The sequence below is a fragment of the Mycobacterium sp. 852002-51613_SCH5001154 genome, assembly GCF_001667425.1.
In the GTDB taxonomy this organism is placed as follows: Bacteria; Actinomycetota; Actinomycetes; order Mycobacteriales; family Mycobacteriaceae; genus Mycobacterium.
On sequence record NZ_LZII01000085.1, the window covers coordinates 1 to 57,671 of the forward strand.

At 68.0% G+C, this 57,671-nt stretch carries 53 protein-coding genes (1 of these 53 running past the window's edge); 29 read left to right on the forward strand and 24 right to left on the reverse strand.

The window, feature by feature from the left end:
* On the forward strand, positions 1-461 hold a 461-nt coding region (locus A5750_RS26200; RefSeq protein WP_067266281.1), incomplete at its 5' end, for a TetR family transcriptional regulator C-terminal domain-containing protein.
* Positions 458-1,438: an LLM class flavin-dependent oxidoreductase gene (locus A5750_RS24040; protein WP_067266287.1), complete on the forward strand. Its 981-nt coding sequence runs from the start codon at positions 458-460 to the stop codon at positions 1,436-1,438. The genes A5750_RS26200 and A5750_RS24040, both read left to right, overlap by 4 nt.
* On the opposite strand, the gene A5750_RS24045 is transcribed toward A5750_RS24040, so the two are convergent.
* Complete coding sequence (locus A5750_RS24045) at positions 1,406-1,918, reverse strand: YkgB family protein (RefSeq protein ID WP_231989295.1); 513 nt, start codon at positions 1,916-1,918, stop codon at positions 1,406-1,408. The two genes, A5750_RS24040 and A5750_RS24045, sit on opposite strands and share 33 nt — an antisense overlap.
* 31 nt (positions 1,919-1,949) lie before the next feature.
* Entirely contained in the window at positions 1,950-2,681 is a 732-nt protein-coding gene (locus A5750_RS24050; RefSeq protein WP_231989296.1) for a peroxiredoxin-like family protein, read from the reverse strand.
* Positions 2,682-2,778: 97 nt separating this feature from the next.
* On the opposite strand from A5750_RS24050, the gene A5750_RS24055 reads away from it, so the two are divergent.
* Positions 2,779-3,396 carry a TetR/AcrR family transcriptional regulator gene (locus tag A5750_RS24055; protein WP_067266290.1) on the forward strand — a complete coding sequence of 206 codons (618 nt, stop codon included), beginning with the start codon at positions 2,779-2,781 and terminating at the stop codon, positions 3,394-3,396.
* A gap of 16 nt (positions 3,397-3,412) precedes the next feature.
* Here the strand turns inward: A5750_RS24055 and A5750_RS24060 are convergent, their stop codons facing one another.
* The gene (locus A5750_RS24060; RefSeq protein WP_066951332.1) at positions 3,413-3,886 is read right to left on the reverse strand and encodes an SRPBCC family protein; all 474 of its coding nucleotides are present in this window, start codon (positions 3,884-3,886) and stop codon (positions 3,413-3,415) included.
* A gap of 130 nt (positions 3,887-4,016) precedes the next feature.
* On the opposite strand from A5750_RS24060, the gene A5750_RS24065 reads away from it, so the two are divergent.
* The 5 genes from A5750_RS24065 (at position 4,017) to A5750_RS24085 (ending at position 10,015) form a co-directional block, all read left to right on the forward strand.
* Positions 4,017-4,838, forward strand: coding sequence for a mycofactocin-coupled SDR family oxidoreductase (locus A5750_RS24065; protein WP_067266296.1), 822 nt, complete (start codon positions 4,017-4,019; stop codon positions 4,836-4,838).
* Between the two features lie 188 nt (positions 4,839-5,026).
* Entirely contained in the window at positions 5,027-5,239 is a 213-nt protein-coding gene (locus tag A5750_RS24070; RefSeq protein ID WP_066951320.1) for a heavy-metal-associated domain-containing protein, read from the forward strand.
* Positions 5,236-7,470 carry a cation-translocating P-type ATPase gene (locus tag A5750_RS24075; RefSeq protein WP_067266300.1) on the forward strand — a complete coding sequence of 745 codons (2,235 nt, stop codon included), beginning with the start codon at positions 5,236-5,238 and terminating at the stop codon, positions 7,468-7,470. The genes A5750_RS24070 and A5750_RS24075 overlap by 4 nt, the downstream gene beginning before the upstream one ends.
* A 134-nt stretch (positions 7,471-7,604) precedes the next feature.
* Positions 7,605-8,996, forward strand: coding sequence for an alpha/beta hydrolase family protein (locus tag A5750_RS24080; protein WP_067266305.1), 1,392 nt, complete (start codon positions 7,605-7,607; stop codon positions 8,994-8,996).
* A 206-nt stretch (positions 8,997-9,202) separates the two neighbouring features.
* Positions 9,203-10,015 carry a polysaccharide deacetylase family protein gene (locus tag A5750_RS24085; RefSeq protein WP_066951307.1) on the forward strand — a complete coding sequence of 271 codons (813 nt, stop codon included), beginning with the start codon at positions 9,203-9,205 and terminating at the stop codon, positions 10,013-10,015.
* Between the two features lie 5 nt (positions 10,016-10,020).
* Here the strand turns inward: A5750_RS24085 and A5750_RS24090 are convergent, their stop codons facing one another.
* The gene (locus A5750_RS24090) at positions 10,021-11,397 is read right to left on the reverse strand and encodes an FAD-binding oxidoreductase (protein WP_066951304.1); all 1,377 of its coding nucleotides are present in this window, start codon (positions 11,395-11,397) and stop codon (positions 10,021-10,023) included.
* A gap of 156 nt (positions 11,398-11,553) precedes the next feature.
* On the opposite strand from A5750_RS24090, the gene A5750_RS26565 reads away from it, so the two are divergent.
* The gene (locus tag A5750_RS26565) at positions 11,554-14,463 is read left to right on the forward strand and encodes a helix-turn-helix transcriptional regulator (RefSeq protein ID WP_066951301.1); all 2,910 of its coding nucleotides are present in this window, start codon (positions 11,554-11,556) and stop codon (positions 14,461-14,463) included.
* Positions 14,464-14,468: 5 nt separating this feature from the next.
* Here A5750_RS26565 and A5750_RS24100 read toward each other — a convergent pair whose 3' ends face one another.
* Entirely contained in the window at positions 14,469-14,738 is a 270-nt protein-coding gene (locus A5750_RS24100; protein ID WP_066951298.1) for a DUF4242 domain-containing protein, read from the reverse strand.
* A gap of 75 nt (positions 14,739-14,813) precedes the next feature.
* Entirely contained in the window at positions 14,814-15,272 is a 459-nt protein-coding gene (locus A5750_RS24105) for a MarR family winged helix-turn-helix transcriptional regulator (protein WP_066951294.1), read from the reverse strand.
* A gap of 74 nt (positions 15,273-15,346) precedes the next feature.
* Between A5750_RS24105 and A5750_RS24110 the strand changes: the two genes are divergently transcribed.
* The 3 genes from A5750_RS24110 to A5750_RS24120 all read left to right on the forward strand — a co-directional run bounded on the left by A5750_RS24110 (position 15,347) and on the right by A5750_RS24120 (position 18,296).
* Complete coding sequence (locus tag A5750_RS24110) at positions 15,347-16,291, forward strand: PHB depolymerase family esterase (protein WP_066951290.1); 945 nt, start codon at positions 15,347-15,349, stop codon at positions 16,289-16,291.
* A gap of 70 nt (positions 16,292-16,361) precedes the next feature.
* Positions 16,362-17,660: a lipase family protein gene (locus A5750_RS24115; protein WP_066951405.1), complete on the forward strand. Its 1,299-nt coding sequence runs from the start codon at positions 16,362-16,364 to the stop codon at positions 17,658-17,660.
* A 75-nt stretch (positions 17,661-17,735) separates the two neighbouring features.
* Positions 17,736-18,296 (forward strand): TetR/AcrR family transcriptional regulator, encoded by a 561-nt coding sequence (locus A5750_RS24120; RefSeq protein WP_066951286.1) that lies wholly within the window; start codon positions 17,736-17,738, stop codon positions 18,294-18,296.
* Here the strand turns inward: A5750_RS24120 and A5750_RS24125 are convergent.
* Positions 18,293-18,934: a TetR/AcrR family transcriptional regulator gene (locus A5750_RS24125; protein WP_066951283.1), complete on the reverse strand. Its 642-nt coding sequence runs from the start codon at positions 18,932-18,934 to the stop codon at positions 18,293-18,295. The genes A5750_RS24120 and A5750_RS24125 overlap by 4 nt on opposite strands.
* Before the next feature lie 148 nt (positions 18,935-19,082).
* Between A5750_RS24125 and A5750_RS24130 the strand changes: the two genes are divergently transcribed.
* The gene (locus A5750_RS24130; RefSeq protein ID WP_082959203.1) at positions 19,083-22,097 is read left to right on the forward strand and encodes an RND family transporter; all 3,015 of its coding nucleotides are present in this window, start codon (positions 19,083-19,085) and stop codon (positions 22,095-22,097) included.
* Here A5750_RS24130 and A5750_RS24135 read toward each other — a convergent pair.
* Positions 22,092-22,700 (reverse strand): TetR/AcrR family transcriptional regulator, encoded by a 609-nt coding sequence (locus A5750_RS24135; protein ID WP_067266318.1) that lies wholly within the window; start codon positions 22,698-22,700, stop codon positions 22,092-22,094. The genes A5750_RS24130 and A5750_RS24135 overlap by 6 nt on opposite strands.
* Before the next feature lie 66 nt (positions 22,701-22,766).
* Here A5750_RS24135 and A5750_RS24140 point away from each other — a divergent pair, with 66 nt between their 5' ends.
* The 3 genes from A5750_RS24140 to fadD1 all read left to right on the forward strand — a co-directional run bounded on the left by A5750_RS24140 (position 22,767) and on the right by fadD1 (position 26,128).
* Positions 22,767-23,597 (forward strand): alpha/beta fold hydrolase, encoded by an 831-nt coding sequence (locus A5750_RS24140; RefSeq protein WP_067266322.1) that lies wholly within the window; start codon positions 22,767-22,769, stop codon positions 23,595-23,597.
* A 32-nt stretch (positions 23,598-23,629) separates the two neighbouring features.
* Positions 23,630-24,400 carry an SDR family NAD(P)-dependent oxidoreductase gene (locus A5750_RS24145; protein WP_066951272.1) on the forward strand — a complete coding sequence of 257 codons (771 nt, stop codon included), beginning with the start codon at positions 23,630-23,632 and terminating at the stop codon, positions 24,398-24,400.
* An 84-nt stretch (positions 24,401-24,484) separates the two neighbouring features.
* Positions 24,485-26,128: a fatty-acid--CoA ligase FadD1 gene (fadD1, locus tag A5750_RS24150; RefSeq protein ID WP_067266325.1), complete on the forward strand. Its 1,644-nt coding sequence runs from the start codon at positions 24,485-24,487 to the stop codon at positions 26,126-26,128.
* Here fadD1 and A5750_RS24155 read toward each other — a convergent pair.
* From A5750_RS24155 to A5750_RS24195, 9 genes are all read right to left on the reverse strand, one after another.
* Positions 26,067-26,720: a PadR family transcriptional regulator gene (locus A5750_RS24155; RefSeq protein ID WP_066951263.1), complete on the reverse strand. Its 654-nt coding sequence runs from the start codon at positions 26,718-26,720 to the stop codon at positions 26,067-26,069. The genes fadD1 and A5750_RS24155 overlap by 62 nt on opposite strands.
* Before the next feature lie 7 nt (positions 26,721-26,727).
* The gene (locus A5750_RS24160; protein WP_066951259.1) at positions 26,728-27,150 is read right to left on the reverse strand and encodes a Zn-ribbon domain-containing OB-fold protein; all 423 of its coding nucleotides are present in this window, start codon (positions 27,148-27,150) and stop codon (positions 26,728-26,730) included.
* Positions 27,147-28,307, reverse strand: coding sequence for a thiolase family protein (locus A5750_RS24165; protein WP_066951255.1), 1,161 nt, complete (start codon positions 28,305-28,307; stop codon positions 27,147-27,149). Before A5750_RS24165 ends, A5750_RS24160 begins: the two co-directional genes overlap by 4 nt.
* Before the next feature lie 18 nt (positions 28,308-28,325).
* Positions 28,326-28,655 (reverse strand): hypothetical protein, encoded by a 330-nt coding sequence (locus A5750_RS24170; RefSeq protein ID WP_066951250.1) that lies wholly within the window; start codon positions 28,653-28,655, stop codon positions 28,326-28,328.
* A 1-nt stretch (position 28,656) separates the two neighbouring features.
* Positions 28,657-30,990: a CoA transferase gene (locus A5750_RS24175; RefSeq protein ID WP_066951247.1), complete on the reverse strand. Its 2,334-nt coding sequence runs from the start codon at positions 30,988-30,990 to the stop codon at positions 28,657-28,659.
* Positions 30,991-30,992: 2 nt separating this feature from the next.
* Positions 30,993-32,330 carry an amidohydrolase family protein gene (locus tag A5750_RS24180; protein WP_066951242.1) on the reverse strand — a complete coding sequence of 446 codons (1,338 nt, stop codon included), beginning with the start codon at positions 32,328-32,330 and terminating at the stop codon, positions 30,993-30,995.
* Positions 32,331-32,571: 241 nt separating this feature from the next.
* Positions 32,572-32,985, reverse strand: coding sequence for a Zn-ribbon domain-containing OB-fold protein (locus tag A5750_RS24185; RefSeq protein WP_066951239.1), 414 nt, complete (start codon positions 32,983-32,985; stop codon positions 32,572-32,574).
* Positions 32,986-32,991: 6 nt separating this feature from the next.
* The gene (locus A5750_RS24190; RefSeq protein WP_066951233.1) at positions 32,992-34,200 is read right to left on the reverse strand and encodes a thiolase family protein; all 1,209 of its coding nucleotides are present in this window, start codon (positions 34,198-34,200) and stop codon (positions 32,992-32,994) included.
* A gap of 8 nt (positions 34,201-34,208) precedes the next feature.
* Positions 34,209-36,434 (reverse strand): acyl-CoA dehydrogenase, encoded by a 2,226-nt coding sequence (locus A5750_RS24195; protein ID WP_067266330.1) that lies wholly within the window; start codon positions 36,432-36,434, stop codon positions 34,209-34,211.
* A gap of 145 nt (positions 36,435-36,579) precedes the next feature.
* On the opposite strand from A5750_RS24195, the gene A5750_RS24200 reads away from it, so the two are divergent.
* The gene (locus A5750_RS24200) at positions 36,580-37,161 is read left to right on the forward strand and encodes a TetR/AcrR family transcriptional regulator (RefSeq protein ID WP_066951225.1); all 582 of its coding nucleotides are present in this window, start codon (positions 36,580-36,582) and stop codon (positions 37,159-37,161) included.
* Here the strand turns inward: A5750_RS24200 and A5750_RS24205 are convergent, their stop codons facing one another.
* The gene (locus A5750_RS24205; protein ID WP_066951222.1) at positions 37,162-37,746 is read right to left on the reverse strand and encodes a TetR family transcriptional regulator; all 585 of its coding nucleotides are present in this window, start codon (positions 37,744-37,746) and stop codon (positions 37,162-37,164) included.
* Positions 37,747-37,806: 60 nt separating this feature from the next.
* Between A5750_RS24205 and A5750_RS24210 the strand changes: the two genes are divergently transcribed.
* The 3 genes from A5750_RS24210 to A5750_RS24220 all read left to right on the forward strand — a co-directional run bounded on the left by A5750_RS24210 (position 37,807) and on the right by A5750_RS24220 (position 41,240).
* Positions 37,807-38,904: a DUF1214 domain-containing protein gene (locus A5750_RS24210; protein WP_067266332.1), complete on the forward strand. Its 1,098-nt coding sequence runs from the start codon at positions 37,807-37,809 to the stop codon at positions 38,902-38,904.
* A complete protein-coding gene (locus tag A5750_RS24215; protein ID WP_067266339.1) occupies positions 38,901-40,073 on the forward strand; it encodes a sulfotransferase in 1,173 nt (390 codons plus the stop codon). The genes A5750_RS24210 and A5750_RS24215 overlap by 4 nt, the downstream gene beginning before the upstream one ends.
* A gap of 78 nt (positions 40,074-40,151) precedes the next feature.
* Entirely contained in the window at positions 40,152-41,240 is a 1,089-nt protein-coding gene (locus tag A5750_RS24220) for a DUF190 domain-containing protein (RefSeq protein WP_066951208.1), read from the forward strand.
* 81 nt (positions 41,241-41,321) lie between these two features.
* Here the strand turns inward: A5750_RS24220 and A5750_RS24225 are convergent, their stop codons facing one another.
* The 3 genes from A5750_RS24225 to A5750_RS24235 form a co-directional block, all read right to left on the reverse strand.
* On the reverse strand, positions 41,322-42,215 hold the full coding sequence (locus A5750_RS24225) for a fructose bisphosphate aldolase (protein WP_066951205.1): 894 nt from the start codon (positions 42,213-42,215) through the stop codon (positions 41,322-41,324).
* A gap of 115 nt (positions 42,216-42,330) precedes the next feature.
* On the reverse strand, positions 42,331-42,909 hold the full coding sequence (locus tag A5750_RS24230) for a cytochrome b (RefSeq protein WP_082948190.1): 579 nt from the start codon (positions 42,907-42,909) through the stop codon (positions 42,331-42,333).
* Positions 42,906-44,033 (reverse strand): catalase family peroxidase, encoded by a 1,128-nt coding sequence (locus A5750_RS24235; RefSeq protein WP_369828604.1) that lies wholly within the window; start codon positions 44,031-44,033, stop codon positions 42,906-42,908. The genes A5750_RS24230 and A5750_RS24235 overlap by 4 nt, the downstream gene beginning before the upstream one ends.
* A gap of 356 nt (positions 44,034-44,389) precedes the next feature.
* On the opposite strand from A5750_RS24235, the gene A5750_RS24240 reads away from it, so the two are divergent.
* The 7 genes from A5750_RS24240 to A5750_RS24270 all read left to right on the forward strand — a co-directional run bounded on the left by A5750_RS24240 (position 44,390) and on the right by A5750_RS24270 (position 50,883).
* The gene (locus tag A5750_RS24240; RefSeq protein WP_066951202.1) at positions 44,390-44,767 is read left to right on the forward strand and encodes an STAS domain-containing protein; all 378 of its coding nucleotides are present in this window, start codon (positions 44,390-44,392) and stop codon (positions 44,765-44,767) included.
* Between the two features lie 59 nt (positions 44,768-44,826).
* Positions 44,827-45,267, forward strand: coding sequence for an ATP-binding protein (locus A5750_RS24245; protein WP_082959204.1), 441 nt, complete (start codon positions 44,827-44,829; stop codon positions 45,265-45,267).
* An 86-nt stretch (positions 45,268-45,353) separates the two neighbouring features.
* Positions 45,354-45,974, forward strand: a complete 621-nt coding sequence (locus A5750_RS24250; protein WP_066951199.1) for a TetR/AcrR family transcriptional regulator — start codon at positions 45,354-45,356, stop codon at positions 45,972-45,974.
* A 110-nt stretch (positions 45,975-46,084) separates the two neighbouring features.
* Positions 46,085-47,221, forward strand: a complete 1,137-nt coding sequence (locus tag A5750_RS24255; protein WP_067266341.1) for a phosphotransferase — start codon at positions 46,085-46,087, stop codon at positions 47,219-47,221.
* 116 nt (positions 47,222-47,337) lie between these two features.
* Positions 47,338-49,098, forward strand: a complete 1,761-nt coding sequence (locus A5750_RS24260) for an amidohydrolase family protein (RefSeq protein WP_066951191.1) — start codon at positions 47,338-47,340, stop codon at positions 49,096-49,098.
* A 10-nt stretch (positions 49,099-49,108) separates the two neighbouring features.
* Positions 49,109-50,452, forward strand: coding sequence for an SRPBCC family protein (locus A5750_RS24265; RefSeq protein WP_067266345.1), 1,344 nt, complete (start codon positions 49,109-49,111; stop codon positions 50,450-50,452).
* Positions 50,453-50,601: 149 nt separating this feature from the next.
* The gene (locus A5750_RS24270; RefSeq protein WP_156659372.1) at positions 50,602-50,883 is read left to right on the forward strand and encodes a hypothetical protein; all 282 of its coding nucleotides are present in this window, start codon (positions 50,602-50,604) and stop codon (positions 50,881-50,883) included.
* A 5-nt stretch (positions 50,884-50,888) separates the two neighbouring features.
* Here the strand turns inward: A5750_RS24270 and A5750_RS24275 are convergent, their stop codons facing one another.
* Together A5750_RS24275 and A5750_RS24280 are read right to left on the reverse strand one after the other, a co-directional pair.
* Positions 50,889-51,569, reverse strand: a complete 681-nt coding sequence (locus tag A5750_RS24275) for a response regulator transcription factor (protein ID WP_197505524.1) — start codon at positions 51,567-51,569, stop codon at positions 50,889-50,891.
* Complete coding sequence (locus A5750_RS24280) at positions 51,551-52,768, reverse strand: sensor histidine kinase (RefSeq protein ID WP_066951183.1); 1,218 nt, start codon at positions 52,766-52,768, stop codon at positions 51,551-51,553. Before A5750_RS24280 ends, A5750_RS24275 begins: the two co-directional genes overlap by 19 nt.
* A 134-nt stretch (positions 52,769-52,902) precedes the next feature.
* Here A5750_RS24280 and A5750_RS24285 point away from each other — a divergent pair, with 134 nt between their 5' ends.
* Both A5750_RS24285 and A5750_RS24290 read left to right on the forward strand, forming a co-directional pair.
* Positions 52,903-53,283, forward strand: coding sequence for a hypothetical protein (locus A5750_RS24285; protein ID WP_067266350.1), 381 nt, complete (start codon positions 52,903-52,905; stop codon positions 53,281-53,283).
* A complete protein-coding gene (locus tag A5750_RS24290; RefSeq protein WP_066951173.1) occupies positions 53,276-56,131 on the forward strand; it encodes an RND family transporter in 2,856 nt (951 codons plus the stop codon). The genes A5750_RS24285 and A5750_RS24290 overlap by 8 nt, the downstream gene beginning before the upstream one ends.
* Here the strand turns inward: A5750_RS24290 and eccCa are convergent.
* Positions 56,115-57,671 carry the end of a type VII secretion protein EccCa gene (gene eccCa, locus A5750_RS24295; protein ID WP_066951169.1) on the reverse strand. 2,646 nt of this gene lie beyond the right edge of the window, so 1,557 of the gene's 4,203 nt are visible here — the last part of the coding sequence; its start codon lies off the right edge, out of view; its stop codon occupies positions 56,115-56,117. The genes A5750_RS24290 and eccCa overlap by 17 nt on opposite strands.

The following is a 57,671-nucleotide window of genomic DNA, read 5'->3' on the forward strand; positions in this document are numbered from 1 at the left end:
ACAAGGCCGAGTTGATCAAGGCCGCGATCGCGGCGCGCACCGATGTCGCATTGCCTCGGCTGCGGGCCGTCGCCGCGCGGGCCGACGGCGCGGTCGATCGCCTGGCAGCGGTGTTGGACGAGTCGAGCAGGTTGATGCGCGAGTACCCCCATCTGGCCGCCTTCGATCGGGCCATTCGCAGTGAAAGCAGCGAGCATCCGGCCAGCGGCCGGCCACGGTACGCCGGGCTGAAAGCGTTGCGCGACACGATAACTGAGATCATCAGCGACGCCCGGGCACAGGGCGCGCTGCCTCCCGACACCCGCCCGGACGCGGCTGCCGATGCGATTCACGCACTGGCGCGGGGTCTCATGGAGCGGGCCGCCACTCTGGCTCCGGACGCGTACGCGGCTGCACTGGAATCGGCCAAGGACTTGATCGGCGGAACGCTCTTCGCGCGCCCGGACGACGCACGACGATGAAGTTACTCACCGCGCTGCGGCTCAACATGACCAATGTCGCCGATCCCACAGCGCGCCAGGCGGATCGCTACCGGACTGCGCTGGACATGGCGGAGTTCGCCGATCGCCGCGGCTTCACGGCCGTGAGCGCAGAAGAACATCACCTGGCGGCCACGAGTTGGCTTCCGTCGCCGTTGATTTTGGCCGCCGCGGTAGCGGGTCGCACACGCAGCGTACGCATCAGCGTCAACGCGTTGATCGTCCCGCTCTACGATCCGATTCGGCTGGCCGAGGACATCGCCGTGCTGGACAACCTCACCCAGGGCCGCTTCAGTTTCGTGGCCGGCATGGGTTACCGGCCCGAGGAGTATCGCGCCGTCGGCAAGGACTGGCCCAAGCGGGCGACCCTGATGGACCACTGCCTGACGGTGCTGCTCAGGGCGTGGAGCGATCAACCCTTCGAACACGAAGGCGCGCTCATCAACGTCACGCCGAAGCCGTTTACCCGCCCGCATCCGATCCTTTTCGTTGGCGGTATGACGGCCGCGGCGGCCCGGCGCGCGGCCCGCTTCGGGCTTCCGTTTTCACCGCCGATGGCCATGCCCGAGGTCGAGGCGGTGTATCTGCAGGAGTTGCGCAACCGCGGAAACGAGGGTTTCGTCTACCGCCCCGAGAACGGCAGCACCGTCACCCTGCTGCACGCCGATCCTGACGAAGCGTGGTCGCGTTACGGCGACTTCATCCTGTCGTCGGAAGCGGTCGAATACAGCGCTTGGAAGCGGGCCGGCGTCCCGCGGCCCAACGAAACCGAGCCGGCCTCGATCCGGGACCTGCGCCGCCTCAACCATGTCGAGATCCTGACCCCGACACAGTTGATCGATCAGATCCACGGTGGCCGAAGAGAAGTCGTGATTAACCCGCTCATCGGCGGCCTTCCTATCGACGCGGGCTGGTCCAGCCTGCACCTAATGGCCGACGAGGTTCTGCCCCATGTGTGACCTGCCCCGCGACAGCGCGTCACCCAGGCTCCACACCGCGACGCCGATCAGCACCAGATCCTTCAGCAGGAACTGGCCCGGCAGCGCAGACAGCACGGGAAGACCACCGGCATGCGTCGAAACCACGCCCGGCGTGGTGAAGAGGAAGCTCAGCGTTCCCATGAACAGCACCACCGCCAGCGCGCTGCCGACCGCCGATACCCGCGGCCACACCGGCCGAAGCGCGATGAGAAGGGCGGCAACGATTTCCATCGTTCCCAGCCCGCGCGCGACGGTGGCAACACTGAAAACCTCGTAGATCCAGCTCATCAGCGGGCTGTGCTCGATGAGCACGCGGGATTCCATCCTTACGTACTTCCCGAACCCGATCCAGGCCAGCACGATGACCAGTCCGTATCGGCTGATGAGCTGTCCCGACCGGGTAAGCGTTTGCGCCAACGGGTTTGAGCCGGAGCGGATTACGACGCGGCTTTCGTCCACCAAATGAGCACGAATTCGCGACGCCCTGGGTTCACTTGAGGCCGCTCAGGGCAGCGACGATGTCGGCGACCTCGGTGCGGGTGGTGTAGTCGGGGTGGACGTCGATCCAGCGAATGGTCCCGGCGTGGTCGACGATGGCCACGGTCGGCATTGGCAGTCCGATCGTTCCATCGGCGTTGACTTCGGCCAGCTCGAGACCGAGGTTGCGTTGCGCCGCCCTGGTGCCCTCGCTGGGAGCGGTGAGTACACCCAACCCGGCCGCGACCTGATTGCCGGGATCGGACAACACGGTGAAACTCAACTCGTTGATCTCCTGCGTCGACAGTGAACCGTCAGGCTTTTGCGGGCTGATCGCCACCAGCGCGACGTTACGGCGCGCCAGCTGCGGGACCAGTTGCTCCTGATACGCACGCAGCGTCAGGTTGCAGTACGGGCACCACGCACCGCGGTATAGCACGACCACTGCACTGCGTCCCCCGACACTCTGGGCAAGGGTGGTGGGCACGCCGCGCACATCCAATAGCTGCCCATCCGGCATCGGGTCGCCAGGAGCGGCGACGCCGACCGGTGTACCGCCGGCCCGTAGCTGCGCCTGCTCGGCGCTGAAGGTGCTGAGAACGTCCTCAGGCAACTGGCTTGCCATTCCCTGCTGAAATTGCGCGACCCGGTTGGCAATCGTGGTCTCGTTGGTGTCGGCGGTGCTGGTCATGAGTTCATTGCCCTTCACATGCGTGCCGGCTTGGCGCACAACGGCTTCCGGCATCGATTAGTAGACGATGGCGTTCAGCCTGCTCGACCGAAAATGGAGTGTCAACTCCAAAAAGAGTAGTTTGTGGGGGTTACTCCACGGAAGGAGGCTTATGGCTCCGGTCCCCTACGAGAAGCTGACCGCGAAGGGCCGCGCAACCCGCGAGCGCATCGTGGCCGCCGCTTCCGAATTGATGCTGCAGCGCGGCGTCGCGCGGACAACCATCGAGGACATTCAGGAGGCCGCGGTCGTCAGCACCTCGCAGATGTATCACTACTTCGCCGACAAGAGCGATCTCGTGGCCGCCGTCATTGACTTTCAGACCGATCATGTGCTCGGCGTGCAGCACCTGGGTCTCGACCGCATCGACAGCGTCGAGGACTTGTACCGCTGGCGCGGCATCATGGTGGACCTGGTGCGCAGCATGGGCTGTGCGGGCGGTTGCCCGATCGGCTCAATGGCCAACGAGCTGTCCGAGTCGGACCCTATCGCGCGGGCCCAGCTTGCACGGTCATTTGCCCAGTGGGAGAACATGATCCACGACAGCCTGGTAGCGATTGCCGCGCGCGGCGAGTTGGCCGACGGGACGGACATCGAGCGCGTCGCGCTGGCGATGCTCGCCGGCATCCAGGGCGGGTTACTGCTCAGCCAGGTCCGTCGCGACACCGCGCCGTTGGAGGCCGCGGTCGACACCATGATCGAACACCTGCGACGCCTAGGCATGGGGTGACGCGCCGGAGACCCGGTTAGCGCGTGGCGTAACGATCGCGCAACTGGGCCAGCGTCGCTTCGATTCCTGCGGCGTTGCCTTTGCACGCCCCGATCCGCTCGTAGTACTTCAACGCGTTCTTGACCGCACCGGCGTCCCGATAATCGAACGTCTCCGTGACCCGGGTTCGGGTCGGCGAGAGCGTCTCGAATTGCCACCGCCAGCGGTGCCCCACCGGGTGACGCCATTCGACCAGTTCGTTCGGTTTCAGGGCCGTCACCGTGCTGGTGATGCGGTACGGCAGGCCATACATCTTCATCTTGGTCGAAAACTTCGACCCCACAGTCAATTCCGCGGGCACGCTGATGTTGTCACGCACGGTGCCCGACCCATCCAGTTCGCTGTGTCGTCGGGGATCGGCGGCCATCGCGTAAAGTTCGGCGGCCGGCGCGGCCACTTCGACCGACCGGCTTACCTGCCGCGGGCCCGCGTCTACAACGGTGACGGTCATGATCTTTCCTTTCGGCTGTCCGGCAGCGTCAGGTCGACGCTACGCTCGCCGAGTCGAACTCAGAACAGCAGACATCCCGCCGCGGGTGGCCGCGACAGGAAGCCAGCGTCGGGAGGAGCCGAAAGTAGCAATGAGTCAATCCATTTCGGGAAAGGTAGCCCTGATCACCGGCGCCGCGCGGGGGCAGGGCCGGGCGCACGCCGTGCGCCTGGCCGCCGAGGGTGCCGACATCATCGCGGTTGACATCGCCGGGCCGCTGCCGCCAAGCGTTCCGTATGACTCGCCGACACCCGTGGATCTGGCCGAGACGGCACGACTGGTGAGCGCCAACGACAAACGGGTCGTCACCGCGGCCGTCGACATCCGGGACCTCGAGGCGCTCAAGGGTGCAGTCGACGCGGCGGTGGCCGAACTCGGCCGCCTCGACATCATCGTCGCCAACGCCGGGATCTGCAGTCCCGCTCCGTGGGATCAGATCACCGCGGAAGCGTTCCGCGACACCATCGACACGAACGTGACCGGCACCTGGAACACGGTGATGGCCGGCGCTCAGCACATCATCGACGGCGGGCGCGGTGGGTCGATCATCCTCATCGGGTCGGCCGCCGGCATCAACATGCAGTCGTTCATGATCCACTACACGGCGAGCAAGCACGCGGTCGTCGGGATGGCTCGCGCGTTCGCCGCCGAGCTCGGCCGGCACAACATCCGCGTCAACAGCCTCAACCCCGGAGCGGTCTCGACACCGATGGGTACCGGCCGCATGCGTGAAGCGCTGCAGGCCGCCGCCGACACCTACCCGCACTTGCGGGGCCTGCACAAGCCGCTGCTGCCCGAGGGGATCGCCCAGCCGGAGGACATCGCCGACGCCGTCGCCTGGCTTGTTTCCGACCAGTCCCGGTTGGTCACGGCGACCCAGCTTTCGGTCGATATCGGCGTCGGCTACGTCTGATGCCCGGCGTGGGCCGATCCCGAACGCTGGCTTGGGGCTTCCACCAGGCAGAATGGAAGAGTCCTCGTTGCCTCCCGGGTTGCTCCGCCGGCGCCCCCTTGCGCCAACGGCTCGGCGTGGGAATACCTCGGCGGCACGCGGACGTTGCGGGTGGAGATACCCCGGCGGGGTATCAGGAAAGGAATGTCATGACCACGAGCGAATACCGGGTCGACGGGATGAGCTGTGGCCACTGCGAGGCGGCCGTCAAGGATGAGGTCGGCCGCCTCCCGGGCGTGGAGCGCGTGGACGTCAGCGCCGACACGGGCAGGCTGGTGGTCACGAGTTCTGTTCCCATCGACGCGGCCGCGGTCCTCGGCGCGGTGGACGAGGCCGGCTACCGGGCCGTCCTGGTGGCATGAGCGCGGCGCCGATGAGCCAGATCGAGCTGAAGATCGCGGGGATGACGTGCGCGTCCTGCGCCGCCCGGATCGAGAAGAAGCTCAACCGGCTCGACGGCGTGGTAGCCACCGTCAACTACGCCACGGAAAGGGCCGCGCTCACGATCCCCTCGGGATACGACCCGCGATTGCTGATCGCGGCCGTCGAACAGGCCGGTTACACCGCCGCGCTGCCGCCCCGGCGGGAAACCTCCGTTACGGCCGACGACCCCGAGCTGAGCGCGCTGCGCACCCGGCTGATCACCGCGGCCGTGCTCGCCGGCCCGGTGATCGCCATGGCGATGGTTCCGGCCTTGCAGTTCCGCTATTGGCAGTGGGCATCGCTGGTCCTGGCCGCACCGGTCGTCGTATGGGGAGGCCGTCCCTTCCACACCGCCGCCTGGGCCAACCTCAAACGCGGCGCCGCCACCATGGACACGCTCGTCTCGATCGGCACGCTGGCGGCGTTCCTGTGGTCGTTGTATGCGCTGTTCTTCGGTACGGCCGGCGAACCGGGCATGCGCGACGCTTTCGAGCTGACCGTCCACCCCTCCGACGGCGCCGGCAACATCTACCTGGAAGTCGCCGCGGGTGTGACCCTGTTCGTGCTGGCCGGGCGGTACTTCGAGAAGCGTTCGAAGCGGACGGCGGGCGCCGCGCTGCGCGCCCTGCTGGAGCTCGGCGCCAAGGAGGTCGCGGTGCTGCGGGACACCGGCGAAACCCGCATCCCCGTGGACCGCCTCGCGGTCGGGGACGACTTCGTGGTCCGGCCCGGGGAGAAGGTCGCCACCGACGGCATCGTGGTCTCGGGTTCTTCGGCCGTGGACGCCTCGATGCTCACCGGCGAATCCGTCCCCGTCGAGGTCGGCGAGGGCGACACCGTCACCGGCGCCACCGTCAACGTCGGCGGGCGCCTCGTCGTGCGCGCCACCCGGGTCGGTGACGACACCCAGCTCGCGCACATGGCCAAGCTGGTCGAGGAGGCCCAATCGGGCAAGGCCGAGGTGCAGCGGCTCGCCGACCGCATCTCCGGCGTGTTCGTCCCCGTGGTGATCGGCATCGCCCTGGCGACGCTCGGCGCGTGGGTCGCGCTGGGCTTCCCGCTCACCGCGGCCCTGACCGCGGCCGTCGCGGTGCTGATCATCGCCTGCCCGTGCGCGCTGGGGCTGGCAACCCCGACCGCCCTCCTGGTCGGCACCGGCCGCGCGGCTCAGCTCGGCGTGCTGATCAAGGGGCCCGAAGTCCTGGAGTCGACGCGCAACGTGGACACGATCGTGCTCGACAAAACCGGCACCGTCACCACCGGAAAGATGACCCTCGTCGACGTGATCAGCGGGCCCGGGACCGACCGCCAAACGCTGCTGCGCTACGCCGGCGCGCTCGAGGATGCGTCCGAACATCCCATCGCGCGGGCCATCGCGCAGGCCGCGAAAGCCGAGCTCGGTGCACTGCCCGCCGCCGAGCGCTTCGCCAGCCTCGAAGGGAACGGCGTGCGAGGAGACGTCGACGGCCGCACCGTCGTCATCGGGCGGGCGAACCTGCTGGCCGACAGCGGCCAGCCGCTGGACGCCGCGCTGTCGGCGGGCAAGGCCCGCGCCGAGGGCGAAGGCAAGACCGCGGTCGCCGTCGGCTGGGACGGCCGCGCCCGCGGGATCCTGGTGGTCGCCGACACCGTCAAACCGACCAGCGCCGAAGCGGTCCGGCAGTTCAAGCGGCTGGGCCTGACGCCGATCCTGCTGACCGGCGACAACGGGAGCGTCGCGGACCGGATCGCCGGCGAGGTCGGCATCACGCAGGTCATCTCCGAGACGATGCCGGCCGACAAGCTCGCCGCCATCCGGCGGCTGCAGTCCGAAGGGAAGGTCGTCGCGATGGTCGGTGACGGCGTCAACGACGCCGCCGCTCTGGCGACCGCCGATCTCGGGGTGGCGATGGGCACCGGCACCGACGTCGCGATCGAAGCCGCCGACCTCACGGTCACGCGCGGTGACCTACGCGCCGCGGTCGATGCGATTCGGCTGTCCCGGCGCACGCTGAGCACCATCAAAACCAACCTGTTCTGGGCGTTCGGCTACAACATCGCCGCAATACCGCTCGCCGCGCTCGGCATGCTCAACCCGATGCTGGCGGGCGCCGCGATGGCCTTTTCCAGCGTTTTCGTGGTCGCCAACAGCCTGCGGCTGCGCTCGTTCAGCAGCGTCGCGGCCACCTAGACCACCCCGCCCACACGCCACGCTGGCAGGCGGACGGGTGGGGCTGGTGTGGGATAGTTGTTCCCGACCCCCCGCGTTCGAAAAGACCACGGGTCCGCCCCGCGCAGCGATCGACCCAGCAAAGGCAACGACCGTTGGACCAATTCTTCGGACGACTGTCCCTGCTGCACGGCTGGTTTCCGCCGACCGTGCAGGGGTTGACGCTGCTGCTGTTGATCATCGCGATCCAGTGGCGTGCGCCGCGCTGGCTCAAGCGGGTGCTGCCCGCGGCCCTGGTCGCGGCCGCCGCGGTGACCGCGCTCGCGTACTGGTACATCACGTCGCTCGGCGTGGCCGGGGACCCGGCGCCGACGACGCTGTGGCTGTGGATCGCGATGAGCGGCCTGGCCGCCGCGGTCTTCCTGGTGGGCTGGCGGGGCGCCCGCTGGTGGCGTCGCGGGGTCGCCGTGCTGTCCATACCGCTGAGCGCCTTGTGCGCGGGACTGGCATTGAACGGCTGGGTGGGTTACTTCCCGACGGCGCTTGCCGCGTGGAACCAACTGACCTCGGTGCCGTTGCCCGACCAGATCGACCGGCTCCGGGTCACCGAGATGCAGGTCGCCGGGACCAGGCCGACCAAGGGCGTGGTGGTGCCGGTGGACATCGACGACAACGCCTCCCACTTCCGGCACCGCCGAGAACTGGTCTATCTGCCGCCCGCATGGTTCAACAGCAATCCGCCACCCCGACTGCCGGCGGTCATGATGATCAGCTCCGCGTTCAACACCCCGGCCGACTGGCTGGGCCCGGGCGGCGCCTTCACCGCCATCGACAACTTCGCCGCCGCGCATCACGGCTTCTCCCCGGTGCTGGTGTTCGTCGATCCCACCGGGTCGTTCGACAACGACACCGAGTGCGTCAACGGCAGCCGGGGCAACGCCGCCGATCACCTATCCAAGGACATCGTGCCGTTCATGGTGTCGAACTTCGGCGTCAGCGCCGACCGGGCGAACTGGGGCGTCGCGGGATGGTCGATGGGCGGCACCTGCGCGGTTGACCTGGCCGTCATGCATCCGGAACTGTTCAGCGCGTTCGTGGACATCGCCGGCGACCGCAGCCCGAACGTCGGCCCCAGGGATCAGACGATCGCCAAGCTGTTCGGCGGCGACCGCACCGCCTGGGCCGCGTTCGACCCCCTGACCGTGATCGCGCGGCATGGTCGCTACACCGGTTTGTCGGGCTGGTTCGACGTCCCGGGATCCTCGGAGCCGCGCGACGTGGCGGCAGAGGCCAACCCCACCGGGAGCGCGCCCAGCACGGACCCGGCGGCCAATCCGGAGGGCCAGGACGCCGCCGCCAACGCGTTGTGCGCGGCGGCCAGCGCCAACGGCATCACCTGCGCCGTGGTCAGCCAGCCGGGCAAGCATGACTGGCCGTTTGCCGCCGGGGCGTTTGAGGCGGCGCTGCCCTGGCTGGCCTCGACGCTGGGCACACCCGCCGCCGAGCCGGTGCAGCTGCCCCAGCGCGGCGGCACGGAATCACACTGATCGCGAAATTCACAGCTGACCCTCCCGTAACGCATCCGACATATTGTTCCTGGTAGTGGTACGGTTCGCTGCTGATGGCTGGCGATTTCGTGTACGGCGAGCGACCCCTCCGGGGGTCGGCTCGAAGCGCGCAGCGGCGCAGCCAACACCGGGCCCAGTCCGGATCACCCCGTCCGACATTTGCGCCCGGCCTTCGCCTGCCCGCGATGAATCGCCGTCAGTTCCTCGGTTCGCTCGCCGCCTCAGTCGTCGCCGGAGTGGGCGCGGCCCGGCTCGTCGTCGACCCGCAGCCGCGAACGTTCGCCCAGGCGCCGGCCGCTTCCGGCGCGGCGACCTCGGGCCCGACCGCCCCGTCGGCTCTGTTGCCGCCGCCACCGCTGAGCGCCCGCATCCCGCTGCCCGGTGGGGGCGCGCTGATGAAGATCCCCGGCGAGGGTGACCTGCTCGCGCTGACTGTCGACGACGGCGTCAACAGCGAGGTGGTGCGCGCGTACACCCAGTTCGCCAAAGACACCGGCGTGCGTCTGACCTACTTCGTGAACGGCACCTACGACTCCTGGACCGAGAACAAGGAGATGCTGCGGCCCCTGGTCGACAGCGGACAGATCCAACTCGGCAACCACACCTGGTCACACCCGGACCTCACGACGCTGCCCAAAGATCAAGTCGCGCAACAGCTCAGCCGCAACGACGAATTCCTGAAGAAGACGTACGGCATCGGTGCGAAGCCGTACTGGCGGCCGCCGTACGCGAAGCGCAACGCCGTGGTCGACGCCGTGGCCGCCGACCTGGGCTATACCGTGCCGACGTTGTGGTCGGGGTCGCTGTCGGATTCGACGTTGATCACCGAGGAGTACATCGTGCAGATGGCCGATCAGTACTTCACGCCGCAGGCCATCGTCATCGGGCACCTCAATCACCTGCCCGTGACGCACGTCTACCCGCAGCTCGTCGACACCATCCGCGAGCGCAACCTGCGCACCGTCACACTCAACGACGTGTTCCTCAAAACGCCTTAGCCCCTTCAGCCCGCGGGCCGGATGTTCTGGTTGATCCGGAACACGTTGCCGGGATCGAATTGAGCCTTGACCTCGGTGAGCCGCTGGTAGTTCGGGCCGTAGGTCGCCCGGACCCGCTCCTGCCCCTCGTCCATCATGAAGTTCACGTAGGCACCGCCGGCCGAGTACGGATGGGTGGCGTCCCAGTAGTCAATAGCCCAGCGTTTCAACAACTCCGCGTTCGCCGGGTCCGGGTCCACCCCCGCGATCACTTGGGAGAAGTTGACGTCCCGGTAAGCCCACGCCGTGTCGGATTGGCCGACCTGATGGACCGCACCGTCGATCGGGTACAGGTGCATCGTGGAATGCCTGGTCGGCAGCTCCTGGGCGAAGCGGGCGTGGGCCGCAACGGCGCCGTCGGGCACCGTGCGGAAGAAGTCTCCGCGCCAATACCATTGCAGCCCTTTGGGATACAGGCCGTCGAAGGTGGACTGCAGCGCTGGGAAGGGAGCGGCGCCCAGCCCGTCGAAGGCCGGTTCCATCTGCCGGACCGGCGCGAACGCTTCCTCGGCGCCGGCGGGGTCGCCCGTGTAGCACCAGACCACGGCGCACGCCTTCTGCAGGTGGAACGCCTCGGGGAACGGTGCCGCCGGCGGGACCGTCATGGCCGCGAAGAATCCGTAGAGATCCCCGTCCTGCGCAGGCATGAAGTCCCGGTACCACGAGAGGATGTCGGCGGTGGCCGACGCGGGCCATGCCGTGGGACCGCAGATCACGGTGTGCACGAGGTGCAGCCGGAACGTGAATGACGTGACCACGCCGAAGTTTCCGCCGCCGCCGCGCAGCGCCCAGAACAGGTCGGGATGCTCGGATTCGGACGCCCGCACCACGCGGCCGTCGGCCAGCACCAGCTCCGCCTCGACCAGGTTGTCGATGGTCAGGCCGTACTTGCGGGACAGGTAGCCGTGGCCGCCGCCCACGGTCAGGCCCCCGACCCCGGTGGAAGAGATGATGCCCGACGGCGCCGCCAACCCGTATGCGTGCGTCGCGCCGTCCACTTGCGCCCACGTCGCCCCGCCTTCGACCCGGGCGGTGCGGCTGTCGGCGTCCACGTCGATCCGGTTCATCGGCGACAGGTCGATGACCAGTCCGCCGTCCACGGTGCCGAAGCCGGGGCCGTTGTGACCGCCCCCGCGCACGGCGACAACGAGGTTGCGGTCGCGCGCGAATTCCAGCGCGGTCGCGATATCCGCGGGCGAGCCGCAGCGCGCGATCACCGCCGGCCGCTTGTCGATCATGCCGTTGTGGACCGCCCGCGCCTCCTCGTACCGCGGGTCGTCGGGCAGGATCACCTGCGAGCCGAGCCTGGCGCGTAATTCATCGGTTGCGGTTGTGAGGCTCATGGCCACACCTCCTTGTTTGCTCGCCGGTCTTGATGCGGCGACGTTACGAGGCCGGCGAACCGCGCGTCATGACCACAACCGAGCATTTCCGAGGCATTCCACGATAGTCACATCTGACTATCGACCGACCAATACCGACGCGGCTACCTTGTTTGCATGGCGCAGTGGGTGCCGCCCCCGCTCCCGGCCGAACTGATCGCTCGCCGCCGGGGCCCGCTCGTGGGTCGCGATGCGGAACTGGCGGTGTTCGAGCAGGCCTGGGGGCGGGTCGAGCGGGGCAATCGCCAGGCGGTTTTCATCGGCGGCGAGCCCGGGGCCGGCAAGACGCGGCTGGCCGCGGAGGTGGCCGGCAAGCTATTCGACCACGGCGTCGCGGTGCTGGTGGGAAGTTCGACCGCCGACGAAGACGTGCCCTACGCGCCGTTCGCCGAAGCGCTCGACCGGCTGCTGATCGCCGGTCCGCCGGGTTCGATGGCGGAACCGTTGAGCGACGCGGGGCCGCAGCTGCGACGGCTCTCGCCGGAAGTGATTCGGCATTTGCCCGACGACGGCCCGGCCCCGGACGTCGGGTCGGCGCGGCAGGCCCTCTTCGACGCGTTGACCGGCTTCCTGCGCCGTCTGGCCGTCGATCGCCCGATCGCCCTGATCCTCGACGACCTGCACTGGGCGCAGCTCCCCACCCTCGCGCTGCTCGAGCACGTGCTGATCGGCTGCGCCGATGTGCGCGTTCTGGTGGTGGTCACGTTCCGCACGACCGAGCCCGACCGGTCCGACGACCTGGCCACCCGGCTGGCCGAGCTGCACCGATTCGACGGGGTGCGGCGCCTGGACCTGGCGGGCCTGGACACCGAGGCGATCGCCGAGTTCGTCGCACGAACCCAGCAGCTGGCCCCGGCCTCGGTGCGCACGGCCGCCGCGCTGCTGCGCGAGCGGACCGGCGGCAACCCGTTCTTCCTGACCGAACTGGTCAACGACCTCGAAATCCGCGGCGGGCTGGCCACTTTGGGCACGCAGCACACGGTCCCCGGGTCCATCGGAGACGCGATCGCCCGCCGCCTCGCCGGGCTGGGGACCGGCGTGCGCGCGGTCATCGAGCAGGCGGCGGTGCTGGGCCAGACGTTCGACCTGCCGGCGCTCATCTCGACCTGCGAGACGGAGGTCGGCGCGACGCTGGCGGCGATCGATTCGGCCGAGGCGGTCGGGCTGGTCCGCGCGGTGCACGACTCCGACGGCGAATTCGCGTTCGTGCACGCGCTGACCCGGGAATCGGTGCTCGGCGGGATGGCGGCATCGCGGCTGCGGATCATGCACGCGCGCGCCGCCGAGGCGCTGGAGGGACGTGCCGACCCATCGCTCGTTCCGCGTTTGGCCAACCACTTCCTGATGGCGCACGTGCTCGGCTACCACGAGCAGGCGTTGCGGTATGCGCGCCGGGCGGCCCGGATGGCCGAGCACAGCCTGGCTTATGAGGATGCGGCCAAGTGGTTCGAACGGGCCGCCTCGCTTCCCGAGCTCAGCCTCGCGGAGCGGGCCAGGCTGCACCTCGACGCGGCGGCCAACCATGTGCGCGCCGGCTTCTTCGTGCGGGCGCGGGGCATCTACGAACGCATCGGCGCGATGGACGACCCGCTGATGCGGCTGGAGGCTGCCGTCGGCTACGAGGAGGCGAATTGGCGCCCCGGACAGTCGACTTCGAAGGCGGCCGACCTGCTGGCGTCGGCGCTGGAATCGTGCGGGCTGCAAGCCGATGACCCCCGCTACGTGCAGGCGCTCGGCAGCTTCGGGCGCGCGCTGGCCTTCGCCGGCGAGGCGGAGCGGGCCCGCGAGGTCGGCGCCGACGCGATCGAGCGCGCGCGGGCCGTCGGCGACGAGGGGGTGCTGCTGCACACGTTGAAGACGAGCCTGTGGCAAGGCCTCACCCCGGAGATGAGCGAAATCCAGGCGGAGCGTGCCGCCGAGGTATCGCACATGGCGCTAGCACGCCGCGACTACGAGTCGTTGGGTGCGGCGTCACACTTCCACGCCATGGTCAGCTACCTGGCCGGCCGGCCCGACGGCCTGGCCGTCGCGACCGCCGACATGCGGCGCGCGGCCCAAAGCTGCGGTCAAGCCGCCTTCGGCTTTGTCGGCGCGTGCATCGAACAAGCGTTGGCCTACCTGCGCGGTGACTTCGCCGGTGCCGAACGATGGGCCGACATCGCCTTGCGCACAGGCGATCTGTTCGGCGCCGACGACACCGAGGGCTCGAACGGGGTCCAAATGTTCATGATCCGCCGCGAAACCGGCGACCTGAAAAGATTCGGGGGCTTCATCGACGGCAGTGAGACGTTCACCGGCCGCTGGGTGCCCGGGCTGCTTGCCCTCTACACCGAATTGCGGTGCGAACGCGGCATGAACCGTGCGCTCAATCAGTTGCTCAACCGCAACCTCGGCGACCGCCTCGAGGATGCGCAGTGGCCGATGGAACTGGTGTTCATGGTCGAGGCGGCGTTAGGGCTTTCCCACCGCGAAGCGGTCCACGCGCTGCGCCCATTCGTCTCGCGTTATGCCGGAAAGAATTTGGTGGCCGGCCAGTTCGTCGCGCTGTTCGGCAGCGCCGACCGATATCTGGCCCGGATGGCGGCGCTCTGCGGAGACGGTGCCTCTGCCGAGCGGCACTTCGTCGCCGCGATCGAGATGGACCGCCGGATGGGCTCGGTGGTGCATGTCAGCGAGACACTGGCCCGGCACGCGTTGTTCGCCTCGTCATGTGGTCGCACCGAGGATGCCCGGCGTCTGGCCGACGAGGCGCGCGCCATCGCCGCTGCGATCGGGCAGACCCGCGTCGTCGACCTGGCGGATTCGGTGCTGGCCGCGGGTTCGGTGGGTCCCGACGGCCTGACCGAACGGGAGGTGGAGGTGCTGCGGCTGCTCGCCGAGGGGTTGAGCAATCGCGCGATCGGCGAGCGCCTCTTCATCAGCACCAACACCGCCGCGAACCACGTGCGCAACATCCTGATCAAAACCGGCGCCGCCAACCGCACGCAGGCGGCGATGTATGCGGCCGACCACGAGCTTCTCGGCTAGCGCCCTCAGATGTCGGACAGCGCCCCGTCCGGCATCATGCGCTCTTTCACTTCGACGACGGAGTCGGCGGGCAGGCCGGCGCGCGCCGCCGCGGACCTGATGGCCTCCGGCGACGGCGCCTCATACAGGCAGTAGGTCTTCCGCTTGTCCGCCGACAGGAACGAGTACATCCAGCGAACGCCCTCGAGGTCGTTGATCCGATTGATACCGTCGGCAACCTCGAGACCGGGCTCCAGTTCCTCGGCAAAGTTGCGCTCGACCATGAAGATGGGCACGGCGACTCCTGTTCACTGTCTTGGGTCGAGCCTAGGCCGTCGGCGACGATCAAGACATGGGAATTTCGGCGGCGGCTATTCTTCCGCCGATTCGGTCTGAGCCGCGAGCAACATCTGCAAGGACTCACGCAGCGTGGTCAATCGCTGATGCCCTAGGACCTGCTCCCACTGCCGCTCCAATTCGACTGCGCTAGAGCGCATTACCCGCAACGCTTGCCGGCCGCGTGGCGTCACCTCGATGATTCGGGCTCGCGCGTCCAGCGGGTTGGGGACTCGGGTGACGTAGCCGTGTCGCTCCAGTCCGGTGATCGCCTGGGCGACCGCCTGCCGGCTCACTTGGAGCCGATCGGCCAGATCCGACGCGTGCAGGCCACCGGCCGCCAACGGTACGAGCGCGACCGCCTGGGCCGGTCGGATCCCGTCGAGTCCCGCCGCGGCAAACGCCGCCCGCAACCGTGGCGCACCGGACGCCGCCACCAGGTTCACCAGCGCGGGAACGGTGGGCTGCCAGTCCGGATGCAGAGGGCGTCGCATGGGAAGAGTGTGCCACCCGCAGCACAATTGACAAGTGACTTGTCAAAATCCCCAGCGGCTGCCACGATGGCGTCATGCGATCGCGCCGCGCCGGGGCTCTCAGCGTTTGCCTCGTCGCCGTCCTGGCCGTCGTGCCCGGCGGCTGCCTGGGCGGCGGCCATGCGCTGGGAACGCCCGGCTCGCAATCGATCCCGGTCGGGCAATCCACCCAGAGCGTCGAGTCGGGCGGCGTGAGCCGCACCTATCACCTGTACCGGCCGCAGGGACTGACCGATGCGGCCCCTCTGGTGGTGATGCTGCACGGAGGCTTCGGCACGGGCCAGCAGGCCGAGCGCGCCTACCACTGGGACACCGAGGCCGACGCCGGGCATTTCCTGGTCGCCTACCCCGACGGCATCAACCGCGCCTGGAACGCCGGAACGTGCTGCGGCGAACCGCAGCGCGTCGGCGCGGACGACGTCGGCTTCATCACGACCATGGTTGGCGCCATCGAGCAAGGGATGCCCATCGACCGGGCGCGCGTGTATGTCACCGGCATGTCGAACGGAGCCATGATGGCGCTCCGGCTCGGCTGCCAGTCGGACGTGTTCGCCGCGATCGCCCCGGTGGCGGGCACGATGCTGACCGACTGCTCCCGGGCGCGGCGCGCGTCGGTGCTGCAAATCCACGGCACCGCCGACGACAGAGTGCCCTACGACGGCGGGCCTGGAAAGGCGTTCGCGCTCAACGGAACTGCTCGCGTCGACGGGCCGTCGGCGCAGTCCGTGAATGCCACCTGGCGCGCGATTGACGCCTGCGGAGCGCCGAACTCGAGCACCACTGGTGACGTGACGACGCAAATCGCCGCCTGCGCGGACGGACGCACCGTGGAGTTGATCTCGGTGGCCGGCGCAGGCCATCAATGGCCGGGCAGTGAACCCAGCCCCCTCGCCGCGAAGCTCGCGGGCATCCCGCCACCCTCGACGGCGCTGGACGCCACCGATACCATTTGGCAGTTCTTCGCCCAGAACCACCGCTAGGCGTCGCCGAATCTCTAAAAATTTAGAGATTTGCCTTCCCTGGCCGCCGCCCGGTTGTTACCGTTCCGTGATGCGCCGGGTTGGGGGAACTTTCGCCGTCCTGCTGATATTCGCCTCAGCGTTGGTCGGTCTCGGTCGTGCCGGCACCGCGCACGCCGACGGCGGGGACGAACCGCGGTACGCGGAGTTCTACACCCCACCCGACCCGTTACCGCCCGGCCGGCCGGGCGACCTGATACGCACCGAACCGTCGCGACTGGTCCTCGAGCCGTCCGGCCAGCTGGGCGCGATCATGGCCACCGGCACCCGAATCATGTACCGCAGCACCGATACTCGTGGCAACCCGATCGCGGTCACCGGAACATACTTCGAGCCTTACAACGCGTGGCCGGGCAGCGGACCACGGCCGTTGATCAGCTACGCACCCGGCACCCAGGGCCAAGGCAACCAGTGCGCGCCGTCGCGAATGTTCAACCAGGGCATCCATTATTCGGGCGGCTGGGACATCATGTTCAACTACGAGGAGCTGTTCGTCGCCACGATGGTGGCGCGCGGTTTCGCCATCGTGATGACCGACTATGAAGGCCTCGGCACCAACTCCATGCACACCTATGTGGGCCGCGTCGCCGAGGGGCAGGCGGTGCTCGACGCCGCCCGTGCGGCCATGAAGCTCCCCGACACTTCGCTGGATCCCCGTGGTCCCGTGGCCTTTTGGGGCTACTCGCAGGGCGGCGGTGCCACCGCGTCGGCGGCCGAGCTGGCGTCGAGCTATGCCCCCGAACTCCACATCGTCGGCACCTACGCCGGGGCCCCGCCGGCCAACCTGAAGGAGCTGTTGCCGTACGCGGATGGCAGCGCGCTGGTCGGTGTCGTCGGGTACGCGCTCAACAGCGTCATGGCCGCCTATCCCGAGTTCGCCGACGTCATCCGTTCCAAGATGACTCCCCGCGGACTCGCGATGCTCGAGTCGGTCTCGCGCCAGTGCGTCGGACAAACCCTGCTGGACTTCATGTTTCGCCATATCCAGCCCTATTTCACCGAAGACATCAAACAACTGGTCAACGAGGAGCCGTTCAACACCCTCTTCGAGGACCAGCGGATCGGGCGCTACAAGCCCAACGCGCCGGTGCTGATCGACAGCAACCGCTACGACCCGCTGGTGCCGTGGACCGCGGCCAACCAACTCGGTCGCGACTGGTGCGCCCAGGACGCCGACGTCGAGTTCCGGACCAACGAGGAGCCACCGTTCCTCGACAAGCTCGTCATCAACCACGCGTTGCCCATGCTCGTCGACGGCGAGCCGGCCATGCAGTGGATCGCCGCCCGATTCAACGGAGAACCGCCCGCGCCCAACTGCGGTCAGTTTTAGACTGGACGCATCGCTGCACGTCGAAAGCACAACGCGCCCGAACGGCGCCGCCAACTCGCCGACGCCGCGATCGAACTGCTGGGGACTAACGGCGTCCACGGGGTCAGCCATCCCAGGGTCGACGATCACGCCGGCGTACCCGCCGGCACCGCGTCGTTCTACTTCAGGACCCGCAAGGCGCTGCTGCACGCGATCGCGGCCCGGCTGGCCGAACTCGATGTGGCCGACTTCTCCCGAATGGCCGAACTCGCCGACGATCCGGCGGCGCAATTCACCGGCACCGCGGGGCTGGCCCGCATCGTCATGTACGTCAACAGCGAGCCCTGGCTGACCCGCGCCAAGGCCCGATACGAGCTCGCGTTGCTCGCCGGCCGGGACGGGGAACTGGCCACTGCCCTCGGCGAATCCGCGAAACTGCTCTACACCCTGGCCCGCGACGTCGTCACCCAATGGCATCCCGCGGAGAGCGCGCCCGCGCCCGCGTTGATCGAGGACCAGGCGATCGCCACGCTGGCTTTCATCAACGGGATCATGATGACGTTCGTCGCGGGGCAACCGGCCGTCGACAGCGCCGAGCATCTCGACCGGCTCATTCAGGGCGTCATCGCGGGTGTCGCCGCCGTTCGCGGTGCCTAAAGATCCTCCGCGGTGAGTCGGCGTTCGAGCGCGCCGGCGATATCCGTCGTTGTCACGACCAGCGCCGTCATGAACTCGATGAGCTGAGGTCGACTGACCTTGATTTCGCGCCGGTACCACTGGGTGATCAACTCGAGAAGGCCGCCGACCACCGTCAGCGCGGTCAGCATGACGTTGTCGTCGGTACCGGCGGCCGCACCGAGCAGTGCCCGTACCTGCCCGACCATCACTTGAGTGAGGACGTCGATCACCTCGTCCCGACGCCCGGCGAGCGCTTCGGCCGTTTGCAGCTCGATCAGCAGCCGCGGGCGCCGCGGATCTTCGTCGATGAAGCCGAACGCGAACTCGATGACGGCGCGGGCGCGGGCCTCGAGTTCGTGCGGTGACTCCGCGACCGTCGCCATGATCCCCGTCAACGCGCGGCTGAATTGGTCTTCGAAAGTCGCGATCAGCAATTCGTGGCAGTCGCGGAAGCTCTCGTAGAAGTAACGGTCGTTGAGCCCCGCGCTCGCGCTGACGGCCCGCACCCGGAGATTGTTCACCCCCTGCTCGGCAATCGTGTCGAAGGCAGCCTCGATGAGCTGCCCGCGGCGCTGTTCACGTCGCTGATCAGCGGTTAGGCCACGATGCACTGCCATTCGAGAACCGGCTCCTTTTTCGTTTGGCTCACGGACTTGCGCCCGCACCCCACTTTGGTGAAGGATCTCACCAACATGGTTTGGTGAACTGTTTCACCAACCAATCATAGGGGGAGCGGTGCAACGGGGGATCTTTTCGGGAACGGGTTTGGTTGGCGCGCCCCGCCGGGCCGAGCCCCAGCTTGAGCGAACCGGTGAATACAGTGCGCGTCTTGCCGCGTTGGGCGGACTTGCCGTCCGGCGCAAGGCATGGGTGATCGGCACATGGATCGGCGTGGCTGCGATCCTCGCGATCGCCTTCCCCCAGCTGGAGACGGTCGTGCGCCAGCAGTCGGTCCAGCTCTTGCCCGGTGACGTGCCGTCGTTTCAAGCGCTCGATCGTATGGCGGCGGCGTTCGACGAGCGGGGTGCGAAGACCTCGATCGTCATCGCGATGGAAGACCCCGCCGGGCTGACCCCACCCGCGCGGCAACGCTACGACGCCCTCGTGGTCGCGCTGCGCGCCGACAAAACTCACGTTCTGCTGGTGCAGGATCTACTTGCCGAGCCCACCACCAGAAGCCGCGCGGTGAGCAAAGACGGAAAGGCGTGGTTCCTGCCGATCGGGATCGCCGGCACACTGGGTGACCCAAAGGCAGCCGAGTCGGTCGACGCCGTGCGCGCGCACGTGTCCTCCGTCGTCACCGGGTCATCGACCACCGCCCGCGTCACCGGCCCGGCCGCGACGTTCCGTGATCAGATCGGCTCAGGCGAACACGAGCTGCTGCTCATCTCGATCGCGACCGCCGCCCTGATCGGACTCATCCTGCTGCTGGTATACCGATCGGTCGCCACCGCCCTGTTGCCGCTATTGGTGATCGGCGCGAGCGTGGCCGTCGGCCGAGGCGTTTTGTCGGCACTCGGTGAATTCGGCGTTCCGGTCTCGCAATTCACCATCGCGTTCATGACCGCGGTTCTGCTGGGCGCCGGCACCGACTACAGCGTGTTCCTGATCAGTCGCTATCACGAACAACGACGGCGTGGAAATGCCCCCGAACAGGCCATCATTCATGCCTGCGGCAGCATCGGGCGCGTCATCCTGGCTTCAGCGGCGACGGTCGCTTTGGCGCTGGCCTCCATGGTGTTCGCTCGCCTGAGCGTCTTCCAGGGTGTTGGCCCCGCATGTGCCATTGCCGTGCTGATCGGATTCCTGGCCACCGTTACGCTGCTCCCGCCGTTATTGGCGCTGGCGGCAAAACGCGGCATCGCCGAGCCGCGCGCCGACTTATCTCGCCAGTACTGGAACCGGATCGCCGTCGTGGTGGTACGACGACCAACGCCGGTGCTGGCCGCGAGCCTGGTGGTCTTGCTGGCCCTGGCCGGCGTCGTGGCCACCATGACGATCAGCTACGACGACCGCAAGGGACAACCCGCGAGCACCCCCAGCAATCAGGGCTATCAGCTGTTGGATCGGCATTTCCCCAAAGACACCGCCATCAACGAATTTCTGCTCGTGCAATCCCGCACCGACATGCGGACCGCCAAAGGCCTCGCCGACCTCGATGCGCTGGCCTCGCGGGTCGCCCAGCTACCCGGGGTCACTCGCGTCTCGGGTGTCACCCGCCCCACCGGGAACCGGCTCGATCAAGCGCAATTGTCATGGCAGAACGGGCAAATCGGCGAAAAGATGGCCGATACCGTCGCCGATGGCGAAGCCCACAAGGACGACCTTGCCAAGCTCACCAACGGTGCCGACCAACTCGCGGCCGGCTTGGGCCAACTCGACACCACGCTGCGGCGCGCGCTCACACCCCTGACCGATCTCTTGGACCAAGCCGGAAGCAGAGGTCAACAGCTGCAGGGCGCGCGGCCCCTGCTGCAACAACTCAAAGCAACCGCACCCGCCGTCGATCAAGCCGTGCACACCGGCGCGGGATTGCGGCCCCTGGCCCAACAAGCCGCCGCCGCCATTGCGGCGATCGAACCACTCGTCGAAGGCCTCAATGCCTCACCCTGGTGCGCCACCACGCCACAGTGCGCGCAACTGCGCGACGAAACCCGCGTACTCGTCACGCTGCGCAAGGGTGGATTCTTCGACCAGGTGGCCGGACTCAGCGATCAGTTCAGCCAAACGGCCACCCTTGCCGGCACACTCACCGATATCCAAAACGCCGCCACCACCATGCAGCGGACGGTCGGCGCGACCGGCGACCCCGCGGACCTGATCGGCAACATCCACCGTCTGCAAGGCGGCGTCAGCCGACTCGCCGCGGGCGCGCAGGCGCTGGCCGACGGGGTACATACCCTCGCCGACAGCAACATTCGGCTACTCGGGGGCATGGGCCAGGTCGCCGCCCAGCTGCAGAACGCCGCTCGCGCCACCTCGGGATCGGACGCCGCCTCCGGGTTCTACCTACCTCCGTCGACATTTGAGAATCGGCAATTCAGCGACCTGGCAAGGCATTTCATTTCCTCCGACGGGCGCACCGCCCGATTCGCCGTCGCATCCTCGTACGACCCTTACTCCGCTGACGCGATGGCCCTGGACCGCAAGATCACCGAAGTGGCGAACGCCGCCCGGCCCAACACCTCGCTGGAAGGCACCTCCATCTCCATGGCCGGCTTCACCGCCGTCAATTCCGACCTCCAACACATGCTGTCCGCGGACTTCACCCGGCTGGCCACCGCCACCCTGCTGATCGTCGGCGTCGTCCTGATCCTGCTGCTGCGTTCCGTGGTCGCCCCGCTCTACCTGCTGGGCACCGTCGTGCTGAACTATTTCGCCGCTTTGGGCCTGGGAGTGCTGTTGTTCCAGTACGGTTTCGGCCACGCCATCGCCTGGCCGGTCCCGCTCCTGGCCTTCATCCTGTTGATCGCGGTCGGCGCCGACTACAACATGCTGGTGATCTCCCGCTTACGCGAGGAGTCCACCGGCAACTTGCGTGTCGGCGTGCTCCGCACCGTCACCAGTACCGGCTCCGTGATCACGTCGGCGGGCCTGATCTTCGCCGCCAGCATGTTTGGACTCATGATCGGATCGCTCGACATGATGGTCCAGGCCGGATTCGTGATCGGCTGCGGGCTGCTGCTGGACACGTTCGTCGTCCGCACACTCACCGTTCCCGCTCTCGCGACCCTCTTACGGGAGCGGAGCTGGTGGCCCCATCGGTTCAGTGCCTCATGACCCCGTAAGCATGCCGTCGATCAGTCGGTGCAGCACCTGCCGCGTCTCGCGGCGCGTGCGTTTCGCATCCTCGGCGGTCGCGATCAGCATGGCCGCCTCGTCGAGCGCACCGATCAGCACGTGCGCCAGCGGCCGCACCGGTTGCTTGGCCAACTGGCCGGCCCGGATCGCCTCGGTGATCAACTGTTCGGTCATGCCCAGGCTGTAACGCTGCGCGACGTCGCGAAAACCGGCCCACCCCAACACACTCGGGGCATCCAGCAACATCAGCTGACGCACCTCCGGATCCCCGGCAACCTCCAGCCACGCGTCGACCGCCGCACGGATCGCGTCCGCCGGTGTCGTCGCACCCGACTCGGCCACCAGGGTGCCCATCCGCGCCATCACGTCCTGCTCGACCGCCTCGACGACCTCGCGGAAAAGCGCTGCTTTGTCGGCGAATTGGTGGTACATCGCGCCGCGCGTAACCCCCGCGACGGCCGCGATCTCGGGCGTTCCGACCTCCGCGTAACCCCGTAGCCCCCACAACTTGCGGGCGGCGGCGATCAGCGCGTCGCGGGTCGCCGCGGAGCGCTCTTCCTGAGTCCGTCTCTTGCTTTCCATACAACCTGTTGGTAACTTACGAACAGACAGCCTGTTTGTAAATGTATCCCGAGGTAGGAGTTCTCTATGTCGACGATCGACATTAGTGCCGGAACCATCCATTACGAAGCAATCGGACCCGAAAGCGGCCGGCCGGTCGTTTTCGTGCACGGGTACATGATGGGCGGCCAGCTGTGGCGCCAGGTCAGCGAACGCCTGGCCGACCGCGGGCTGCGGTGCATCGCCCCGACGTGGCCGCTGGGCGCGCATCCCGAGCCGTTGCGCCGCGGCGCCGATCGGACCATCACCGGTGTCGCGGGGATGGTCGCCGAGGTGCTGACCGCGCTCGACCTCGAGGACGTGGTGTTGGTGGGCAACGACACGGGCGGGGTCGTCACGCAACTCGTGGCCGTGCACCACCCCGAGCGGCTCGGCGCCCTGGTGCTCACGAGTTGCGATGCGTTCGAACACTTTCCGCCACCCATCCTCAAGCCGGTGATCCTGGCGGCCAAGTCGAAGACGACGTTCCGGGCGGTTTCCCAGGCCATGCGAGTGCCGGTGGCGCGCAAGCGCGCGTTCGACGGATTGGCGCACCGCAACATCGACGACCTCACCGAGGCGTGGGTGCGACCGGGGCTGTCCGACCCCCGCATCGCTGAAGACTTGCGCCAGTTCACGCTGTCGATGCGCACGGAAGTGACGACGGCCGTGGCCGCCCGCCTGCCCGAGTTCGACAAGCCCACCCTCATCGCCTGGTCGGCCGACGACGTGTTCTTCGAGCAGGAGGACGGGGCCCGCCTGGCCGCCACCATCCCGAACGCCCGCCTCGAGGTCATCGGCGGCGCCAGAACCTTCTCGATGATCGACCAGCCGGACCGGCTCGCCGACCTCTTGTCGACGATCGCGGTGCGCGCGTAGCCGCCCGCCCCGCCGGCGGTAGCGTCTTGCGCATGTCAGACACGACGCCACCGCTGCGGGGCCGGCGGATCCTGGTCACCGGCGGAGCGACCGGCATCGGTGCGGCCGCCGTGGGGGCCCTCGGCGACGCCGGGGCCGAGGTCACTGCGACCTATCACCAGACGCCGCCGCCGGACGGCCTCGCTGCCAGCTGGCTGCAGTGCGACGTGCGCGACGCCGACGCCGTCTCGGCTATGGTGCGACAAGCCGCCGAGGGCATGGGCGGACTCGACGTTTTGGTGAACGCCGCGGGGCTGTGGCAGGCCGGGATTCCCGGTTACATCGGCGTCGACGAGATCGCGTTTCTGTTGGACACCAACGTCAAGGCGACCATCCTCACCAATCAGGCCGCCTACGCCGTCATGAAGGACCAAGACCCCAAGGGCGGCAGGATCATCAACTTCGGCTCGTCGGAAGCCGTGATGGGCAGCCCGATCTCGGCCGTCTACGCCGCCACCAAGGGTGCGGTCCAGGCATGGACGCGGTCGGCCGCCAAAGCGTGGGCGGTGGACAAGGTCACCGTCAACGCGCTGGCGCCGGCGGTGCAGACGGCCGGCGCCGATCGGTTGCGCGAATTCCTCGGCCCCGACGCGAGCGCGTTCATCGATCAGCAGATGCAGATGATGATTCCCCTGGGCGGGACGCTGGGGGACCCCGCGCGGGATCTCGGCCCGATGCTGGTCTTTCTGGCCGGGCCCGGTTCGGGATTCATCACCGGGCAGCTGCTGGCGGTCGACGGCGGCCTGATGATGGTGGGCGGATAACGAGCCGGCGCCCGGCCGTCGCTACCATAAGACGGACCGTCTCGTCTCGCAGAAGACCAGGCATAGTAGAGGTGATTCCGACCGATGACTGAGGACACGATTCAGGCGCTGCTGCAGAAGCGCTTGTCCGATCCGGGGGTCGCGGTCAAACACCGCGCCCTGCAGTGGAGTTGGAGTCAGTACCTGGCGGCATCGGCGTCGCGCGCAGCAGCCCTGATATCGGCCGCCGACCGAGACCGCCCGATGCACGTTGGCGCCCTGCTGGGAAACAACCCGGAGATGCTGAGCCAGATGGCGGCGGCCGGCCTCGGCGGCTACGTCCTCTGCGGCCTGAACACCACCCGGCGCGGCGAGGCGCTCGCGGCCGACGTGCGGCGCGCCCACTGCCAGTTCCTCATCACCGACGCCGAACACCGCCCGCTGCTCGACGGCCTGGACCTCGAGGGAACGCAGATCCTCGACACCTCGACGCCGCAGTGGACCGAATTCGTCAAGGACGCCGGCGAACTCGTGCCGCACCGACAGGTGACCGCGATGGACCCGTTCATGATGATCTTCACGTCGGGAACGAGCGGAAACCCCAAGGCGGTGCAGGTATCACACCTAATGGCGACGTTCGCCGGCGTCAACCTGGTCCAGCGCTTCGCACTCTCCGAGCAGGACACCTGCTACGTGTCGATGCCACTGTTCCACTCCAACGCCGTCGTCGCGGGGTGGGCACCCGCGGTGGTCTCCGGCGCCGCGATCGTGCCGGCGAAGTTCTCGGCGAGCAGCTTCCTCGACGACGTCCGCCACTACGGCGCGACGTATATGAACTACGTGGGCAAGCCGCTCGCCTACATCCTGGCCACGCCCGAGCGCGACGACGACGCCGACAATCCCCTGCGGGTCGCGTTCGGCAACGAGGCCAACGACAAGGATATCGAGGAGTTCGCGCGGCGCTTCGGCGTCCAGGTCGAGGATGGCTTCGGCTCCACCGAGAACGCGGTCATCGTGATCCGCGAACCCGGCACGCCGAAAGGCTCGATCGGCAAGGGGATCGACGGGGTGGCGATCTACAACAGCGACACCGTCACCGAGTGTGCGGTCGCCCGCTTCGACGCCGACGGCGCCCTGGCCAACGCCGACGACGCCGTGGGTGAGTTGGTCAACACGGCCGGCTCGGGTTTCTTCACCGGCTACTACAACGACCCGGACGCCAACGCCGAGCGCATGCGCCACGGCATGTACTGGTCCGGCGACCTCGCTTACCGCGACTCCGAGGGCTGGATATACCTGGCCGGCCGCACCGCCGACTGGATGCGGGTGGACGGGGAGAACCTCGCGGCCGCGCCGATCGAGCGGATCCTGTTGCGGCACAGTTCAATCAACCGCGTCGCGGTGTACGCCGTTCCCGACGAGCGCGTCGGCGACCAGGTGATGGCCGCGGTCGTACTCAACGAAGGGCACGCCCTCGCCGCCGATTCCTTTGAAGCGTTCCTCGACGCGCAGCCGGACCTGTCCCCCAAGGCCCGCCCGCGCTATGTCCGCATCGCCGCCGACCTGCCCAGCACCGCCACCCACAAAGTGCTCAAGCGTCAACTGATCGCCGAAGGAACGGATATCGCCGCGGGGGAAGTGCTGTGGGAACGCCAACCACGCGGGACCGCCTATGCCGTCGCGACGCCTAGCTCTGACTCCCGGACACCCGCCGGCGGATCTGGCCCTTCGACCGTCGCACCCGCCTGACCGGATCCCGCGTTGTGCCGGCGGCGATCTCGTCACGCAACTGCGCGATGTTGGAGATCTCCGCATACAAGCCGCGGATCGCGTAGTCCAGCACCGCCAACGAGAAGCGCTGGTCCGGGTCGTCGCTGATGCCGAGTTCGCGCGACCGCTGCCGCGACCACAACGCCTCGTCCAGCCGCGCCCGGGTCGCCTCGAGGTGCCGGTCCAACGTGTCGACGATGTGTTCGGGGTCCTCGCCACGGGCGAGCCAGGTCCTGAGGATGACGGGGTGCTTGATGACGACCTGGTCCTCGCCCGGGAAGTGCTGCACCCACCGGCGCAGGGCGTCGAGCCCGGCATCGGTGGTCTCGTAGAGCGTGATCGCCCGCTTGCCGGATTGGGCGCCGATTTCGCTCACCATGCCGCGCGCCAACAAGCGGTTCAGCTCGCGCCGCACGTGACTGACCGACGGCGACCAGTAGAAGTGGCCCACCGACAACTCGGCGCGCATTTTGATCTCGCCGGCGGTGAGCTGCTCGTCGTTGGCGGCCAGCACACCCAGCACGAGGTAGGCGGTTACCGGGAGGCCGTTGCTGGTGCGCCGGGGGCTCACGATTGGTCTACTTCTGGCCGGTGAAGTACGGCAGCGTGACATCGGGGCCGACGGCGTGGAACTGCACCCGCACGCGCATGCCGATCCGCAACTCCTCCGGCGCCACGCCGACGACGTTGGTCAACATCTGGTACCCCTCGTCCAGCGTGACGATCGCGGGCGCGTAGGGCGGTTCGAATTCCGCGGTCACCGGACGGTGCACCACCGTCCAGCTGTAGATGTCGCCCAGTCCGGCGCTGCGCTCCCAAGGCACCCGCGCCGAAAGGCATTGGCGGCAATGCTCGGTCGGCGGGAAGTTCGCCAGGCCGCAGGCCTCGCAGCGCTGGTACCGCAATTCGCCGGACCGGCAGCCCTCCCAGAACGGAACGCTGAGGTGGCTACTCGCGTGGGGCACGGGGCCGGCTTGCGGGCGCAGGGCATCGGAAGTCACAGCGGTTCGTCTCCCAGAATCAGCAGTGTGGTGAACAAGGCCCCCGCTCCCCCGTTGCTGCACAACGCGATGTGCGCGTCGGGAACCTGAAGCTCGCCCGCCTGGCCGCGTAGCTGCTGGACGGCGCGGACGGCCCGCTGCATCATCTGCGGATTGGAGCCCGCGTGGCTGAACGACATGGTTCCTCCGTCGGTCGTGATGGGGTGGCTGCCGTCGATGGCGATGTGGCCGTCGGCGACGAACGGTCCGCCCTCGCCTTCGCCGCAGAACCCGAAAGCCTCGAGCTGGCGGATGATTTCGAAGGAGAAGGGGTCGTACAGTTCCAACACGTCGACATCGGCGGGTCGCAGCCCGGCGTGGTCGAACGCGCGCTCGGCCGCGCGCCTGCCGACCACGCCATTGACATGTCGGTCCCGCCGCCCGCTGAGGTCCCACGCCGGGGGGTGCTGGTAGGACGGGCCGTGGAAGTCGGCGCCGCTGCCCAGCACGTAGATCGGTTCGCTTGCGCGGTCGGTCTTTTCGACGTTGGCCACGACCAGTGCGCATCCGCCTTCGGAGGTGGTGGCGCAGTCGAGGAGGTGAAAGGGGTCGGCGATGGGCCGGGATGCGGTGATGTCGTGGGGCGCGAAGGGTCCGCGTTGGTAGTAGACGGCTTCGGGGTTGCGCGATCCGTTGTTGCGGATGGTCGCGGCCACGATCGAAAGTTGTTCGCGCGTCGTGCCGTAGGTGTGCATGTGCCGGCGCGCGATGAGCGCGAACTCGGCGGTGGTGAACATGCCCCACGGCGCGACGAATTCGTTCTCGGGCCGGGTCCACGGCGCGGTGGCCTCGTGGTCGCGGTACTCGCCGGCCTGGGCGGCCACCAGCACCACCACGTCCGCCATGCCGTGTTCGATGGCGGTGACCGCCTCGGTGATCATGCCGACGCCGAAGGCGAGGCCCTGCCAGGCCGGGCCGAGGCGCAGGTCGTAGATGAGCGCCGTGGACAGCGGCCCCGCGCTGATACCGTCGACGTCTTCGAGGCGCAGGCCCGCGTCGTCGAGTGCGCCCCGGATGGCCGCCAGCGCCAGGCTGCGCGAGGTCTCGCCGTCCAGGCGGCGGCCCTGGCGGGTGTTGTGCACGCCGACAATCGCCGCGGTGCGTTGTGTGCCTGCCACTTCTGTGATCCTTCGCGTTTAGTTTTCGTCCGCCACGACACCGAGGTAGGTGCCGACGACGTCGTACGGTCGCCCGTCGCGGGTGATGGTCCCGATCGTCGTGGTTCGGGCGTCGGCGGGCGCCGCGCCGGCGTCGACCACATCGATCCGCACGTCCACGGGCCGGGCCGTCTGCGGGTCGGTGATCTCGACGACCATCGCCACCGCGCGCTCGCGCTCGTCCCATTCGACGCTGGTGATGCGGTGCCGGGCGGTCAACTCCATCACCACCGAGTCCTCGCGCACCAAAAAGCGCACCGGTGCGCACAATTCGCCGGCCCGGGGTGGCACGCACAGGGTGACCGCCACGTCACAGGCCCGCCGGCCGGGCGCTGGTGGTCCCCGACTGCCGCAGCGCGGACAACTGCGCTGCGCTGCGCCCCAGCACGTCCGTCAGGACCTCGTCGGTGTGCTGGCTGTACAGGGGCGGCGCCCGGCGGATCCAGCGCCGCGGTCGGCCGAGGAACGCGAACGGCATTCCCGTGCACAGGAAGGAACCGGCGACCGGGTGGTCGACGGTTTCCCAGAAGCCCCGCGCGTGCAGGTGTGGGTCGCGCAGGAGTTCCGGGGCCGGCGTGACGCGCGCCGCGGCCACGCCGGCGCCGCGCAGCGCTTCGACCGCATCGGCCACCGACCGGCGCCCCGTCCAGTCCGAGATGAGCTTGTCGATTTCGTCCGGGTGCTCCAGCCAGTCACCGGCGCGAAGATCCGGTTGGACCAGCAGCCTGGCCAGGGAGGTGCGGGCGGCGTCGTCCGTCGCGGCGAGCGCCACCCAGTCGTCCTCACCCAGACAGCGGTAAACCCCCTGCGGGCTTGCGCCGGGGCCACGATTCCCGTTGCGGCGCATCTCGATTCCGTTACGGGAGTACTCCACCAGCATTTCGGCGGCCACGTTCAGAGCCGCCTCCACCATCGTCGATTCGACGAGCATCCCGGTCCCGTCGCGGTCACGCACCACCAGCCCCGCCACGGCGGCGAAGGCCGCGTGCAGGCCTGCGATCGGGTCGCACACACCGCGGGGAATCACCGGAGGGCCGTCGGCGTGTCCGGTCATCCACGCCATGCCGGTGGCCTGCTCCATCGTCTGGGCGAAGCCCACCCGGTCGCGCCACGGCCCGTCGAGACCGAACGCGGGCATCCGCACCATGATGGCGCGGGGGTTGGCCGCGCGCACGGCATCCCAGTCCAGACCGAAGTTCGTCATCACCCGGGGCGAGAAGTTCTCGATGACGAGATCGCTTGCGGCGATGAGCTCCAGCGCGACGGCCCGTCCCGCGTCGGTGTTGAGCTCGACGCTGACGCCGCGCTTGTTGCTGTTGCTGCACAGAAAGACCGGGCCCCACTCCCACCATTGGTCCCAGGTGGGTGGGCGGCCGGCGGAGAACCGCATCCCGTCGGGCCGGCGGACGCCCTCGACTTTGATCACGTCGGCGCCCAGGGCGCCCAGCAGTTGGGTGGCGACCGGCCCCGCCCAAAAGGCGGTGAAATCGGCGATCCGCGTGTCGGCCAGCGGGAGTGCGTCGTTGTCGGCACCCGGCGGCGGGGCCGGCCGTGGCGGCCAGTGAACGCGGCCGTTGTCCGCACCGAGCAGCGGCGCCCGCCCGGGCGGTCCGGCTTCCATCGCGTCGCTGCGATACGGCACCCTGGGCTGCAACACGCCCGCATCGGACGCGACGAAAACGCCGCGCTGCACGAAATGGTCGATGGTGGGCAACATCTCGGGTGTGGCGATGGGGGCGACCGGGATTCGGAAAGCGACCGCGAGGTCGACGATCTCCTGCGTGGTCCGGGATTGCGTCCACTGCGTGACCATGCCGACGAATTCGTCGCGGCGGGCGACGCGGCCGTCGAAAGACGCCAGCTCGGCGTCGTCGAGCAGATCGGCGCGATCGATCAGCACCAGGAAGTCCTGGAACTGCTGCGCGGTGATGGTGCAGAAGCCGACCATGCCGTCGGCCGTGGGGACGATCGACGGCAGTTCCAAACTGCGCTGTCCCAGCAGGGAATCCGCGCCCAGCACGCTGGCGGACATGGCGGACAGGCCACCCATCGCGATCACCATCGCCTCGTACGTCGAGACGTCGATGATTTCCCCGCGGCCGCTATGCGCCGCATGCCGGGCGGTCGCCGCGCCGACGGCGGCGGCGAATGTGCCCGCCAACCACTCACCGAGTTGGCCGCCGGCCTGCACCGGCTCGTCCTCTGGCCAGCCGCGACCGGCGGTCGAGCCGCACAGGGCCTGCAGGATGAACTCGTTGGCGGCCAACCGATCGTCGACGTACGGGCCGGCCGTGCCGAACGGCGTCACGGCGACCACCACGGCCGAAGGGCCGGTATGGGAACCGATCTTGTCGAGGGCCCACCCGTCGGTCAGGTCGGTGAGGACGATGTCAGCGCCGGCCAGCAGCGCGGAGATCTCTGCCTGGCCCCTGTTGGTCACCGACTTCTTGCCCGCGGCCAGATAGCCGAACAGCGCGCCGGGTGGGCCGCCGGCCGACCGCGCGCGCAGGGAATCGCCGTCCGGCGATTCGATTTTCACCACCTCGGCGCCGGCGTCAGCGAACATCTTTCCGCAATAGGACACCGCGATTCCGTTGGACAACTCCAGGACGCGCCAGCCCGCGAACGGCGCTTGGGGCGACACGTTCAGTTGCCCAGGGTGGTGGCCCGGCCCGCAATGCCGCCGGCTTCCGCCGTCACCTGCGCCTGCAGCGCGAACTGGGTCATCCGGGTCCACGCGTCGCGGTCACGCTGGCTCGCCTGGCGCCCCACATGCGTCACGACATCGACGTCGGTGGCCTGGGAGCGCAGATACCCGGCGCGGGCGTGTTCCTTGGGGATGTGCCGGAACGGGTCGAACGAGTAGGCGGCCATGGCGTTTTCGTGGGTGATCTTGTCGATCACCGAGTCGTCGAGATGCCCCATGGTCGCGATGACATCCTCGGGCGCGAACGGCCAGTTGCTGTCGGAATGGGGAAAGTCGGACTCCCAGCACAGCATGTCCTCGTTGAACCAGTCCATGTTGCGCACGCCGACCTTGTCGCTGATGAAGCACGTGTAGAAGTGCCGCTTGAAGACGTCGGCCGGGCCGCTGTAGCCAGGCGGGAACTTGGCCAGCGTCCACCCCGAGTGGCGGTTGTAGACGTGCTCGGCCCGCCACAGGAAGTACGGTATCCAGCCGACGTCACCCTCGGTGAGGGAGAACTTCAGCTGCGGGAAGTCGGCCCAGAACTCGGCCCAGATCAGCTCGGTGAACGTGAACATGCTCATCATGGACGACGCCGTCATCTGCACACTGGGCGGGGCATCCGTCGACACCTGCGGAGACCGCGACGCGGAGCCGACATGCGTGCACAGCACCGTCTTGTTCTCACAGACCGCCTCGAACAGCGGATACCAGTATTTGGTGTGAATGCTGGGCATTTCCAACGCCTCTGGATTCTCCGAGAACGTCACCGCGTGGCAGCCCTCCTTGGCGAGGCGGTCGACTTCCTTCGCCGCCTCGGCCACGTCGAACAGCGGCAGGATGCCGCAGGGAATGAAGCGGCCCGGATAGGCCGCGCACCACTCGTCGATGTGCCAATCGTTGTAGGCCTTGATCATCACCAGGTTGACGTCACGGTCGGGGCCCTGGTTGAGGACCTGGCCGGAGAAGCCGGTGAAGTTGGGGAAGTTCAGGCCGGCCAGCTGGCCTCCGGCGTTCATGTCGCGGACCCGCTCGTCGACGTTGAAGCACCCGGGCCGCATCTCGTCGTAGCGCGAGGCGTCGATGTTGTACATCTCCCGCGGCTTTCCCGCCACGGCGTTCAGGCCCATGTTCCGCCCGCGGACCTCGCCGTAGTACCACTGCTGGATGCCGTCGGGTTCGACGACCACGCGCGGGGCGCGGTCCTTGTATTTCGCAGGGACGTGCGCGTCGAACATGTCAGCCGGCTCGGCGATGTGATCGTCCACGCTGATCAGGATCAAGTCGTCCTTGTTCATGCCGCACTCCTCGCCGCCGTAGTGACTAGTAGATAATGGCGCCGATCACAGTGTCAACCGTGTCCGCCAGATCGCGGCCGCGGTTAAACGGTTGCATCACAATGACGAATTGCGGCCGGCGTCCCGCCAGCCTCGGGTCTCGGCCGCGGACGACATGGTGACTATTAGTCCCTCCCGCCCGATTGTGCGGCTGGCCGCACGTTCGGGCTCGACTGTGCGGCTCGCCGCACACTCGGCAAGGTCAGTCGGCGGGTGCGTACCGCAGCATCGTGACGTCGTGTTCGGGGTAGTCGAAGAACACCGGCTTCACCCGCATCCCCACCCGCAGGTCGGCGGGGTCGACGTTGACCATCTCGGTGGAAAACCTTGGCCCCTCGTCCCATTCGACGATGGCCAGCAGCTGCGGCACGGCGTCGGCGAAGTGCGGGCTGACCGGCCGGCGCGCCACGGTGAAGGAATACAACGTTCCCATGCCGGAGATCTCTCGCCACTCCAGATCGTCGGCGAGTGTGCGCGGCGCCCGCACCCGCGGGTAGAACACGTAGCTTCCCAGCGAGGGCGAGTACTGGATGACGATCCGGTGCTGCGCCAGCGCGTCCCAAAACGGCGTGCTGGTGGGGGTTTTGACGGGCATCGGGCGCTCGAAGGTGGCCATCTGCGATCAGTCCCCCTCGAGAATCAGCGTGGTCTGTTCCGACAGGATTCCGCCGTTGCCGGACACGAAGGCGCGGTTACAGTCGGCCACCTGCGCCGCGCCGGCGCGGCCCATGATCTGGCGCGTGGCGTCGCAGACGTGGTGCATGCCGCCGGCGAGACCGGCCTGACCGAAGCCCAGTTGCCCGCCCGCGGTGTTGAGCGGGAAATCGCCGCGGAAGGTGAGGTCATGGTTGGCGACGAACTCCATGCCCTTGCCCTTCTCGCAGAAGCCCGCGTCTTCCAGCGACAGCAGCACGGTGATGGTGTAGCAGTCGTAGATCGACACCACGTCCATCTGCTCGCGGCTCAGGTCGGTCATGGCGAACGCGGTGTCGGCGGCCTCCGCGATCGGGGTGTGCAGCAGGTCCTTGGCGTAGGTCGGGGTCTTGAACGGCACGTGTTCGCCGAATCCCTTGATCCACACCGGCCGATGGCGCGCGCGTTTGGCGAGATCCGCGTTGGCGACGACCACCGCGGCGCCCCCGACGCAGGGCATGACGATCTCCAGCATGTGCAGCGGGTCGGCGATCACCGGGCTGGCCAGGACGTCGTCGACCGTGAGCGGCTTGTCCTTCCAGATCGCGCCCTCGGTGTGGTTGGCATTGAACCGCTGGTCGACGACGATCTTGGCCATCGCCCGCTCGTCATACCCGTAGACGGCCGCATAGCGCTGGGCCACCTGCCCGTAGGGCCCGTTCTGGCCGAGATTGCCGTAGGGGATCTCGAATTCGGCCTGGGGAGAGCCGTATTGGTTGCTCGACGAGCCGAAGAACATCGCGTCCACCAGCGGCCTGGGCTTTTTCTTTGACGAGGGGGTGATGTACCGCGCGGGCAGCGCACACAGGACCGCGTCGCAGATGCCCAGTTCGATCGCCGCTGCCGCACGCCAGACCATGGCCGCTGCGCTGGCTCCGCCGAGGTCGACGTGCTCGGCGAATCGCGCTCCGACGCCGAGGTATTCGGCGATGGTGGAGGGTACGAAGATCTCCGACTCCGCCAGGTGCGATGCCACGATCCCGTCGACGACATCACCGGGGAGTCCGGCGTCCTCGAGTGCGGCCGCGGAGAGTTCCGCCCATTGTTCGATCGCGAACGGCGCGAGCGAGGCCTTGTTGAGCCGCTCGGGCGGCAACTCGACGTAGCCGACGATTGCCGCTTCTCCGCGTAATCCCATGGGCCATCCTACTTTCTGGGAAGTCCGAGGATCATCTGCGCGATGATGTTCAGCTGGATCTCCCGGGTTCCGCCGCCGATCAGCTCGGCGGGCAGGTGCAGGTAGCCCTCCACGATGTCGGGGTCGGCGTCGGCAACCATCGCCGTGCGTCCAGTCAACCGCAGCGTGGCCTCGAACGTCCTGCGCAGCAGCACGTTCATCGCCACCTTCGCGATGCTGGACGCCGGCCCCGACGCCTGACCGTCGAGCAGCCGGATGGTCTCCCGCACCCCCAGTGCCTTGATGGCATTGGTGTACGCGTCGAGTTCGCCGAGCGCGCGCAGCGCGTCATCGCGGTCGGGCCCCGGCTCGGCCGCGAGCCGGCGCAGCGCTGCAGCCCTGTCGAACTTCACGTAACCGCTGATGGCCGAACGCTCTTCGGCCATGGTGGCGATCGCGAGGTTCCATCCGTCGGTGGGAGCACCCAGCAACATCTCGTCGGGCACGAAGACGTCGTTGAGGAACACCTCGTTGAAGTGCGCCTGCCCGGTGGCCGTTTTGATCGGCTGGATTTCGATGCCGGGCGACCGCATATCGAGGATGAAGTAGCCGATGCCGCGATGCTTGCTGGCTTCGGGGTCGGTGCGCGCCAGCAGGGCGCCAAGGTCGGCGTACTGCGCCAACGACGTCCAGATCTTGTGGCCGTTGATCCGCCAACCGCCGTCGACCTTGGTCGCCCGAGTGGCCAGCGACGCAAGGTCGGAGCCGGCACCCGGCTCACTGAACAGCTGGCACCAATGAATCTCGCCGCGTTGGGTCGGCGGAATCAGCTTTTCTTGCAGATCTTTTGGTGCAGCGGCCAGCACCGAGGGCAGGATCCACTCGGCGATGTTCAGCGACGGCCGGACCAGCCCGGGTCGCTTGGCGAACTCTTCGTCGATGATGAGCTGTTTGAGGGGACCCGCGTCGACGCCCCACGGCGCCGGCCAGTGCGGAGCCATCAGGCCGGCGTCGGCCATCAAAGTGCGCTGGGGCCCGGAGGCCTGGTCCGGGTAGTCGCCGTGCGGTGCCGGCTGGTCATTGCGCAATTGCATTGCGGCATCGAGGGTCTCGGCCACCCACGCCCGGAACTGCGATTCCGCGTCGCCGAGGTCGACCGACATGTCGCGTTGCTGGGTGCAGGTCAGCTGGCCCAGGCGGCGGGCCCAGCGATTCGCCGGGCCGATCGAGGCCGCGAGGCTGATCGCCCGCCGCCAGTACAGGTGCAGATCGTGCTCCCAGGTGAACCCGATGGCCCCGAACATGGTCAACGCGTCGAGGACGAGGTCGGGTACCGGTGAGATCGCGATCACCGCCGCACCGGCGGCGGCCATGCGGTGCTGGTCGATCGCTTCGTCGGCGGCGCGCACCGCGTCCCAGGCCGCCGCGGTGGTCAGCTCGCTGCTGACCAACAGCATCGCGGCGTTGTGCTGCAACGCCTGGAAGGTACCGATCACCTTGCCGAACTGTTCGCGGATGCGCAGGTGCGCGGTCACCGCTTCGACGCACCACTGCACGATGCCGGCCATCGCGCTGGCCAGCAGGCCCAGCGTGACGCACCGCGCACGCTCGGGATCGATCCCGGTGAGAACCTGCGCGCCGGCAGCGCGATAGTCGTCGAGCCGCAAAATGCCGGCGTCCGCGACCAGGTCCGTACCGTTGACGGACTCCGCTGTCGCCGTGGGGTTTTCGCTGTCGACGGCCACCCAGACCACGCCGTCGCCTTCCGCGCGGGCGCCGACGAGGACCGTTCGCGCCGCGCACACGCCCGCGGTGACCTCCGACGCCCCGGTGATCCGCCATCCCCCGCCGTCGGCGTGCGCCCTGAAGTCGCCGTCGTCGGGGAGCACGATGGCCGCGGTGACGCCGGCCGACAGGTCGCGCAGCAGCGCTTCGGCGGCCGGTGTCGGATCGGCGAGCAAGGCGACGGCCCCCGCGGCGACCGTCGGCAGCAGCGGGCCGGGCAACAACGCCTTGCCCGCCGCCTCCAGAACGCAGGCCGCGTCGATCAGCCGGCCGCCCTGGCCGCCCAGGCTCTCCGGCAAATGCACGGCGTGAAAGCCGTTGCCGACGAGGGCATCCCACCATCCGGGGCGCCGCCCCGCCGCGAGGTCCTCGAAGCTGTCACGGGTGGCGGCGACGGGGGCGTGCCGGCCGGCGAACTGCCCAACGGCGTCGCTGAGCTCCTGCTGCTCCGGGCTCAGTCCCAGGGTCACGATGACGGCCGGGAGGTGACTATGGTTGGCCGCACGGACTGATATCCTTCCGAGACTTACAAGACGGACCGTCTCGTCTTGTGGCAGACTACCGGGGGTAGTCAGGCTATGTAAAGCGGGCCGCCGCGGCAGTGAGGATCACCATATGCCAAGCGATCTCACTCAGGTGAGCACGCCGAGGCGGCGCAGCGAGAAGTCGCGCACGGCGATCGTCACCGCCACGCGCGAGCTGCTTCTCGAGCGCGGCTTCGACGGCCTGACCATCGAGGCGGTCGCCGCCCGGGCCGGCGTGGGCAAGCAGACCATCTACCGGTGGTGGCCGAGTCGCCCGGCGCTGGTCGCCGACGTCATGCTCGAGGACGCCGATCGGCTGCTGGCGTCGGTATCCCATACCGGCGACCTGACGGCGGACCTGGTTCGCTGGGTGGGCAAGCTGGCGACCAGCCTGACGACCGCCCGCGGCGCCGCGATGTTGCGAACCCTGACCGTCGCCTGCATGGAACACGAGGACACCGCCGTCAGACTGCGCGCCGGATTCAGCGCGCCGCTGCACGAAAGCGTGCGGGCCCGGCTGCTCGCCGACGGCATCGCCGCCGCCACGGCCGAATCGGCCGCGGACGCGATCGTCGGCGGTGTGGTGTATCCGATCCTCTCCGGCGCACAGCCCTACTCACGACGACGGGCCGAGCGCACGACGCGGCTCATCGTCGAGGCGCTCAAAGGCTGATCACCCGATCGTGATCGCTGCCAGGCCCCGACTCACGCGGTCCGGTAGGGAGCCCCCGTGGCTGAGCCAGTCGTCGAGGGCGATCCGCACGGTCGCCATCGCCAGGGCGCCGATCAGGCGGGGCCGGGGATCGTGGTCCGCCAATCGCGGCAGCCGCGGCGCGATCAGCTCGGCGATCGCCAGCTCGTAACGCACATAGATGTGCAATGTCCACGCGTCCAACGTCTCGGAAGACCTTGTCAGAACCGCCAAATCGCGAACCTGGTCCTCGATGTCGCCGAACCCGGCGGCGAGCTCGGAGAAGGCGCCGATAACGGCGGCGGTGGCGCTCAGGCCTTCGGGCTGGGCGGCCAGGGCGGCGGTGATCCGGTTGAGCCAATGGACCGTCATGCCCTCGGCGACGGCGTCCTCCTTGGAGTTGAAGTAGCGGAAGAAGGTCGCCCGTCCGATGTCGGCCTCGTCAGCGATGCGGTCCACCGTCGCGCCGGCCAGGCCGCGATCGGCGACCAGCTGAGCGGCGGCGGCGGCGATGCGCTGACGCATGGCCGTTCGCTTGCGTTCGGCCAACGATGTCGTGGCAGCCATTCCCCCGCCTTTTCCGCGAATCGACGCCTAAGTCGTAAGACATAGTCTTAGCATGAGACGATGTCTCACGATACCGATTCGTCCGATCAAACGGCCCCGAAGGCGCGCGCCGCGTGGCAGTTCGTCCAGCAGATGCTTGCGGACATCACCAAGGTCGTGAGCGAAGACGCCGAATCCGAGCGGGAACTGCTCGAAGGCCTGCGGCTGATCGCCCGCGTCTCGTCCCTGTGCGCACAGATGTCCGTCGAGGCGGACCCCGAGCGGCCCTCCTTCTTCGATATGTGTTCGGACAACCGCATGGTCGGTGGACCCAATCCCGACGGCAACTACTACCTGGCGATGATTCGTGGGGACCGGAGCTACCGGATCACCGGATCCCGGGGCACCAGCGCCTACCTCGGGCTGCAGATCCTGGCCGGGACGGGACTCACGCCGCGCCGCATGGCGGCATACGTCAGCGACAGTGACTTGGCCTTGGACTCAGGCGAATTCGCGCTCGTGCTGTCGACGGACCAACCGGCCGATCTCGCCGGTGCGCAATGGGTGAAGATTCCCGAGGACGCCTCGTCGGTGGTGGTCCGGGAGTACATCGGTGACCGGGCGCTCGAAGAGTTGGCCACGCTGCGGATCGAGGCCTTGGACCCCGGCCCGCTGGCGCCGCTGAAGGACGGCGAACTCGCCGACCAGTTCACCGCGATGGCGTGGTCACTGATGAAGCTCGCGACGTTGCACCGCACCGTCAAGCCGGAACTGCTCGACATGCCCAACATCTTGCTGACCGCCGAGGCCGCCAACCTCGGCGCCGCCGATACCACCCCGGACAACCTGTACATGATCGGGACCTACCGGCTCGAACCGAACGAGGCCCTGGTTCTCGACATCGCTCCCCCCGATACCCGGTACTGGAACGTCACGCTGGAGAGCATCTGGCACGAGTGCCTGGAACCGCGCGCCCGGCACAGCTCGGTGACCAACCGCGGCGTCTTGCCCGACTCGGACGGCCGGGTGCGAATTGCGATCTCCGCGAAGGACTTCGGAGTCGGCCATTGGCTCGACACCGGTGGCCGGCATCGCGGCTTCGTCGTCCTGCGCTGGCTGGACAACCCCAGCCCTCCCGACGTAGCAGTGGCGGTGCGCCGATGTGAGGAGCCGGTATGACACTGAAGGACCGATTCGCCCCCGAACGGCTGATAGCCACCGCCTGCGAGGAAGTCGGCAGCGACGACTTCGGCGCCGAGGGGTGGCGGCCGGGCTTGCACCGCCTCACCGACGGGCTGATCAACGACGCGCGCCTGTCGGACATCGGCGTGGAGATCGCCCACCTCGACATCATGCGGGCCCTGAAGAATCGCCTGGGCGTGATCGCCTGGCGCAAGCAGCATCCCGAGATCGCGACGAAACCGGTTGCGGCGCCGATCTTCATCGTCGGTCAGCCCCGTACGGGGACCACGATCCTTTACGACCTGCTCGCCCAGGACCCTGCGCTGCGCGCCCCATTGACCTGGGAGGTCGACGAGCCTTGCCCGGTTCCGCAGCCGGAGACCTATCACGACGATCCGCGCATCGCGCAGGCGCAGGCCACCATCGAGATGTCCGAGCAGATCATGCCGGGATTTCTGGCGTTTCATCCGATGGGCGCCCTCGTCGGCCAGGAGTGCGTGCGCATCACGGCCGCAGAGTTCGTCAGCATGATCTTTTCGGTGCAGTACCGCCTGCCGAGTTACTACCGCTGGCTGCTCTACGAGGCGGACCACGCGGGTGCCTACCGCTTTCACCGAATCTTCCTGCAGCACTTGCAGTCCGGCGTTCCCGGGCAGTGGTTGCTGAAGTCGCCGGCGCATTTGTGGCAACTCGACACGCTGCTGGCCGAGTACCCCGACGCGTTGATCGTGCAGACCCATCGCGACCCGCTCAACGTCATCTCGTCGATCGCCGCGCTGACCCATCACCTGCGCCGGATGTGCAGCGACGAGTCCAGCATCGCCGAGTGCGCGGCGCAGTCCTACGAGGAGATCGTCGTCGGGCTGGAACGCGAGATGACCCTGCGCGACAGCGGGGCGGTGCCGGCGGACCGCGTGATCGACGTGCAGTACACCGACTTCATCAATGACCCGTGGACCACGATCAAGGACATCTACCAGCGGCTCGACCGCGAGCTGCGACCCGACGCCGAGCAGAAGATGCGTGACTTCCTCGCCGCCCACCCCGGTGACGGTGGGCGCGGCCGCTACACCTGGTCGGATACCGGTCTCGACGCCGGCGAGGTCCGCCAGCGGGTGCGCGCCTACCAGGACCGCTACGCGGTGCCGACCGAAAACCTACGGTGAGCCGCACAGCGTCGAACACCGTTGCGACGCTTGAGGTCTCCAACCGAGTAGGATCGCCGCAAAGCGACGGGAGCGGCCATGGACGAAGACTGTCTGAAGCTCACCACCTACCTGGCCGAGCGTCGCCGGACCGACCAAGGCTTCGTGTCCGATGTGCTGCTCGACCTCTATGCCCGGCATCGCATCGCCTGTGGCGTGGTGCTCCGTGGCATCGGCGGCTTCGGTTCCGGGCGCCACCTGAGGACAGACGAGTCGCTGACGTTGTCCGAGGACCCGCCCGTCGCCATCATCGCCGTCGACACCAGGGCGAGGATCGAGGCCCTGCTCGACCCGGTGCTCGCCATCAAGCAGCGGGGCCTGGTCACTTTGGAGCGGGCGCGGCTGCTACGCGACGGCGGGGAACTCCTAGAGCCGCTGCAACTTCCCGACGAATTGCGGGAAGCCGTCAAGCTGACCGTCTACGTCGGCCGCAAGGAACGTGTCAACGGCGCCCCCGCCTACGTCGCCGTCTGCGATGTGCTGCATCGCCGACGGATAGCGGGCGCATCGGTGCTGCTGGGCGTCGACGGCGTCACCCACGGACAGCGGCACCGTGCGCGCTTCTTCGGCCGTAACGCCAACGTCCCGATGATGATCGTCGCCGTCGGATCCGGCGAGCGCATCGCAGCGGTGCTGCCGGAGCTGATGGGGCTGCTCCGGCAACCCATGGTCACGCTGGAGCGGGTCCGCGTGTGCAAACGCGACGGCGAACTCCTGGAACGGCCGCACGCCCTCCCCGGGGTCGACGAGCGGGGTCTGCCACTGTTCCAGAAGCTGACGATCTACACGTCCGAGTCGGCTTTACGCGGCGGGGTGCCGATTCACCGCGCGATCGTGCAGCGGCTTCGTCAACGCGAAGCGCCCGACGGCGCGACGGTGGTGCGGGGCATCTGGGGCTACCACGGCGACCATCAACCGCACGGTGACAAGTTCCTGTCGCTGCGCCGGCGCGTCCCCGTGGTGACCATCGTCGTCGACACTCCGGCCAACATCGCCGAATCCTTCGACGTGATCGACGAATTGACCCGCGACGACGGGCTGGTGACGAGCGAGATGGTGCCCGCAGTGGTGTCGGACGAACGTGACGCCGGGGACGGCCCGCCCCGGATGGCCGACCACCGCTACTAGCGGCGATCGCGAGCGCGGCGGTGGGGGCACCTCCCGCTTGCGGGGGACCGGGCGAATGCGGGTCGCCGCCACGCTACTAGGTCAGCCGGCGACCGACGCGTCGTAGATCGACTGGATCGCCTTGTCCAGCGTGGCGTTGAACTGCTCGTCGGTTTGGTCGGCGGTGAGCCCCTCGGTCAGCGCGCGGCTGAAGCTGGCGATCAGCCCGTGGTTCTTCGCCAGCAGCTCGTTGGCCTCCTCGCGCGAGTAACCGCCGGAGAGGGCGACCACTCGCATCACCTTCGGGTGCTCGATCAGGGGGAGGTAGAAGTTGGCCTCGGTGGGCAAGCTCAGCTTGAGCATGACGCGCTGCCCGTCGGGCACGTTCTCGAGTTGCTTGGTGATCTCGTCGCGCAGGATGCCCTCGGCCTCGGCCTTGTCCGCGATCGAGATGGTGACCTCGGGCTCGATGATGGGCACCAGGCCGTGCGAGAGCACCTGGTGGCCGAGCTCGAACTGCTGGGCGACCACGGCGGCGATGCCCTTGGCGTTGGCGCCGCCGATCACCGACCGTTCCTTGGTACCGAAGACGCCCTTGCTCACGGCGCGCTCCAGGAGCTCGTCCAGTCCCGGGATCGGCTTCATCAGCTGCACGTCGTCGGACGCCTCGGCCAGGCCCTTGTCGATCTTGAGGATGGGTACCACGCCCTTGGTCTCCCACAGATAGGTGGTGGACGGGGTGCCCTCGATCTCGCGGTCCATGGTCTGCTCGAACAGGATCGCGGCCAGGACGCGGTCACCGGTGAACGCCGGGGAGGTGATGATTCGCGAACGCATCTGGTGGATGAGGTCGAACATCTCCTCTTCGGAGGAATACGCGTCGTCCTGGATGCCGTAGAGGCGCAGCGCCTTGGGCGTCGAGCCGCCGCTCTGGTCGAGCGCCGCGATGAACCCCTTCCCCGACGTCATCCGCTCCGCTTGCTTCTCGTTCGGCATGGAAGTTCTCCACTCCTTCGTGGTCGGCGTATGGTCACCGCGCCTGCGGTGCCAAGCACCCTGCGCTAATCGTGCCGATCATATTCGGCCGATCAGCGCCCGGGGAGGCAGGTCGTTACAGCTCGGCTTGGTCTGCCCGCGCGGAGGCGGGCCTGACCCGCCACAGCGCCATCCGATCGAGAAGCCCGTCGCGCAGCACGAGCGTGTGAAAGAGCACCGCGCACATGTGGGCGGTGAACGTCAGAAACAGCAGCAACGCGAAGGCGCCGTGGCACTCGCGCAGCACCGCGAACACGTCGATGCTGTGCGGCGCGATGCCGGGCAGTCGCAGCGGCCCCACCAGCGTGACCGGAAACCGCGCCGCCGAGAGCATGGCCCACCCGGTGAGGGGCTGCACCAGCAGCAGGGCGTAGAGCAGATATTCCGACCACGTCGCGATGCGCCGTTCGGCGCGACTCATCGTGGACAGAAACGGCGGGGGCCGATGTCTGAGCCGATTCGCCAGCCGCACCACCGCGAACACCAGGATCAGCACACCGAGCGGGCGATGGATGGCCAGCAGCAGCGGGTAGTAGCTCAGCGCCGCGACCATGGTGACGCCGATGAGCAGTTGGGCTATCACCATCGGCGCCATCAGCCAGTGCAGCACGCGGGACGGGAGCGCGAACCGGGCCGTGGCGTTGGCGTCGCTCACCGGAGCACCCGGGAAACGTCGACTGCGCTGGGTGTCTTGGGTTCCTCCGCGCGGCGGGTGAACGAGCGGGCGTAGACGGCCGATCTCGCTGCGAGTAGCGGGTCGTCGGAGGCGGTGATGCCGTCCGGCAGCACCAGCGGGTCGAAGTTGATATCGCGAGCGTTGCCGGGCGCCTCGGTCTGCACCGCCGTGACGGTGATGGTGCCGGCGTCAATGGTTCGGCGCGATCGCGGCCAGGGTTTCGTCGCGTCGTGGGTCGGATCATCCGGCTCCCCCACCGTGAGCACCAGCCGCCAAGTGAGCGGTCGCTGCGCGAGCGCCCGGATGAGGTCGTCGAAAAGGTAGTCCTTGCCGGCCGGTGACGCCGGCGCGCCCGCCACTTCCTGCGGAACGGCGGCCCAGCGCACCGGAACGGTTGCCCCCGCGCCGTTGGTGAACCGAAACGCGTTCAGGCCGTAGAACGCGCTGTCGGCGAACCCCACGCTGGGCGGGGTCTGCTTGATGACCTTCATCGCCGCGACCGTCTCGGGGTGACGGTCGAGGAACGCGGCCATCTTCTCCGGGTCGGCCTTGCCCGTCCCGGCCACCGGTTTGGACGCGAGCAACCGGTCGTAGAAGCCCTGCGGCGTGCTGTCCGGAAAGACGGGGATGTTGACCATCGCGGTGCGCCATTGCTGGCCGTCGGGGCCCTGGAAGAGCAAGCCCAGTCCGCGCACCGTGGTCGGCGCGTCCGCCTGATCCGGCAGGCCTCCCGACAGCGAGAACCGGCCGATCACCGGCACGTTCCCCGCCCGGAAGACTGCGGCCCGGCAGATCGCCGCCCCCGCCCCGGTGCTCGTAAATGTTCCGACCGCGCTGAGCCCCTTGGCGTGATTCCGGCGAAAGCCGTCGTGGCGTCCGTAGACGTTTTCGAAGCGGTCGGCGAACCGGGGTGGTGTCAACGCACCGGGTCGCAGCCAGCCGCCCGCGTAGGCGAAGCCACCGACGTCGACCGCGGCGATGCCGGCCACGGCTCCCATGCCCAGCAATGCGCGCCGTCGTGTCACCGCGTCGGGACGGGCGCCGGTGGGCTCGACATCGGCCCGCGGGTCGTCTTGCTCGCTACCGCGCTCACCGGGCTCCACGCCGACCGTCCTTCCACATTTGTGCAGGCCACGGGGGCCGGGCTGGACACGAGTCCGGTACAGGCAATTCACGCATGAGCCAATGCCATGCGCAACTTCTGCGGGGGGCGTCGCACACATTCACAGGACGGCGCGCCGGGGCGATTCGTTCACTCGTTTTGGGTGTGGTTCGCCGCGTGTCATACCATCGAATAAACAACTTGCGGCTGCATCTGTAGCTAGAGCGCAGATCGACGGAGTGTCTCTCCTCCGAAGGCAAGCGCTTTCCGTGGGGTTGAACAAGCAGCCCCCGGTGTTGGCAGTGGCTGTTCTAAGAGCTAACGGTGTCCCCAGGGACCGAATGTGAGTGATAGACCATGGGCGAATTAACTGGCGATCCAATCGATCCGACCGCTTTCTCAGTAGGAAAACAGCAGGTAGATGATGCGGTCGTGCTGACCGTCTCGGGTGAAGTGGACATGCTCAGCTCGCCGCATCTGGCCGAGGCCATCCAGACCGCGATGGCGACCAAACCCGCCGCGCTGATCGTGGACCTGTCGAAAGTGGATTTCTTGGCCTCAGCCGGGATGACCGTCCTGGTGACGGCGCAGGCGGACACCGAGCCGCCGACAAAATTCGCTGTCGTCGCCAACGGCTCGGCGACGAGCAGACCGATCAAACTGATGGGAATCGACAGCGTGCTCGCGCTCTACAGCTCGCTAGACGACGCTCTGAGCGGCATTGCTGGTGGGTGAACCTCGAGATGGGGGCACAACTGGGAACGATGGGCCGCTCTGATCCTCAACCGCATGACGTGTCGAACATCGATGACCGCTTCCGCTTCACGCGGAATCGGGTCGCCGCCGACCGGCGCAGCGCTGCTCGGGCCCGAGCCGAATTCCGGGTCTGGCTCGAAACGCATTTCAGTCTCAGTTCCGACCGGTTCAGCGACGTCCTGCTGGCGGTAAACGAAGCCATCGCCAACGCCGCCGAATTCGCCTATTGCCAGACCTCCCAGCGCGGGACGCTGGACGTGAGCGCGGCCTATGACCGGCCGGCCGACACCTTGTCCGTCACCGTCGACGATCGCGGCCGTTGGCGTCAGCAAGTTCCGGCCCGCTACCGGCAGCAACTCCGCGGACGCGGCATCCCGTTGATGGAGACACTGGCCGACGAGGTGACCATCGACCGCACCCCGCGCGGCACCCGCGTCACCTTGACCTGGACCGATCTGACCCAACGCCCGGGCGCTTGAACCCGCGCTATCCGGCGTGCGTCCGATGTGCTTGGTCCGCAACGGAATTCATTGTTGTGGGGAACTGACCCCGTAACATCTGCGCCATGGAACCGAGCCGCCGATGGGGCGACGACCGCGCGATCCTCGACGACGAGGAGGCCCGCAGGCGCATTTTGGACGCCGCGGGCCGCTGCATCGCGCAGCGCGGCAACACTCAGTTCCGGATGGGTGAGGTTGCCGACGAGGCGGGGGTGTCACGGTCCACGGTCTACCGGTACTTCCCCGGCCGCGACGACGTTCTGCTGGGCCTGATCCTGAAGCGGGTCGACCACGCGCTCGGCGAATTGGTCCGGTCGCTGGCCGCCCCCGACGATCCGGTGCGGTCGGTGCCCGAGATGGTGCTGGCCCGCGTCGAGTCGGTGGACGGCGATCCACTGAACGAGGCACTGTTCGCCGCCGAGAGCACCGCCGTCGCGACGGCCCTCGAGAAGGGTTCGGAGCCCATCGTGGAGACGCTGTTGCGGCACTACCAACCGCTGCTGGATCGGTGGAAGTCGGCCGGTCGTCTGCACGCCGATCTCGACCCGCGGTCGGTCGTCCAATGGCTGCACGCGACGACGTTGTTTCTCCTGGCGCCCTCCTGGCGGTACCGCCCTGCCGCCGACAAACGCGAGTTCGTCGACCAATTCGTGGTGCGGGCCCTGGTACCCGAGATCAGACAATAACGACGTATTGTCTGATATCCGGTCTTTGAAGTATTTTTGATTGACCCCGTGCCGCGACGTCCGAACGGCTCGCGGTGCGGGTGACACGTCCGCACCAAGAAACGAAAAGTATGAATAACCCTGTGACGCGGGCGATTTCGGCCGCCGGCTTGGCCGCTCACCTGGGCCGCGGCGTGGGCCGGGTAGCCACCGACGCGGTGGTCGGCGGCCGATTGGGGTTGCCCCGGCGGGTGCAGGACATCGACGCGGCCGTGCTCTCCAAGGTGATGGGCACCGCCGTCCGAACGGTCCGCGTCCTGAGCGCCGACGCGGGGACGTCGTCGCGGGCCCGGCTGGTGCTGACCGGAAAGAATGTCCCCGACTCGGTGTTCGTCAAGCTCGCGGCGAAGACGGCGGCCACCCGGTTGATGGGCGAGTTGGGCCGGCTCGGGCCCACCGAGGTGCGGTTCTACCGCCAGCTCGCACCGCAGATCGTCGGCGCCCCGTACGCGTACGGCGCGGCGTTCGACCCGTGGACGGGGCGCTACCTGCTGGTGCTGGAGGACCTTCCCGCCGAGTCGTGCGAGTTCCCCGACACCCTGCACCCGCTTTCGCCCGAGCAGGCCAGCCTGATCGTCGAGCTGCTCGCCGACCTGCACGCCACCTTCTGGAACCGACTCCCCCGCGACGGGCGCGGCCCGCTGGGCTGGCTCTACACGGCGTCCGGCGACGTCACTTCCCTGCTGACGGGCACGCTCATGCACGCCTCGATCAAGCGCCTCGCCGAGCGCACCGAGATCCCCGTCGAAAGCGGCCGCTTGATCGCCGACAACTACCGGGCCGTCGCCGCCCTCATCGACACTCCCCCACACACCGTCATGCACGGCGACGCGCACCCGGGCAACATGTACTTCCACGGCGGCAAGGCCGGCCTGCTGGACTGGCAGGCGGTGCGGCGCGGGCACCCGTCGCGGGAACTGGCCTACACGCTGATCACCAGCCTGACGCCCGAAGACCGCCGGACGACGCAGCGCGAACTGCTCGACGACTACCGGCGCTCGCTCGCCGCGGCCGGTGGGCCCGAACTGGACCGCGACGAACTCTGGCTGCGCTTCCGCCAGGCTGCGCTGTACGCGTACGTGGCGCCGCTGATCACCGCGGGCATGGGCGGCATGCAGGTCGAGGACATCGCCATGGAAGGGCTGCGGCGCGGTGTCGAGGCGCTCGACGATCTGGAAACGGTCGCGGCGCTGATGAGTTCGCTTTGAGGCAAGCAACTTTCGCCGAACCTATTGCGATGGCCGCCGCAAGAGTTACGCTACTTCCCGTAGCGTAATGCTGCGGGTCTTTTGCGCCTTCAGCCCATGGCGGCAAGGAGAGTCTCATGTTCGACCTGAAAATCGTTGGTGGCACCGTCGTCGACGGCACCGGCGCGGAACGCTATCGCGCCGACGTCGGGATCAAGGACGGCAAGATCGTCGACGTCGTCCGCCGCGGGGCCGATTCCCCTGAGATGGGCGGTGAGGCCGCCGAAACCATCGATGCCACCGGCCGGGTGGTGGCCCCGGGCTTCGTCGACATCCACACCCACTACGACGGACAGGTGAGTTGGGACAGCTTGCTCGAGCCGTCGAGCGGCCATGGCGTCACCACGATCGTGACCGGAAACTGCGGCGTCGGCTTCGCGCCGGTGCGGCCCGGCACCGAGAAGTGGCTCATCGAGCTGATGGAAGGCGTCGAGGACATCCCCGGCACCGCGCTCACCGAGGGCATCACCTGGGGATGGGAAACCTATCCCGAGTATCTGGACGCGATCGGCAAGCACAAGTTCGCGGTCGACGTCGGCAGCCAGGTCGCCCATGGCGCCGTGCGCGCCTACGCGATGGGCGAGCGGGGTGCGCGCAACGAGCCGGCCACCCCCGAGGACATCGAGGCCATGGGCCGGCTGGTTAGGGAAGCGATCGAGGCCGGCGCGCTCGGATTTTCCACCTCCCGCACGATGGGGCACCGTGCGATGGACGGCGAACCGGTCCCTGGCACCTACGCCGCCGAGGATGAACTGTTCGGCCTCGGGCGGGCCATGGCCGCCGGCGGCCAGGCGGTGTTCGAGCTGGCCCCGCAGGGATCGGCGGGCGAGGACATCGTCGCTCCCAAGAAGGAACTGGACTGGATGCGGCGGTTGAGCGGCGAGATCGACCGGTCGGTGTCGTTCGCCCTCATCCAGGTGGACGCCGACCCGAACCTGTGGCGCGAGATGCTCGACCTCTCCGCCGAAGCGCACACCGCGGGCAGCAGGTTGTACCCGCAAGTCGCGGCGCGCCCGTTCGGCATGATGATCGGATTCCAGGGCCACCACGGCTTCAGCCACCGGCCCACGTACCGCCGACTGCAGGCCGAATGCGGCCGCGAGGAACTCGCGCGGCGCCTCGCCGATCCCGCGGTGAAGGCCGCGATCCTGTCCGAGGAAGACCTGCCCGCCGACCCGACCATGTTGTTCGACGGGATGTTCGCTTTGGTGCAGCACTCCCTGCATCGCCTTTACTCACTCGGTAACCCGCCGGACTACGAGCCCACCCCGGACCGCACCGTCGCGGCCATTGCGAAGGCCCGCGGCGAGGATCCGCTGTCCACCCTCTACGACCTCATGCTCGAGTCGGACGCGACCGCCATGTTGATGCTCCCCTTGTTCAACTACGCCGACGGCAACTGCGACGCGATCCGGGAGATGCTGCTGCACCCGGCCGGCGTGCTCGGGCTCTCCGACGGCGGCGCCCACTGCGGGATGATCTGCGACGCTTCGTATCCCACGTTCCTGCTCACGCACTGGGCGCGGGACCGGCGCCGCGGCGAGAAGCTGTCGCTGGAGTACGTGATCCGCAAGCAGGCCCGCGACACCGCCCACCTCTTCGGCCTCACCGATCGTGGCACCATCGAGCCGGGCAAGAAGGCCGACATCAACGTCATCGACATGGACGCCCTGACGCTGCATCCCGCCGCGATGGCCTTCGATCTGCCCGCCGGCGGAAACCGGATCCTGCAGGGAGCCAGCGGATACGCGGCCACCATCGTCAGCGGGACCGTCACCCGGCGCGACGATGTCGACACCGGGGCCCGTCCCGGACGCTTGGTACGCGGAGCGCGTTAAGGCTCCCCGCATGAACGCGCCCGCCGGCAACCCGACCCGCACCCGCGACGAGGACGCGATCGGCACCCCGCCGGAAAGCCCGACCCTGGTACCGGCACAGCGGTATTACTCCCCCGCGTTCGCCGCCCTCGAGGTCGAGCGGATGTGGCCGGAGGTCTGGCAGCTGGCATGCATGGTCGACCACGTCGCCGAACCGGGCGATTATTTCGAATACCGCTGCGGCCCATACGGTGTGCTGATCGTGCGCGGTGACGACGGGGTGCTGCGCGCCTTCCAGAACGCCTGCCGCCACCGCGGCAACTCCGTGTGCGTGGGTTCGGGCTCGGGGCTGCGAGAGCTCAAGTGCGGCTATCACGGCTGGACCTGGGACCTGGCCGGCACGCTCAAGCGGGTGCCCAACCGCAAGGGCTTCGGGTCGCTGAAGATGTCTGACTTCCCGCTGGTGCCGGTGCGGGTGGACATTTGGGAGGGACTCGTCTTCGTCAATTTCGACCTCGACGCGATGCCGCTGCTCGAGTACCTGGAGGCAGTGCCCGAGGACATCGCGTGGTGCCGGTTGACCGACTTCCGCTGCTATGCCACGCTGACCGTGGAGGTCGACGCGAACTGGAAGACGATCGCCGACGGCTACAGCGAGACCTACCACATACAGACGCTGCACCCGGAATTGCTGCGCTGCGTCGACGACATCCATGCACCGCAACAGATCTGGGGTCACACGGGAAAATCCGACCAGCCCTACGGGGTGCAGAGCCCACGCTTCGAGGGCGCGCTGAGCGACGAAGAGGTTTGGGACGCTTACGTTTACACGCAGGGCGCACTCATGGGAGCCGCCGAAGGCACACCGTTCCCCGAACACCAACCGGGTGAGACGGCGCGGGACCTGATCGCCGCACACACCCGGGCGTTCGCCGCGACGCGCGGCGTGGACCTCGACTGGGCCGACACGGACCGGATCACCCGCCTGCATCAGTACAACGTCTTCCCCAACATGACGCTGCTGGCCAACGCCGATCACCTGACGGTCATGTGCTCGCGCCCCGGCCCGGATCCCGACCGGGGCGAGCTGGTCATGTTCCTGATGACGCGGATGCCGCCGGGCGCCGCACGCGCCAAGCCGACCGATGTCCGGGTGACCGCCGGTGAGGCCGAGCCCGGCGTAGTGCTCACCCAGGACATCCGGGTGCTCGCGGGCCTGCAGCGCGGCATGCATCAGCCGGGTTTCACCCATCTCGTGCTGTCCAGCGAGGAACGGCGCGTGATCAACATGCATCGCAACCTGGAGCGTTATCTGGACCTACCCCAATCTGAGCGAATGATCGACGGCCCGCCGAATCAACCGTCGCAAACATAAATTCGTGTAGACACGCCGTAATCGGTCCGATGCGATTTAGAATCCGTTTCGTGATGACCCCGTCAAACCCGTGGGGGGACGACCGAGGGCAACTCGCGCATCAGCTACAGATGCGATATCAACCACTCGCGCGAAGACGCGCGCGGCGCATGTGCCAGAACTTCGAGCGGGTCGGCGTCCGAGCCGCGCCTGACCGCGTGCGGGAGATGCTGGCGGGTGCGCCCCTTGCGGCTCACGAAGCGATGGACATCCATTTCGCGCTGATCGCCCTGCGGTTCGAGCGGGAAACACGCGCCGCGCGGTACAAGCGGCTGAAGCGGCAGGGCACCCGCTCGCTGATGTTCGCCGGCTTGGTCCTGGTGGTGTTGAACTTCCTGATGTGCATGGCCTACGGCCTGCTGAACCTGGCCGATCAGGGCGCGGCTCTCTAGGCCCCTCAGCGCGGGACGACGATGCCGTTGTCGTACGCGTAGACGATCGCCGCGGCGCGGTCGCGCAGGTCGAGTTTTCCGAAGATCCGGCCGATATGGCTTTTGACCGTGACGCCGGAGATGCAGAGTTGGTCGGCGATCTCGGCGTTGGAAAGGCCCCGGCCTATCAAGGTCAGTACGTCGAGCTCGCGAGTGGTCAACTCCCCGATCCCGATGCCACGCGGCCCCGGCGCGGCTTTGCGGTACGTGGTGAGCACGCGAGCGGTGACCGCGGGATCCAGGTAGCTGTCGCCCCTGGCGACCGCGCGCACGGCGCGGATCAACTCCTCGGCGGACGAGTCCTTCAGCACAAAGCCGGCCGCCCCCGAGCGCAGCGCCTCGGACAGCAGCTCGTCCTCGTTGAAGGTGGTCAGCGCCAGCACCGGCGGCGCTCCCCCGAGCCTGCGAGTCGCCTCGATGCCGTCGACCCGGCGCATGCGCAGATCCATCACCACCACGTCGGGCCGGTGCTCGGCCACCGCCGCAGGCACCTCGTCACCGTCGGAGCATTCCGCGACGATGACGAAACCGTCCTTGCGCCGCAGGATCCGGCGCAGCCCCGACCGCACCAGTTCCTGATCGTCGACAAGCAGGACGGTGATCTCGGGGGTCTCCGGGGCATGTGGGATCACGCCTTGCACCACCACGGGCGCCAGCCGGTGTCGCCTTCGTGCAGCGGTATGTCGGCGCGCACCGACCATCCGTCGTGGGTCGGGCCGGCGTCGATGGCCCCGCCCAGCAGCTCGACACGCTGGCGCATGCCGCGCAACCCGCGCCCCTCGGCGGAATGCGGGGCGGCGATCGCCACGGGCAACCGGTTGTCGACTGTGAGACTCGCCGACGTTACCGAGACAGTCAGCGCCACTGTGGATTTCGAATCCGGGGCGTGCTTGGCGATGTTGGTCAGGGATTCCTGGGTGATGCGGTACAGCGCGAGGCCGACCGCCGCCGAGACGCGTTCGGTGGCACCGTCGATGCGCAGCACGACGTCCAGGCCGGCGCGCTGAAAATCCGCGACGAGGACGCCGACGTCGTCGATGCCGGGTTCGGGAGTGGTCTGCGCCGATTTCGTCGGCGAGCTGTCCAGCAGCCCGACGGTGCGCCGGATGTCGGCCATCGCCTGCCGGCCCAGGCGTTCGGCCTGTTCGAGCGCCTCGACCGCGTCGTCGACGTCGCGGTCCTGCTGCAGTCCGCGGCGGGCGCCCGTCACGTGCAGCAAGGTGATGCTGAGCGAGTGGGCGATGACGTCGTGCACTTCGCGGGCGATGCGCCGCCGCTCGTCGGCGGCGGCGTGCTCGGCCAGCATCTTCTGCGCCTCGATCTGTTCGGCCAGCAGTAGCCGTTGAGTGCGCATCACGTAACCGAGGAGCCAACCCGCCCCGACGAAAGCGAGGTACAGCCCCACCGTGTCCAGGCGGTGCAGTCCAGAGGCGGCGAGCAACAACGCGGCCGCCGACGCGGCGGACAACAAGCCGACCGCGATAGAGCTCAATGTGGCGATAGACAACACCAACAGCACCAGCAGAGCCGGGGCGAAATCGGCATGAATCGGTGTCGACGTACCGAACAGCATCATGGCGGTGGCTGTCATCCATGTCGCCCACATCAGCCCCGGGCTGAGCTTTGTGTTCAGAAAGAAGAACACCAGTGTCGGTGCGATGGACACCGCGAACGCGGCCAGTCCGACGGGCAGGTCCGCGGTGGGACGCTGCAGGACCGCGATCACCGCGCCACCGACATGGCTCACATCGACGGCGATGAACGACGCCCAGGTCAGACCTACGGGAATCAACTCGCCTCGGCGGCGAAGCTGTTCGCGCAAGTAAGTCGCTGCGGCACGCAACATCGTCCAATCCTAAAAGAGCTCGCCACCTGCTCACATCATGCCGTGGGCGGGACGTGCCTCCGCCCGTGGTAGGAGGTGAAGACTGCACCCCGGCACGACGCGCGGCGGGCGGCCGATTTCCTAGCGTTTCAGTCATGACATGGACACTGCTGCACGACCGGATGGCCTTCATGGCCGAAGTGATCAAAGCCGCCGACACCGATCCCGAGGCGGCACTTGCGTTGGTCGCCAACTCATCCGAGGTGCCTCGGCTGTTCGGCGACGAGGAGGGGCTACTGCTTTCGTTGGGACAGCGCTGGATCACCATGCTGGTGGCCAAGCTGGATCAGGCGGCGCACGAGGGCTTGTCGGCCGAACAGGTGCGGGCTGATCTCGAGATCGCCGAGCCCGGCCTGCACGCCTTGGTCAGGATCGGCTCCCGGCGATCGCTGCGAATGCGCTCCCAGTGCCGCGGCGAGCACGTCGCCGTGGGCCTCTTCGGCGGACCGACGGGCCATCGGCAGACCGTTGCATGACGGACGGGGATTACTGAGCCGGCTCACCGGCCGCTACGCCGTTCTCGTCGTCGGCCTGTGGGTCCTGGCGGCCGGCGCCGCCAACCTGGCGTTCCCGCAACTGGAGCGAGTCGTCGACTCGCACGCCAGGTCATTCATGCCGACGGACGCACCGAGCGCGGTCGCCGCCTCGCGGGCCGCCCAGCTGTTCGATCAGACACCCAGCAACAACTTCGTTTACGTTGTGCTGGAACGCAATCAGAAGCTGACGCCAGATGACCGTCAGTTCTACGACGCGGTGACCACGACGCTGGGCTCCGATCACCGTCACGTGTACGCGGTGACCGACCTATGGTCGCAGCCCGCCACGGCCGCCGGTGCGCAGAGTTCGGACGGGCGGGCCGTCAGCGTCATGGTGCGGCTGGCCGGGATGCTCGGCACCGCCCAGGCGCGCGATTCGGTGAACGCTGTCCGCGCCACCGTCCAGAAGCTCTCACCGCCGGCCGGCCTGGAAGTCCATGTCACCGGGCCGGGCGCCACGATCGTCGACGAGTTCTCCGCGATCGATCGACAGATGCTCGGAATAACCGCCGCGACCATCGGTCTCATTTTGCTGTTGCTACTCGCGGTGTACCGATCGCCGATCGCGGCCGCGATTCCGCTGGTCTCGGTCGGGCTCGCCTTGGCGCTGGCCCGCGCCGTCGTCGCCGCGCTCGGGCAGTCCAATGTGGTCGAGGTGTCGCTGTTTTCGGTGGCGCTGATGGCGGCCATGACCCTGGGTGCGGGCACCGACTACGCGATCTTCCTGGTCGGCCGCTACCACGAAGGCCGCCGCCGCGGCGTCGCGCCGGCCCGGGCGTTGACCGAGGCCTACCGCTCCATCGCGCCCGTGGTGATCGGGTCGGCATTGACCGTGTCGGTGGCACTGGCCTGCCTGGTGTTCGCCCAGGTGGGCTCGTTCCGGAGCGCCGGGTTGCCTTGCGCCATGGGCATTCTGGCCACCATGGTCGCGGCGCTTACCTTGACGCCCGCGCTCATGAGCCTGGCCATCCGCCGGGGGTATCTCGAACCGCGTCCGTCGACGACGGCGCGGCGCTGGCGCCGCGTGGGGACGGCGGTGGCGCGCTGGCCCGGACCGATCCTGGTCGCCGCCGGCGGGATGACTCTGCTGATCGCGTTACCGCTGACCGGCATGCGGGTCGGCTTCAACGAACCCGCCGCCACGCCGTCTGCCACCGACTCCAACCGCGGCTATCTGAGCGCAGACCGGCATTTCGCGGCCAACTCCCTGTTGCCCGACGTCGTCGCGATCCAGGCCGACCACGACCTGCGTAACCCGGCCGGCGTGATCGCCATCGAGCGAATCACCCGACACATCATGGCCGTACCGGGGGTGCGCGCGGTGCAGTCCGCCAGCCGCCCCGACGGCAGGGTGCCCGAACAGGCGACGTTGAGCTATCAGGCCGGCGTGCTCGGCCGCCAGTTCGGCGACTCCATGGGTGCGCTGACCCAGCGCCTCAAGCGGGTCTCCGAGCTGGACAGCGCGCTGGCGCAGACCCAGGTTGCGGTGGATGGCCTAGGCAACGGATTGCGCGGTGGCGGTGCGGGATTGGCGGAGGTGTCCGGTGCCGCCGACGACATGCGGGCCGGCATGGACGGGTTGCAACGCAACGTCACGACCGTGTCGGGTTACCTCGACCCGCTGCGGGACTTCGTCGGGCGGACGGCCGACTGCGCCGCCAATCCGATCTGCTCCACGGTGGACCGAGTGCTCGCGCCGGTCGACAGCCTGGTCCAGACGTCGTCGCGCCTCGACGACGGCGCCGCGAAACTGACCAGCGGCTCGAACACGGCCGCCACCGCGATGGCGAGTCTGCCGCAGAGCGTCAGCTCGATGAAAGACGCCTTGGGGCAAGCCCGCTCGGCTACCCATGACCTACTGGGCCTCACCGACACGCTCGGACCCCAGATGCGTCAGCTGACCGACTACCTGAACGAGATAGCGACGCAATTTCAGGGCAGTGGCGCGGCGGACTTCTATATGCCGCAGCGGGCGTTGACCGATCCGCGGTACACCACCGCGTTGAGTCACCTGATCTCCGAGAATGGCCGCGCCGCTTACCTGCTGGTCTACGGGGACGGCTCGGAGTGGGGCGGCGACGGAGCCAAGCGCGCGGACCAGGTGCGCGCCGCCATCAAGGAGGCCACCAAGGAAGGCACCCTGACGCCGGTGGAGGTCGACCTTGCCGGCGTCGGCCCGGTGACCGCCGATCTGCAGCGCTTCGTCGCCGGTGACACCAAGCTGCTCGTGGGCGCCGCGTTGGTGCTCATCTTTCTGATCGTCACGGCGATGCTGCGCAGCCCCGTCGCGGGCCTGGTCGTGGTAGGGACCGTCGTCACCTCGTACGCGTCGGCTATCGGTGCTAGCGTGCTGATTTGGCAACACCTGCTGCACCAGGATCTGCACTGGGCCGTCGCCCCGATCGCGTTCATCGCCCTGATCGCCGTCGGCGCGGACTACAACCTGTTGCTGGCGTTGCGCATCAAACAGGAAGCGGCAGCGGGCCTGAAGACCGGCATCGTTCGCGCCTTCGGAGGCACCGGCGGTGTGGTCACCGTTGCCGGCATCGTCTTCGGACTCACCATGCTGGCGTTGCTGAGCAGCAGCGTACTCAGCATCGCTCAGATCGGCACGACGATCGCCGTCGGGCTGTTGCTCGACACCCTGGTCGTGCGGGCTTTCATCGTGCCGTCCATCGTGGCGCTGCTGGGCCGCTGGTTCTGGTGGCCACGCACGCTCCCCCGTCGGCCCGGCGCCGTGGAAAGGCTTGAGCCGGCGCCGGTTCCGGTGGCTACGGCTGTTGGATGACCGTCGACGGAAGCCCGACCAGCACGCCTTCGACGTCGCCGTCGGCGCTCACCAGCAGGCCTCGTCCGGGCGGGAGCGCCTGGGCGCGGACCAAGCGGTTGATCCGGTTTTGCGGGTCGTTGTCCATGTAGAGCTGCGCGACCTTCGCCGAGTTCTGGAACCGCATCCACGGATCCATCTGCAGCGTGGCAAAATTCGCGCTGTTGCGGGTGGTGAACACATGCAGCCCGATCTGGCGGGCCCGTTCCATCAGCTTCCACAACGCCGCCCCCACCGGGGGTTTGGGCGGGTAGCTCTGGTCCGGGCGCAGGTCCTGGACATCGTCGATGAGCACGAAATGCCGGGCGCCCTCCCACGGCTTGAGCGCTCGCAGCTCCTCCTGGCTCAAGCCCTTCGGGGGCAGCCGCGGCAGCAGGATCTGTTGTGCGAGTTGGGTGATCACCTCGTCGATCTCGTCTTGGTCATAGGCGTACGCGCGCACATAGCCGGGCCCGCTCAGATCCCGCAGACCGTGCGGGGCCGTTTTGGGGTCGATGAGCGTCAGCTGCGCTTCCTCGGGGCCGAATCGGTTCATGATCGCCTCACCGATGGACACGAGGGACAGCGTCTTGCCGCAGCCCTGGCGGCCCAGAATCATCAAGCCTGGGCTCTCCTGGAGCTTGAGCGGGACCGGGCGGAGTTCGTGGCGCTCACCGATGGCGAACGCGATCGACAAGTCGTCACCGCTGCGGTGCGCGGCGTCGTACTCCAGGATCGCCCGCAACTCCACGCGCTGCGGAAGCCGTTGCAAGGTAGCATGTTTGGTCACACCCGCGACATCGGCGATCCGCGCGCCGACATCCACGATGCTCACCAGCGCGCCGGTGGCTGGATCGGCAAGCGCCGGGATCCCGACTCGCAGCTCGTGCAGGCTGTCGGTCAGACCGAAGCCCGGACGGTTCAGCGTCCGCCGGGCGGCGTCGCGCGACTCGAGCGACGAGTGCCCCATCTGGCTTTCGCTCGGGTCGGCCAGGCGCAATTGGATTCGCGCCGTGGCGTTTTGCAACAGACTCTGCCGCTGCCCGTGGATCCAGCCGCCGGCGCTGCACATCACGTGCACCCCGTACTCGGGACCGCGGCTGCTCAACGAGATGATGCGATCACCCAGGACAGTGTCCTTCGAATACACGTCGTCGTAGTCGTCCACCACCACGAACACATCGCCGAAGGGATCGTTGGGGTCGGTACCGCCCAGCCCGTCACTGCCCGGCGCGAACCGGCGCTCGCGGAAGCCGTCGAGGTCGATCTTCAGCCGCCGGAACGAGTCCTCGCGCGCGTCGATCAACGCGTCCATGCTGCTCAAGATCCGCTCGATGCCCTCGGCGTCCTTCGGCGACACGATGTCGGTGACGTGCGGCAGTGACGCCACCTGGGCCAGGGTCGCACCGCCGATGCAGAAGAACGTCACGCGCGCCGGGTTGTACATCGTTGCGGCAGAGCACATCAACGTCATCAGGGTGGTCGTCTTGCCGCGTTGCTTGGCGCCCACCACGATGACATT

Bases quoted from the DNA above. Each gene is read 5' to 3' on its own strand.
- A5750_RS24105 (WP_066951294.1), bottom strand. From the start codon at position 15,272: ATGCGACGCCCTCTGCATCCGGACTGGCAGCCCACCGTTCCCGCGCTG.
- A5750_RS24190 (WP_066951233.1), bottom strand. From the start codon at position 34,200: ATGGGATTACGCGGAGAAGCGGCAATCGTCGGCTACGTCGAGTTGCCG.
- A5750_RS24280 (WP_066951183.1), bottom strand. From the start codon at position 52,768: ATGTTGCGTGCCGCAGCGACTTACTTGCGCGAACAGCTTCGCCGCCGA.
- A5750_RS24145 (WP_066951272.1), top strand. From the start codon at position 23,630: ATGTCAGACACGACGCCACCGCTGCGGGGCCGGCGGATCCTGGTCACC.
- A5750_RS24185 (WP_066951239.1), bottom strand. From the start codon at position 32,985: ATGGCCACCTTCGAGCGCCCGATGCCCGTCAAAACCCCCACCAGCACG.
- A5750_RS24205 (WP_066951222.1), bottom strand. From the start codon at position 37,746: ATGGCTGCCACGACATCGTTGGCCGAACGCAAGCGAACGGCCATGCGT.
- A5750_RS24110 (WP_066951290.1), top strand. From the start codon at position 15,347: ATGCGATCGCGCCGCGCCGGGGCTCTCAGCGTTTGCCTCGTCGCCGTC.
- A5750_RS24255 (WP_067266341.1), top strand. From the start codon at position 46,085: ATGAATAACCCTGTGACGCGGGCGATTTCGGCCGCCGGCTTGGCCGCT.
- A5750_RS24085 (WP_066951307.1), top strand. From the start codon at position 9,203: ATGAATCGCCGTCAGTTCCTCGGTTCGCTCGCCGCCTCAGTCGTCGCC.
- A5750_RS24055 (WP_067266290.1), top strand. From the start codon at position 2,779: ATGGCTCCGGTCCCCTACGAGAAGCTGACCGCGAAGGGCCGCGCAACC.
- A5750_RS24200 (WP_066951225.1), top strand. From the start codon at position 36,580: ATGCCAAGCGATCTCACTCAGGTGAGCACGCCGAGGCGGCGCAGCGAG.
- A5750_RS24260 (WP_066951191.1), top strand. From the start codon at position 47,338: ATGTTCGACCTGAAAATCGTTGGTGGCACCGTCGTCGACGGCACCGGC.
- A5750_RS24215 (WP_067266339.1), top strand. From the start codon at position 38,901: ATGACACTGAAGGACCGATTCGCCCCCGAACGGCTGATAGCCACCGCC.
- A5750_RS24135 (WP_067266318.1), bottom strand. From the start codon at position 22,700: ATGGAAAGCAAGAGACGGACTCAGGAAGAGCGCTCCGCGGCGACCCGC.
- A5750_RS24070 (WP_066951320.1), top strand. From the start codon at position 5,027: ATGACCACGAGCGAATACCGGGTCGACGGGATGAGCTGTGGCCACTGC.
- fadD1 (WP_067266325.1), top strand. From the start codon at position 24,485: ATGACTGAGGACACGATTCAGGCGCTGCTGCAGAAGCGCTTGTCCGAT.
- A5750_RS24050 (WP_231989296.1), bottom strand. From the start codon at position 2,681: ATGCCGGAAGCCGTTGTGCGCCAAGCCGGCACGCATGTGAAGGGCAAT.
- A5750_RS24240 (WP_066951202.1), top strand. From the start codon at position 44,390: ATGGGCGAATTAACTGGCGATCCAATCGATCCGACCGCTTTCTCAGTA.
- A5750_RS24250 (WP_066951199.1), top strand. From the start codon at position 45,354: ATGGAACCGAGCCGCCGATGGGGCGACGACCGCGCGATCCTCGACGAC.
- A5750_RS24225 (WP_066951205.1), bottom strand. From the start codon at position 42,215: ATGCCGAACGAGAAGCAAGCGGAGCGGATGACGTCGGGGAAGGGGTTC.
- A5750_RS24125 (WP_066951283.1), bottom strand. From the start codon at position 18,934: ATGGCAGTGCATCGTGGCCTAACCGCTGATCAGCGACGTGAACAGCGC.
- A5750_RS24285 (WP_067266350.1), top strand. From the start codon at position 52,903: ATGACATGGACACTGCTGCACGACCGGATGGCCTTCATGGCCGAAGTG.
- A5750_RS24060 (WP_066951332.1), bottom strand. From the start codon at position 3,886: ATGACCGTCACCGTTGTAGACGCGGGCCCGCGGCAGGTAAGCCGGTCG.
- A5750_RS24090 (WP_066951304.1), bottom strand. From the start codon at position 11,397: ATGAGCCTCACAACCGCAACCGATGAATTACGCGCCAGGCTCGGCTCG.
- A5750_RS24210 (WP_067266332.1), top strand. From the start codon at position 37,807: ATGTCTCACGATACCGATTCGTCCGATCAAACGGCCCCGAAGGCGCGC.
- A5750_RS26565 (WP_066951301.1), top strand. From the start codon at position 11,554: ATGGCGCAGTGGGTGCCGCCCCCGCTCCCGGCCGAACTGATCGCTCGC.
- A5750_RS24065 (WP_067266296.1), top strand. From the start codon at position 4,017: ATGAGTCAATCCATTTCGGGAAAGGTAGCCCTGATCACCGGCGCCGCG.
- A5750_RS24140 (WP_067266322.1), top strand. From the start codon at position 22,767: ATGTCGACGATCGACATTAGTGCCGGAACCATCCATTACGAAGCAATC.
- A5750_RS24220 (WP_066951208.1), top strand. From the start codon at position 40,152: ATGGACGAAGACTGTCTGAAGCTCACCACCTACCTGGCCGAGCGTCGC.
- A5750_RS24040 (WP_067266287.1), top strand. From the start codon at position 458: ATGAAGTTACTCACCGCGCTGCGGCTCAACATGACCAATGTCGCCGAT.
- A5750_RS24265 (WP_067266345.1), top strand. From the start codon at position 49,109: ATGAACGCGCCCGCCGGCAACCCGACCCGCACCCGCGACGAGGACGCG.
- A5750_RS24270 (WP_156659372.1), top strand. From the start codon at position 50,602: ATGTGCCAGAACTTCGAGCGGGTCGGCGTCCGAGCCGCGCCTGACCGC.
- A5750_RS24180 (WP_066951242.1), bottom strand. From the start codon at position 32,330: ATGAACAAGGACGACTTGATCCTGATCAGCGTGGACGATCACATCGCC.
- A5750_RS24075 (WP_067266300.1), top strand. From the start codon at position 5,236: ATGAGCGCGGCGCCGATGAGCCAGATCGAGCTGAAGATCGCGGGGATG.
- A5750_RS24115 (WP_066951405.1), top strand. From the start codon at position 16,362: ATGCGCCGGGTTGGGGGAACTTTCGCCGTCCTGCTGATATTCGCCTCA.